Source organism: Micromonospora sp. NPDC047465 (genome assembly GCF_040643125.1).
Lineage (GTDB): Bacteria > Actinomycetota > Actinomycetes > Mycobacteriales > Micromonosporaceae > Micromonospora.
Genome location: NZ_JBEYTP010000038.1, coordinates 5,540 through 61,816 on the forward strand (window position 1 = coordinate 5,540; position 56,277 = coordinate 61,816).

At 74.9% G+C, this 56,277-nt stretch carries 52 protein-coding genes, 1 pseudogene and 1 riboswitch (1 of these 54 running past the window's edge); of the genes and pseudogenes, 32 read left to right on the top strand and 21 right to left on the bottom strand.

The features are described 5' to 3' along the window. Window positions 1-111 precede the first annotated feature (111 nt). The 6 genes and pseudogenes from ABZ793_RS27005 (at window position 112) to araB (ending at window position 7,138) form a co-directional block, all read left to right on the top strand. Window positions 112-1,332: a cytochrome P450 gene (locus ABZ793_RS27005; RefSeq protein WP_357462012.1), complete on the top strand. Its 1,221-nt coding sequence runs from the start codon at window positions 112-114 to the stop codon at window positions 1,330-1,332. Then, window positions 1,329-2,249, top strand: a pseudogene (locus ABZ793_RS27010) (alpha/beta hydrolase); the annotation flags it as partial. The gene ABZ793_RS27005 and the pseudogene ABZ793_RS27010, both read left to right, overlap by 4 nt. A gap of 82 nt (window positions 2,250-2,331) precedes the next feature. Continuing rightward, complete coding sequence (locus ABZ793_RS27015; protein ID WP_357462013.1) at window positions 2,332-3,459, top strand: alpha-hydroxy acid oxidase; 1,128 nt, start codon at window positions 2,332-2,334, stop codon at window positions 3,457-3,459. Between the two features lie 3 nt (window positions 3,460-3,462). Further along, entirely contained in the window at window positions 3,463-4,806 is a 1,344-nt protein-coding gene (locus ABZ793_RS27020; RefSeq protein ID WP_357462014.1) for a PLP-dependent aminotransferase family protein, read from the top strand. 186 nt (window positions 4,807-4,992) lie between these two features. Then, window positions 4,993-5,253: a hypothetical protein gene (locus ABZ793_RS27025; RefSeq protein ID WP_357462015.1), complete on the top strand. Its 261-nt coding sequence runs from the start codon at window positions 4,993-4,995 to the stop codon at window positions 5,251-5,253. A gap of 214 nt (window positions 5,254-5,467) precedes the next feature. Next, window positions 5,468-7,138, top strand: coding sequence for a ribulokinase (araB, locus tag ABZ793_RS27030; protein ID WP_357462016.1), 1,671 nt, complete (start codon window positions 5,468-5,470; stop codon window positions 7,136-7,138). A gap of 95 nt (window positions 7,139-7,233) precedes the next feature. Here the strand turns inward: araB and ABZ793_RS27035 are convergent, their stop codons facing one another. After that, the gene (locus tag ABZ793_RS27035) at window positions 7,234-8,673 is read right to left on the bottom strand and encodes a glycine hydroxymethyltransferase (protein WP_357462017.1); all 1,440 of its coding nucleotides are present in this window, start codon (window positions 8,671-8,673) and stop codon (window positions 7,234-7,236) included. Between the two features lie 17 nt (window positions 8,674-8,690). Next, window positions 8,691-8,780: riboswitch (ZMP/ZTP riboswitch) on the bottom strand. A gap of 129 nt (window positions 8,781-8,909) precedes the next feature. Here ABZ793_RS27035 and ABZ793_RS27040 point away from each other — a divergent pair. Further along, on the top strand, window positions 8,910-9,761 hold the full coding sequence (locus ABZ793_RS27040) for a metallophosphoesterase (RefSeq protein WP_357462018.1): 852 nt from the start codon (window positions 8,910-8,912) through the stop codon (window positions 9,759-9,761). A 42-nt stretch (window positions 9,762-9,803) separates the two neighbouring features. Here ABZ793_RS27040 and ABZ793_RS27045 read toward each other — a convergent pair whose 3' ends face one another. From ABZ793_RS27045 to ABZ793_RS27065, 5 genes are all read right to left on the bottom strand, one after another. Then, window positions 9,804-10,304 carry a hemerythrin domain-containing protein gene (locus ABZ793_RS27045; RefSeq protein WP_357462019.1) on the bottom strand — a complete coding sequence of 167 codons (501 nt, stop codon included), beginning with the start codon at window positions 10,302-10,304 and terminating at the stop codon, window positions 9,804-9,806. A 113-nt stretch (window positions 10,305-10,417) separates the two neighbouring features. Next, on the bottom strand, window positions 10,418-11,905 hold the full coding sequence (locus ABZ793_RS27050) for a S8 family serine peptidase (protein ID WP_357462020.1): 1,488 nt from the start codon (window positions 11,903-11,905) through the stop codon (window positions 10,418-10,420). 147 nt (window positions 11,906-12,052) lie between these two features. Beyond that, window positions 12,053-12,922, bottom strand: a complete 870-nt coding sequence (locus tag ABZ793_RS27055; protein WP_357462021.1) for an NAD(P)H-hydrate dehydratase — start codon at window positions 12,920-12,922, stop codon at window positions 12,053-12,055. Continuing rightward, entirely contained in the window at window positions 12,906-13,637 is a 732-nt protein-coding gene (locus ABZ793_RS27060; protein WP_357462022.1) for a histidine phosphatase family protein, read from the bottom strand. The genes ABZ793_RS27055 and ABZ793_RS27060 overlap by 17 nt, the downstream gene beginning before the upstream one ends. Before the next feature lie 69 nt (window positions 13,638-13,706). After that, window positions 13,707-14,180 (bottom strand): hypothetical protein, encoded by a 474-nt coding sequence (locus ABZ793_RS27065; RefSeq protein WP_357462023.1) that lies wholly within the window; start codon window positions 14,178-14,180, stop codon window positions 13,707-13,709. A gap of 119 nt (window positions 14,181-14,299) precedes the next feature. Between ABZ793_RS27065 and ABZ793_RS27070 the strand changes: the two genes are divergently transcribed. From ABZ793_RS27070 to ABZ793_RS27080, 3 genes are all read left to right on the top strand, one after another. Continuing rightward, the gene (locus tag ABZ793_RS27070; protein WP_350707668.1) at window positions 14,300-14,530 is read left to right on the top strand and encodes a hypothetical protein; all 231 of its coding nucleotides are present in this window, start codon (window positions 14,300-14,302) and stop codon (window positions 14,528-14,530) included. Window positions 14,531-14,662: 132 nt separating this feature from the next. Further along, entirely contained in the window at window positions 14,663-14,989 is a 327-nt protein-coding gene (locus ABZ793_RS27075; protein WP_350707556.1) for a hypothetical protein, read from the top strand. Window positions 14,990-15,077: 88 nt separating this feature from the next. Further along, window positions 15,078-16,049 (top strand): DNA primase small subunit domain-containing protein, encoded by a 972-nt coding sequence (locus ABZ793_RS27080; RefSeq protein ID WP_357462024.1) that lies wholly within the window; start codon window positions 15,078-15,080, stop codon window positions 16,047-16,049. A 109-nt stretch (window positions 16,050-16,158) separates the two neighbouring features. On the opposite strand, the gene ABZ793_RS27085 is transcribed toward ABZ793_RS27080, so the two are convergent. After that, on the bottom strand, window positions 16,159-16,665 hold the full coding sequence (locus tag ABZ793_RS27085; RefSeq protein WP_357462025.1) for an Lrp/AsnC family transcriptional regulator: 507 nt from the start codon (window positions 16,663-16,665) through the stop codon (window positions 16,159-16,161). A 105-nt stretch (window positions 16,666-16,770) separates the two neighbouring features. Here ABZ793_RS27085 and pdhA point away from each other — a divergent pair, with 105 nt between their 5' ends. The 5 genes from pdhA (at window position 16,771) to ABZ793_RS27110 (ending at window position 23,708) form a co-directional block, all read left to right on the top strand. Then, window positions 16,771-17,937 carry a pyruvate dehydrogenase (acetyl-transferring) E1 component subunit alpha gene (pdhA, locus tag ABZ793_RS27090; protein ID WP_357462026.1) on the top strand — a complete coding sequence of 389 codons (1,167 nt, stop codon included), beginning with the start codon at window positions 16,771-16,773 and terminating at the stop codon, window positions 17,935-17,937. Beyond that, window positions 17,937-18,953, top strand: coding sequence for an alpha-ketoacid dehydrogenase subunit beta (locus tag ABZ793_RS27095; RefSeq protein WP_357462027.1), 1,017 nt, complete (start codon window positions 17,937-17,939; stop codon window positions 18,951-18,953). Before pdhA ends, ABZ793_RS27095 begins: the two co-directional genes overlap by 1 nt. Then, window positions 18,950-20,317 (top strand): dihydrolipoamide acetyltransferase family protein, encoded by a 1,368-nt coding sequence (locus ABZ793_RS27100; protein ID WP_357462028.1) that lies wholly within the window; start codon window positions 18,950-18,952, stop codon window positions 20,315-20,317. Before ABZ793_RS27095 ends, ABZ793_RS27100 begins: the two co-directional genes overlap by 4 nt. A gap of 137 nt (window positions 20,318-20,454) precedes the next feature. Beyond that, the gene (locus ABZ793_RS27105) at window positions 20,455-22,119 is read left to right on the top strand and encodes a right-handed parallel beta-helix repeat-containing protein (RefSeq protein ID WP_357462061.1); all 1,665 of its coding nucleotides are present in this window, start codon (window positions 20,455-20,457) and stop codon (window positions 22,117-22,119) included. A gap of 323 nt (window positions 22,120-22,442) precedes the next feature. Next, on the top strand, window positions 22,443-23,708 hold the full coding sequence (locus ABZ793_RS27110; RefSeq protein WP_357462029.1) for an Ig-like domain-containing protein: 1,266 nt from the start codon (window positions 22,443-22,445) through the stop codon (window positions 23,706-23,708). A gap of 191 nt (window positions 23,709-23,899) precedes the next feature. Here the strand turns inward: ABZ793_RS27110 and ABZ793_RS27115 are convergent, their stop codons facing one another. Next, a complete protein-coding gene (locus tag ABZ793_RS27115; RefSeq protein ID WP_357462030.1) occupies window positions 23,900-24,922 on the bottom strand; it encodes an SMP-30/gluconolactonase/LRE family protein in 1,023 nt (340 codons plus the stop codon). 201 nt (window positions 24,923-25,123) lie between these two features. On the opposite strand from ABZ793_RS27115, the gene ABZ793_RS27120 reads away from it, so the two are divergent. Then, complete coding sequence (locus ABZ793_RS27120) at window positions 25,124-25,474, top strand: STAS domain-containing protein (RefSeq protein ID WP_357462031.1); 351 nt, start codon at window positions 25,124-25,126, stop codon at window positions 25,472-25,474. A 113-nt stretch (window positions 25,475-25,587) separates the two neighbouring features. On the opposite strand, the gene ABZ793_RS27125 is transcribed toward ABZ793_RS27120, so the two are convergent. Then, window positions 25,588-25,980: an FKBP-type peptidyl-prolyl cis-trans isomerase gene (locus ABZ793_RS27125; RefSeq protein ID WP_350707573.1), complete on the bottom strand. Its 393-nt coding sequence runs from the start codon at window positions 25,978-25,980 to the stop codon at window positions 25,588-25,590. A 241-nt stretch (window positions 25,981-26,221) separates the two neighbouring features. Continuing rightward, a complete protein-coding gene (locus ABZ793_RS27130; RefSeq protein WP_357462032.1) occupies window positions 26,222-26,794 on the bottom strand; it encodes a hypothetical protein in 573 nt (190 codons plus the stop codon). Between the two features lie 214 nt (window positions 26,795-27,008). Here ABZ793_RS27130 and ABZ793_RS27135 point away from each other — a divergent pair, with 214 nt between their 5' ends. Together ABZ793_RS27135 and ABZ793_RS27140 are read left to right on the top strand one after the other, a co-directional pair. Continuing rightward, entirely contained in the window at window positions 27,009-27,707 is a 699-nt protein-coding gene (locus ABZ793_RS27135; protein WP_357462033.1) for a CBS domain-containing protein, read from the top strand. 377 nt (window positions 27,708-28,084) lie between these two features. Then, entirely contained in the window at window positions 28,085-29,035 is a 951-nt protein-coding gene (locus ABZ793_RS27140) for a TerC family protein (RefSeq protein ID WP_357462034.1), read from the top strand. A gap of 42 nt (window positions 29,036-29,077) precedes the next feature. On the opposite strand, the gene ABZ793_RS27145 is transcribed toward ABZ793_RS27140, so the two are convergent. Both ABZ793_RS27145 and ABZ793_RS27150 read right to left on the bottom strand, forming a co-directional pair. Continuing rightward, window positions 29,078-29,806 (bottom strand): helical backbone metal receptor, encoded by a 729-nt coding sequence (locus tag ABZ793_RS27145; protein ID WP_357462035.1) that lies wholly within the window; start codon window positions 29,804-29,806, stop codon window positions 29,078-29,080. Window positions 29,807-29,840: 34 nt separating this feature from the next. Continuing rightward, complete coding sequence (locus ABZ793_RS27150) at window positions 29,841-30,410, bottom strand: GNAT family N-acetyltransferase (protein WP_357462036.1); 570 nt, start codon at window positions 30,408-30,410, stop codon at window positions 29,841-29,843. A 158-nt stretch (window positions 30,411-30,568) separates the two neighbouring features. On the opposite strand from ABZ793_RS27150, the gene ABZ793_RS27155 reads away from it, so the two are divergent. Next, window positions 30,569-31,453: a hypothetical protein gene (locus ABZ793_RS27155; RefSeq protein ID WP_357462037.1), complete on the top strand. Its 885-nt coding sequence runs from the start codon at window positions 30,569-30,571 to the stop codon at window positions 31,451-31,453. 46 nt (window positions 31,454-31,499) lie between these two features. Here ABZ793_RS27155 and ABZ793_RS27160 read toward each other — a convergent pair whose 3' ends face one another. Further along, complete coding sequence (locus ABZ793_RS27160) at window positions 31,500-32,756, bottom strand: MFS transporter (RefSeq protein ID WP_357462038.1); 1,257 nt, start codon at window positions 32,754-32,756, stop codon at window positions 31,500-31,502. A gap of 395 nt (window positions 32,757-33,151) precedes the next feature. Next, window positions 33,152-33,499: an Lsr2 family protein gene (locus tag ABZ793_RS27165; RefSeq protein ID WP_350707584.1), complete on the bottom strand. Its 348-nt coding sequence runs from the start codon at window positions 33,497-33,499 to the stop codon at window positions 33,152-33,154. Window positions 33,500-33,842: 343 nt separating this feature from the next. Between ABZ793_RS27165 and lon the strand changes: the two genes are divergently transcribed. Then, a complete protein-coding gene (gene lon, locus ABZ793_RS27170) occupies window positions 33,843-36,179 on the top strand; it encodes an endopeptidase La (RefSeq protein ID WP_357462039.1) in 2,337 nt (778 codons plus the stop codon). 67 nt (window positions 36,180-36,246) lie between these two features. Here lon and ABZ793_RS27175 read toward each other — a convergent pair whose 3' ends face one another. Further along, window positions 36,247-36,729 carry an SgcJ/EcaC family oxidoreductase gene (locus tag ABZ793_RS27175; protein ID WP_357462040.1) on the bottom strand — a complete coding sequence of 161 codons (483 nt, stop codon included), beginning with the start codon at window positions 36,727-36,729 and terminating at the stop codon, window positions 36,247-36,249. Window positions 36,730-36,784: 55 nt separating this feature from the next. Between ABZ793_RS27175 and ABZ793_RS27180 the strand changes: the two genes are divergently transcribed. After that, on the top strand, window positions 36,785-37,249 hold the full coding sequence (locus tag ABZ793_RS27180; RefSeq protein WP_357462041.1) for a MarR family transcriptional regulator: 465 nt from the start codon (window positions 36,785-36,787) through the stop codon (window positions 37,247-37,249). A 95-nt stretch (window positions 37,250-37,344) separates the two neighbouring features. On the opposite strand, the gene ABZ793_RS27185 is transcribed toward ABZ793_RS27180, so the two are convergent. Together ABZ793_RS27185 and ABZ793_RS27190 are read right to left on the bottom strand one after the other, a co-directional pair. Then, window positions 37,345-39,141 (bottom strand): DEAD/DEAH box helicase, encoded by a 1,797-nt coding sequence (locus ABZ793_RS27185; protein ID WP_357462042.1) that lies wholly within the window; start codon window positions 39,139-39,141, stop codon window positions 37,345-37,347. Window positions 39,142-39,245: 104 nt separating this feature from the next. Then, window positions 39,246-40,112, bottom strand: coding sequence for a hypothetical protein (locus tag ABZ793_RS27190; RefSeq protein WP_357462043.1), 867 nt, complete (start codon window positions 40,110-40,112; stop codon window positions 39,246-39,248). A gap of 133 nt (window positions 40,113-40,245) precedes the next feature. Between ABZ793_RS27190 and ABZ793_RS27195 the strand changes: the two genes are divergently transcribed. Further along, complete coding sequence (locus ABZ793_RS27195; RefSeq protein WP_357462044.1) at window positions 40,246-41,403, top strand: histidine kinase; 1,158 nt, start codon at window positions 40,246-40,248, stop codon at window positions 41,401-41,403. Then, window positions 41,400-42,005 (top strand): response regulator transcription factor, encoded by a 606-nt coding sequence (locus tag ABZ793_RS27200; RefSeq protein WP_350681505.1) that lies wholly within the window; start codon window positions 41,400-41,402, stop codon window positions 42,003-42,005. The genes ABZ793_RS27195 and ABZ793_RS27200 overlap by 4 nt, the downstream gene beginning before the upstream one ends. Before the next feature lie 39 nt (window positions 42,006-42,044). Here the strand turns inward: ABZ793_RS27200 and ABZ793_RS27205 are convergent, their stop codons facing one another. Continuing rightward, window positions 42,045-44,264, bottom strand: coding sequence for a family 43 glycosylhydrolase (locus ABZ793_RS27205; protein ID WP_357462045.1), 2,220 nt, complete (start codon window positions 44,262-44,264; stop codon window positions 42,045-42,047). Window positions 44,265-44,395: 131 nt separating this feature from the next. Between ABZ793_RS27205 and ABZ793_RS27210 the strand changes: the two genes are divergently transcribed. The 5 genes from ABZ793_RS27210 to ABZ793_RS27230 all read left to right on the top strand — a co-directional run bounded on the left by ABZ793_RS27210 (window position 44,396) and on the right by ABZ793_RS27230 (window position 49,696). Then, entirely contained in the window at window positions 44,396-45,142 is a 747-nt protein-coding gene (locus ABZ793_RS27210; RefSeq protein WP_357462046.1) for a winged helix-turn-helix domain-containing protein, read from the top strand. 159 nt (window positions 45,143-45,301) lie between these two features. Next, window positions 45,302-46,096: an isocitrate lyase/phosphoenolpyruvate mutase family protein gene (locus ABZ793_RS27215; RefSeq protein ID WP_357462047.1), complete on the top strand. Its 795-nt coding sequence runs from the start codon at window positions 45,302-45,304 to the stop codon at window positions 46,094-46,096. A gap of 139 nt (window positions 46,097-46,235) precedes the next feature. Continuing rightward, entirely contained in the window at window positions 46,236-47,195 is a 960-nt protein-coding gene (locus tag ABZ793_RS27220; protein ID WP_357462048.1) for a DUF5715 family protein, read from the top strand. A 4-nt stretch (window positions 47,196-47,199) separates the two neighbouring features. Continuing rightward, window positions 47,200-48,810, top strand: coding sequence for an asparagine synthase-related protein (locus ABZ793_RS27225; RefSeq protein ID WP_357462049.1), 1,611 nt, complete (start codon window positions 47,200-47,202; stop codon window positions 48,808-48,810). Window positions 48,811-48,865: 55 nt separating this feature from the next. Further along, on the top strand, window positions 48,866-49,696 hold the full coding sequence (locus ABZ793_RS27230) for a MerR family transcriptional regulator (RefSeq protein ID WP_357462050.1): 831 nt from the start codon (window positions 48,866-48,868) through the stop codon (window positions 49,694-49,696). Between the two features lie 120 nt (window positions 49,697-49,816). Here the strand turns inward: ABZ793_RS27230 and ABZ793_RS27235 are convergent, their stop codons facing one another. Next, the gene (locus ABZ793_RS27235; protein ID WP_357462051.1) at window positions 49,817-50,161 is read right to left on the bottom strand and encodes a transcriptional regulator; all 345 of its coding nucleotides are present in this window, start codon (window positions 50,159-50,161) and stop codon (window positions 49,817-49,819) included. Beyond that, window positions 50,154-50,570, bottom strand: coding sequence for a hypothetical protein (locus ABZ793_RS27240; protein ID WP_357462052.1), 417 nt, complete (start codon window positions 50,568-50,570; stop codon window positions 50,154-50,156). Before ABZ793_RS27240 ends, ABZ793_RS27235 begins: the two co-directional genes overlap by 8 nt. A 55-nt stretch (window positions 50,571-50,625) precedes the next feature. Here ABZ793_RS27240 and ABZ793_RS27245 point away from each other — a divergent pair, with 55 nt between their 5' ends. After that, entirely contained in the window at window positions 50,626-51,558 is a 933-nt protein-coding gene (locus tag ABZ793_RS27245) for a PfkB family carbohydrate kinase (RefSeq protein ID WP_357462053.1), read from the top strand. An 82-nt stretch (window positions 51,559-51,640) separates the two neighbouring features. Further along, the gene (locus ABZ793_RS27250; protein ID WP_357462054.1) at window positions 51,641-52,648 is read left to right on the top strand and encodes a linear amide C-N hydrolase; all 1,008 of its coding nucleotides are present in this window, start codon (window positions 51,641-51,643) and stop codon (window positions 52,646-52,648) included. Window positions 52,649-52,854: 206 nt separating this feature from the next. On the opposite strand, the gene ABZ793_RS27255 is transcribed toward ABZ793_RS27250, so the two are convergent. Further along, window positions 52,855-54,306, bottom strand: a complete 1,452-nt coding sequence (locus ABZ793_RS27255) for a hypothetical protein (RefSeq protein ID WP_357462055.1) — start codon at window positions 54,304-54,306, stop codon at window positions 52,855-52,857. Window positions 54,307-54,443: 137 nt separating this feature from the next. Between ABZ793_RS27255 and ABZ793_RS27260 the strand changes: the two genes are divergently transcribed. After that, window positions 54,444-55,142, top strand: coding sequence for a DUF305 domain-containing protein (locus tag ABZ793_RS27260; RefSeq protein ID WP_357462056.1), 699 nt, complete (start codon window positions 54,444-54,446; stop codon window positions 55,140-55,142). A gap of 63 nt (window positions 55,143-55,205) precedes the next feature. Beyond that, on the top strand, window positions 55,206-56,277 hold the 5' portion of the coding sequence (locus ABZ793_RS27265) for a sensor histidine kinase (RefSeq protein ID WP_357462057.1). 173 nt of this gene lie beyond the right edge of the window; 1,072 of the gene's 1,245 nt are visible here — the first part of the coding sequence; it begins with the start codon at window positions 55,206-55,208; the stop codon falls past the right edge of the window.

Here is a 56,277-nt window from a genome sequence, read left to right on the forward strand (position 1 = left end):
CTGCGGGCCCCGGCGGGGGGGCTGCGGGGGGGGGGGGGGGTGGGGGGGGGGGGGGGGGGGGCCCCCCCCCCCCCCCCCGCGCCACCGTTCCTGGGGGGAGACCGATCGACCGTGGACGTCACGCAACTGCTGACCCGTCTCTACAGCGACGAGGGCCGGCAGGACCCGTATCCCTGCTACGCGGGGCTGCACGAGCTGGGGCCGGTCAGCCCGGTGCCGGCGCGCGCCGAGCACCGGTCGGTGGCCGCCGTCGCCGTCGGCTACGACCTGGTCGGCCAGGTGCTGCGCGACCCGGAGTGGTACAAGCAGCCGCCGCCGGGCTGGCAGGAGCAGGAGGTGCTGCGCACCCTCCAGACCTCGATGATGTTCGTCAACCCGCCCGACCACACCCGGATGCGGGCGGTCTTCGCGAAGACCTTCACGCCGCGCCGGCTGGGCGCGCTGGAACCGGCCGTGCACCGGGTCGTGGACGGACTGCTGGACCGGATGGCCGACGCCGGGGAGACCGGGTTCGACTTCGTGGCGGAGTTCGCGTACCCGATGCCGGCCCTGGTGATGGCCGAGTTCATCGGCATCCCCGCCGGTGAGCTGGACTTCTACCGGCAGCGGGTGGAGCGGATCGACGAGTTCCTGGACGTGGCGGGCAAGACCCCGCAGCGGCTCGCCGCCGCCAACACCGCCGCCGCCGAGCTGCGCGACTTCTACGCCGACCTGATCGCCCACCGGCGCCGCCAGCCGGGCGAGGACCTGATCAGCGGGCTGGTGGAGGCGGTCGACTCCGGCGACGTGGGGCTCAGCGCCGACGAGCTGGTCAGCAACCTGATCGTGCTGTTCAACGCCGCCTTCGTCACCACCGTCTACATGTTCAGCAACGGCCTGCCGCTGCTGCTGGCGCACCCCGACGTGGCCGCCGCGCTGCCCGGCGACGACGCGCTGGCCCGGGGCACCGTCGACGAGATCCTGCGGCTGGAGGCCCCGGTGCACTTCCTGGCGCGGGCCGCGCCCCGCGACACCGAGCTGGGCGGGGTGCCGGTCGCGGGGGACGAGAACGTCCTGCTGATCATCGCCGCCGCCAACCGCGACCCGGCCCGGTTCCCCGAGCCGGACCGGTTCGACCCGCGCCGGCCGGGCCCGCCGTCGCTCGCCTTCGGCGTCGGCCTGCACTTCTGCCTCGGCGCGGCGGTGTCCCGGCTGGAGGGCCGGCTCGCGCTGCCGAAGCTGCTGGCCCGCTTCCCCCGGCTCGCGGTCGCCGAGCCGCCCGCGTACAGCGGCAGCCTGTTCCTGCGCGGCATCGACAAGCTGCTGGTCCACACCGGAGGGGAGGCCGCGTGAGCGTCCACCCGCAGGTCGCGGCGTACCGGGCCGCCCGCGCGGCGGCCGGCATCCCGCCGCTGTACACGCAGACCCTCGCCGAGGCCCGCGCCGCCGACCTCGCCGCGATCCGCGCCGGCGGCGGCGCGGTCGAGCCGGTGCACGACGTACGCGACACGCACGTGCCCGGCCCGGCCGGCGACCTGCCGGTGCGCATCCACCGGCCGGCGGGGGAGGGGCCCCTGCCCACCCTGGTCTACTTCTTCGGCGGCGGCTGGACGCTGGGCAGCGTCGACACCGCCGACGGCATCTGCCGGCGGCTGGCCAACGCGGTGCCCTGCCAGGTGGTCACCGTCGGCTACCGGCTGGCCCCGGAGCACCCGTTCCCGGCCGCCGTGCACGACTGCCACGCGGCGGCCCGGTGGATCGCCACGCATCCCGAGGAGTTCGGCGTCGACCCGCGGCGGCTGGCGGTCGGCGGGGACAGCGCCGGGGGCAACCTCGCGGCGGCCGTCACCCTGCTGGCCCGCGACGGCGGCGGGCCCGCGCTCGCCGCCCAACTGCTCGTGTACCCGAACACCGACCAGACCGGGGAGCCCGGCGGCGACGGCGAGGACCCGCTGCTGTTCAACCGCCGCTCGGTCGCCTGGTACCGCGGCCACTACTTCGCCGACCCCGCCGACGCGCGGCACCCGCTGGCCTCGCCGCTGCTCGCCGAGGACCTGAGCGGCCTGCCGCCGGCGCTGGTGGTCACCGCCGAGCACGACCCACTGCGCGAGGAGGGGGAGCGGTACGCCCACCGGCTGCGCGAGGCGGGCGTGCCCACCACCCTCGCCCGGTACGCCGGCATGGTCCACGGCTTCTTCGCCATGCCCGGGGCGTTCGACGACGGCCGCCGCGCCCAGGACCGGGCCGCCGAATTCCTGCGGGAGCGGTTCGGTCTCCCGACCGGCGCTGCCGGCCCGGGAACGGTGGCGGCGGCTGCGGGTTCCCGCCCGGCGGCGGGGACGGGGGCCAGCGATGGCTGAGACGGTGCTGCCCCGGCAGGACGTGCCGGCCGGCGAGCCGCCCGCGCCCGCCGGCCTGGCCGACTTCGCCGAGCGGGCCCGGGCGGTGCTCCCGCCCGAGGTGTGGGACTTCGTCGACGGCGGCAGCGGCACGGAGACCACCCTCGCCGCCAACCGGCGCGCCCTCGACCGGGTGGCCGTGCTGCCCCGCGTGCTGCGCGGCGTGGCCGCCCCGCGTACCGACGCGCGGCTGCTCGGCGCCCCGTGCGCCCTGCCGGTGGCGGTGGCGCCGATGGCGTACCAGCGGCTGGTGCACCCCGACGGGGAGACGGCGCTCGCGGCGGCGGCCGGCGCGGCCGGCGTGCCGTACGCGGCCAGCACGCTGAGCAGCGTGCCGATCGAGGAGATCGCGGCGACCGGCGCGGCCGTCTGGTTCCAGCTCTACTGGCTGCGGGACCGGGCGCTCGTCGCGGATCTGCTGGACCGGGCGCACGCGGCCGGGTGTAGCGCGCTGATGGTCACCGTGGACGTGCCGATTCTGGGCCGGCGGCTGCGCGACGTCCGCAACTCCTTCGCCATCCCGTCGCACGTCGTCGCCGCCAACCTGCCGGCCGGGCGGGACGCGCTCGCGCACGCCGCCACCCCGGGCGTCTCGGCCGTCGCGGCGCACACCGGCGAGGTCTTCGCGCCCGCGCTGACCTGGGCCGACCTGGACTGGCTGCGGGGCCGCACCGCCCTGCCGCTGGTGGTGAAGGGCATCCTGGACCCGCGCGACGCGGAGCTGGCGGCGGCCGCCGGGGCGGACGCGGTGGTGGTCTCCAACCACGGCGGCCGTCAGCTCGACGGCGCACCGGCCACCGCCACCGTGCTGCCCGAGGTGGTGACGGCGGTGGCCGACCGGTGCGAGGTGCTGCTGGACAGCGGCGTGCGCGGCGGCGTGGACGTGCTGCGCGCGCTCGCCCTCGGCGCGCGGGGGGTGCTGGTCGGCCGGCCGTTGCTGTGGGCGCTCGCCGCCGGGGGCCGGTCGGGGGCGGAGACGGCGCTGGCGTTGCTGGCCGGCGAGTTCCGCGACGCGCTGGCGCTGGCCGGCTGTGCCGACCCGGCGGCCGTCCGCGAGCTGCGCGTGCTGAGGGAGGGCTGAGCGGTGGCCGAACCGGTGGACCTGCACGTCGCCGACCTGCATCCGGCGGTCGACGACCCGGCGCTGAACTCGATGAACTTCCTCAACGAGGTGGCGCAGCACTATCCCGACGCGGTGTCGCTGGCGGCCGGCCGGCCGTACGAGGAGTTCTTCGACGTCGCCGCGCCGCACCGGCACCTGGAGACGTTCCGCCGGCACCTGGCCGACGACCTCGGGCAGAGCCCCGAGCAGGTGCACCGGACCCTGTTCCAGTACGGCCGCACCAAGGGCATCGTGCACCACCTCGTCGCCCGCAACCTCGCCGTCGACGAGAACATCACGGTCGACCCGGAGGCGGTCGTGGTGACCGTCGGCTGCCAGGAGGCGATGTTCCTGGTGCTGCGGGCGCTGCGGGCCGACCCCCGCGACGTGCTGCTCGCCGTCGCCCCGACGTACGTCGGGCTGACCGGCGCCGCGCGGCTGCTGGACCTGCCGGTGCGGCCGGTGGCCGGCGGCCCGGCCGGGGTGGACCTGGCCGACCTGCGGGAGCAGGTGCGCCGGGCCCGGGCGGCGGGGCTGCGCCCCCGCGCCTGTTACGTGATGCCGGACTTCGCCAACCCGTCGGGCACGAGCATCGGGCTGGCCGACCGGCGGCGGCTGCTCGACCTCGCCGCCGAGGAGGACCTGCTGCTGCTGGAGGACAACCCGTACGGCCTCTTCCCGGCCGGGGACGCGGGGCGGCTGCCGACGCTCAAGGCGCTGGACACCGCGCGGCGGGTGGTCTACCTGGGTTCGTTCGCCAAGACGGTGCTGCCCGGCGCGCGGGTGGGCTACGTGGTCGCCGACCAGCGCGTCGCCGGCTCCGACGGCTCGGTGGGCCTGCTCGCCGACCAGCTTGCCAAGATCAAGAGCATGGTCACGGTGAACACCTCGGCGATCGCCCAGGCGGTGGTCGGCGGCGCGCTGCTGGAGCACGGGTGCAGCCTGGTGGCCGCCACCGCCCGCGAGCGGGCCGCGTACGGCCGGAACCTGCGCCACCTCGTCGACGGCCTGGCCCGGCGCTTCCCGCCGGGCGCGTCGCCGGTGCGCTGGAACGTGCCGGCCGGCGGGTTCTTCGTGGTGGTCACGGTGCCGTTCGCGGTCGACGACGCGTTGCTGCACCGCTCCGCCCGCGAGTACGGGCTGCTCTGGACGCCGATGGCGCACTTCTACGACGACGGCGCCCCGGTCGACGCGCTGCGCCTGTCGGTCAGCGCGGTCACCCCCGAGCAGATCGACCTGGGCCTGGACCGGCTGGCGGCGCTGGTCGCCGACGAGACGACCGAGCGGTCGCGGGCGCTCGCCGTCACCCCGCAACCGGCCCGGTGATCCCGCCGGAGCCGCGCGGGTCAACCGGCTCGCGACCGGGTGACCGGTGGGCGGGCGACGACTGCCGGTAGGGGGGCTGTCCACAGTCGGCGGTGGCGGCCCTGCCGTCTCGGCGTTGACACACCGCGTTCACCGCATGGCAAAGCGCGACTGTCGGTGTTCCGCCGTCCTTCATGGACACCCATAATGGACGCCATGATCGCTTGGGAGTACGCGTTGCTGGTCCGCCGCTATCAGGGGCAGGGCCGCAATTTCCATGTCAGCTTCATCTGGTACGGCCCGGACGGGACGCGCCGGGACATCACCGCGTACGGCGACACCGCGATCGCGCACCTCAACCGGGCCGGCCGGGAGGGCTGGGAGCTGGTCTCCGCCGCCGAGGACGTGAACAACATCCAGGGCAGCACCGAGGTGCACCGCTACCACCTGAAGCGGCCCATCTCCTGACCGGGCGGGGGCGGGCGGTCAGTCCCGGCGGGCCTGGCTGAGGAGACCGGGCTCTCGCGTGTCTGTCGGCTCCTCATCCGTGCGTGTGCGGAGGGGGTGCCGAGACCGCGCGTATCGATGTGTCGAGATCAACGACTGCGGTAGCGTTGCCTCCCGCCGCCGCTGACCGGCCGCCCCGCCCGGGCGCCGGAGCGGCGCGGCGGGAGGAGGAGCGGTGACGCAGCCGGCAGCCGGGGTGCCCCGGCACGTCGTCGGGGTCGACTTCGGCACCCTCTCCGGCCGGGCGGTCGTGGTGGACGTCGCCGACGGCGTCGTGCGCGGCGAGGCCGTGCACGCGTACCGGCACGGGGTGATCACGCAGCGGCTGCCCGACGGGACGCCGCTGCCGCCGGACTGGGCGTTGCAGCACCCCGACGACCACCGCGAGGTGCTCCGGGTCGCGGTGCCCGCCGCGCTGCGGGCCGCCGGCGTACGCCCCGGGGACGTTGGCGGCATCGGCGTCGACGCCACCTCCTGCACGATGCTGCCCACCCGCGCCGACGGCACCCCGCTCTGCGAGCTGCCCGAGCTGGCCGGCCGGCCGCACGCGTACCCGAAGCTGTGGCGGCACCACGCGGCCCAGCGGCAGGCCGCCCGGATCAACGACGTCGCCGCCGCGCGCGGCGAGACCTGGCTGCCCCGCTACGGCGGCCGGGTCTCCGCCGAGTGGCAGCTCGCCAAGGCGCTGGAGGTGCTGGAGGAGGACCCGGCGGTCTTCGACCGCGCGGAGCGTTTCATCGAGGCCGCGGACTGGCTTGTCTGGCAGCTCTGCGGCCGGGAGACGCGCAACGTCTCCGCCGCCGGCTTCAAGGGGCTGCGGCAGGACGGGCGGTACCCGTCGGCGGAGTTCCTGCGCGCCGTGCACCCCCGCCTCGACGGGCTGCTGCCCCGGATCGACGGCCCGCTCGCGCCGCTGGGCGCCCGGGCGGGCGGGCTGACCGCCGAGGCGGCCCGGTGGACCGGGCTGCCGGTGGGCACGGCCGTCGCGGTCGGGTCCATCGACGCGCACGTCACCGCCGCGGCGGCCCGCGCGGTCGAGCCGGGCCGGATGCTCGCCGTCCTCGGCACCTCCACCTGCCTGATCATGAACGCGGCGGCGTACCACGAGGTGCCCGGGGTCTGCGGCGTGGTCGACGGCGGCGTCACCACCGGTTCCTGGGGCTACGAGGCGGGGCAGAGCGGCGTCGGGGACATCTTCGCCTGGTACGTCCGCACCGGCCTGCCGGCCGACTACGCGGACGAGGCGCGCCGCCGCGCGCTGAGCCCGTACGAGCTGCTGGACGCCCTCGCCGCCGAGCAGCCGGTGGGCGGGCACGGGCTGCTGGCGCTGGACTGGCACAGCGGCAACCGGTCGGTGCTCATGGACCACGAGCTGAGCGGGGTGCTGGTGGGGCTGACCCTGGCCACCCGGCCGGAGGAGATCTGGCGGGCGCTGCTGGAGGCCACCGCGTTCGGCGCCCGGACGGTGGTCGACGCGTTCACCGCCGCCGGGGTGGCCGTCGACGAGCTGACCGTGGCCGGCGGGCTGACCCGCAACCGGCTGCTGCTGCGGATCTACGCCGACGTCATCGGCCGGCCGCTGCACGTGGTCGACTCCGCGCACCCGGCGGCGCTGGGCGCGGCGATCCACGCGGCGGTCGCCGCCGGGGCGTACCCGGACGTGCCGGCCGCCTCGGCGGCGATGGGCGCCGCCCGCCGCGAGACCTGGCACCCCGACCCGGCCCGGGCGGCCGCCTACGACGAGCTGTACGCGGACTACCGCGCGCTGCACGACCACTTCGGCCGGGGCGGCACCGACGTCCTGCACCGCCTCCGCGCCCGCCGCCACCGCACCCACCGCCCCTGACGCTCCCGCCACGCACCGCCGGACGGGGCCGAGGGCGGAACGGGGACGCCCCCGCGCGGCGGGGCCGGGCGGGGGCGTCGGGGCGGGCGCCCGGATCAGCCGAGGTCGACGGCCGGGTAGAGCGGGAAGCCCGTGAGCAGGTCGCTGGCCTGCTTGCCGACCCGGTCGGCGACGGCCGGGTCGAGGATGTACTTGGCCTTCGACGGGGTGCCGTCCGGGTTCGCGCCCGGCCGGGTCTGGCTGAGCACGGTGTGGATCAGCTCGGCCGTCTCGTCCATCTGCGCCGGGCCCAGCCCCCGGGTGGTCAGCGCCGGGGTGCCGATGCGGATGCCGGAGGTGTACCAGGCGCCGTTCGGGTCCTGCGGGACGGAGTTGCGGTTGGTGACGATGCCCGAGTCGAGCAGGGCCTGCTCGGCCTGCCGGCCGGTCAGCCCGTAGCCGGTGACGTCGATGAGCACCAGGTGGTTGTCGGTGCCGCCGGTGACCAGCTTGCCGCCCCGGCGCAGCAGCCCCTCGGCGAGGGCCTGGGCGTTGGCGACGATCCGCTGGGCGTAGTCGGCGAAGTCGGGGCGGCGGGCCTCGGCCAGGGCGACGGCCTTGGCGGCCATCACGTGCGGCAGCGGGCCGCCGAGCACCATCGGGCAGCCCCGGTCGACCTGGTCGGCCAGCTCGGGCTGGCAGAGCACCATGCCGCCGCGCGGGCCGCGCAGCGACTTGTGCGTGGTGGTGGTGACGATGTGCGCGTGCGGCACCGGGTCGAAGTCGCCGGTGAAGACCTTGCCGGCGACCAGGCCGGCGAAGTGCGCCATGTCGACCATGAAGGTGGCGCCGACCGAGTCGGCGATCTCCCGCATGATCCGGAAGTTGACCTTCCGGGGGTACGCCGAGTAGCCGGCGACCAGGATCAGCGGCTTGAACTCGCGGGCCGCCTCGGCGACCTTGTCGTAGTCGACCAGCCCGGTGGCCGGGTCGGTGCCGTAGCTGCGCTGGTCGAACATCTTGCCGGAGATGTTCGGGCGGAAACCGTGGGTGAGGTGGCCGCCGGCGTCCAGGGACATGCCGAGCATCCGCTGGTTGCCCAGCTCCCGGCGCAGCGCGAACCAGTCGGCCTCGGTGAGGTCGTTGACCTGCCGCACCTGGGCCTTCCTCAGCGCCGGGGACTCCACCCGGTCGGCCAGGATCGCCCAGAACGCGACCAGGTTGGCGTCGATGCCGGAGTGCGGCTGCACGTACGCGTGGGCCGCGCCGAACAGCTCCCGGGCGTGCTCGGCGGCGAGCGCCTCGACGGTGTCCACGTTCTGGCAGCCGGCGTAGAAGCGGCGGCCGACGGTGCCCTCGGCGTACTTGTCGCTGAACCAGTTGCCCATGGCCAGCAGGGTGGCCGGGGAGGCGTAGTTCTCACTGGCGATGAGCTTGAGCGACTCGCGCTGGTCGGCGAGCTCGGCGCCGATGGCGTCGGCCACCCGCGGCTCGACGGCGCGGATCACCTCGAGGGCGCTGCGGAAGGCGGTGGATTCGGCGTTCGGCGACGACATGCGACCTCCAGTGACGTGCGGAAGGCCCAGGCGCTCGGCATGCGTCCTCATGACGGGACCGCTTCCCGATGGTTCTCCATCCCCACGCGCCAGTCACGGCCCACCGCCGATCCTACCGGGTCGCCCGGGCACGCCCCGGCCCACCTGGGGACCGCCGCACCTGTGCTGTGGTGCATCGACCGGCGCGCGGCCCGCGCGGTTCGCGGTCGTCCCCGGCCGCGCATAGGATCACGGTCATGGCAGGGGAGGACGGCGGGGGCGGCAGCCTGCTCGCCATCAGCGACCTGCACGTGGGGCACCCGGGCAACCGGGCGGTGGTGGAGCGGCTGCGCCCGGGGTCGCCGGACGACTGGCTGATCGTCGCCGGGGACGTCGGCGACACCGTGGCCGACGTCGAGTGGGCCCTCGGGCTGCTCGGCGACCGCTTCGCGCGGGTGGTCTGGGCGCCGGGCAACCACGAGCTGTGGACCCCGCCGGCCGACCCGGTGGCGCTGCGCGGGGTGGCGCGCTACCAGCACCTCGTCGACCTGTGCCGGCGCCTCGGCGTGCTGACCCCCGAGGATCCGTACCCGGTGTGGCGGGGGCCGGGCGGGCCGGTGCTGGTGGCGCCGCTGTTCCTGCTCTACGACCACAGCTGGCGCCCGGAGGGGTTCGACACCCCGGAGGCGGCGCTGGCCGAGGCGTACCGGACGGGGATCGTCTGCACCGACGAGTTCCTGCTGCACCCCGACCCGTACCCGAGCCGGTCGGCGTGGTCCGCCGCCCGGGTCGCCGAGACCGCCCGCCGGCTCGCCGCGCGGGAGCCGGGGCTGCCGACCGTGCTGGTCAACCACTGGCCGCTGCTGCGCGAGCCGACCCGGATCCTGCGCTATCCGATCTTCGCCCAGTGGTGCGGCACCGAGGCCACCGCCGACTGGCACCTGCGCTTCGACGCCGCCGCGGTGGTCTACGGCCACCTGCACATCCCCCGCACCACCTGGCACGACGGGGTGCGGTTCGAGGAGGTGTCGGTGGGCTACCCGAGGGAGTGGCGGTCCCGGGCCGTACCGCCGGCGCTGCGGCGGATCCTGCCCCCGCCCCCGGCGTGACGACGGGCCCCGGCGCACCGGGGCCCGTCGGAGGCGGTCGGCTCAGGCCGTCACGGCGTCCAGCGACTTCTTGATCGCCTTCGGGTCGGTCGGCTTGCGCGGCGCGTCCGCGCGCAGCTCGATCATCCGTTCGCCGATCTCCTGGAGCTGCTTACGGCCGAGCGCCTCGCGCACCTTCGGGAACCACTCCTGCTCCTCCTCCTCGACGTGGTGCAGGACGTTCTCGATCAGCACCGTGGTCTTGGCGTTGAAGCGCTCGTCGTCGGCGTCCATGGCGAACAGTTCGGCGCAGAGCACGTCGGCGACGTGGTGCTCCTCGTACGACTCGAGGATGTCGTCCTCCAGGTCGGGCAGGAGCTTGCGGACCTCCGGGTACATCACCTCGTTCTCCAGGTAGGTGTGCACCGTGAGGGCCTCCAGGATCTGGCTCACCAGCTTCTGCCGCCGCGCGGCCGGTCCCTCCTCGGCATCCTGGAACGCCTTGAACAGACGGCGCATCTCCTTGTGGTCCTCTTTCAACAGGACGATGGCATCGGTGGACACCGTTGACCTCCTCGGCTCGTCGGACGCCCCTCCCGTACCCCGGCCGTGAGCAGCGAAAACGGGTGGGGCCCGGCGGATCACCGCCGGGCCCCACCACGGGTCGTGCCGTGCTGCTACTTCACCACGTTGTACGCGTTGACCATGCCGGCGCCGTAGAAGCCGTTGCGCTGCCCGCCGGAGCAGGTGGCGTCGTAGGCGTTCGGGCCGGCCGCCATCAGCGGTACCGGGTTGTAGACACCGGCGGGGCAGGAGATCGCCTCGGCGGTGTTGCCCAGGAAGGTCGACAGCTGGCCGGGGGTCATGCCCGGGTGCGCCGACAGGGCCAGGGCGGCCACGCCGGTCGCGTGCGGCGAGGACATCGAGGTGCCCTGCTTGTAACCCCAGCCATTGGTCTTCGTGGCGGTGTTGTAGGTGGTGGACAGGATGGCGTCGGCGAGAGTCGAGCGGACACCCTGGGTACGGAAGCGGGTGTCGCCACCCGGCGCCGTCACGTCGACCGTGCCCTGGCCGTACGAGGAGTAGTAGCTCTTCTCCCCGGTCGGGCCGACCGCCGACACCGTCACCACACCCGGCGCCTCGGCCGGCAGGTCGAGGCAGGCGTTGGTGAGGTCCTCGCGGACCTCCGGCGTCCCGTTGTTCGGGCTGCCCTCGTCGGTGATCTTGTGGGCGAGGTCGAAGTTCGAGTTACCCGCGGACGCCACGTGCAGCACGCCCTTGCTCTGCGAGTAACGGATCGCCCGCTGGACGGCCTTCCACACCGGACGCTGGCGTGCGTCGTTGCGGCAGTTGAGCTCCCACGGGTCGATGTAGTAGCTGTTGTTGGTCAGCTGCATGCCCTGCTCGGCGGCCCACATGAACCCGCAGACCGCAGCCTCCGGGAAGATGTAGCCGTCGTTGTTGACCACCTTGACGGCGGCCACCTTGACGCCCGGCGCCACACCGGTCACGCCGACGCCGTTGACGGCGGCGGCGATGGTGCCGGCCACGTGGGTGCCGTGGTCGGAGTTGGTCGGGTTCCAGGCGGACTCGGTGGTGTCGGAGACCCCACCGATGCAGGACGTGCTCTTGTCCTTCGCGATCTGGCTGGCCAGATCGGGGTGGCTGGAGGAGATGCCGCTGTCCAGCACGCCCACCACCACGCTGGCGCTGCCGGCGTTGACGGCGTGGGCCTGCGGGACGTCGATCATCGGCATGTCCCACTGCTGACCGAACATGGGTTCCTTGGTCGGGTCGGCGGTGGTGTTCGCCGCCTCGGCCGCGGAGACCTCGATGGTCTCGCCCTCGTCGAGGGCGGTGCCCAGGCCGGCGGTGGACGCCACCGAGTCGACGCCCGCGCCCGCCACGTCCGTGACGAAGTCGGGGTTGGTCGACCGGACGACGAGCACGCCGATCTGGTCGTAGCTGGCCACCACGGTGCCCTTGGCGGCGGCCACGCGGGCAGCCGCCTTGTCGGTCTTCGCGCCCTGCGGGGCGAGCACCAGGAACGTGGTGTCCGGGCCGGCGGCCGACGCCGCCGGGGCCACCCCGCCGGCGACGGCGAGGCCGACACCGAGCGTCACGGCGGACGCGGCAGCCAGTGTCTTGCGACGGAGGTTCTTCACACAGACTCCCAGGGGATGTTTCCAGCCGGGCACGCCCCCTGGCGGGGAGCGGCCGGCGGGAGGCGGGCGGGGATGCCCTCCTCCGACCCACCAGCGTAGGAGCCGCGTGTGGCGTTACACACAGCCGTTCGGTCAGACAAGGAGGTGTCAGACGGTGGCGAGGGTGTGGGGAATCTCGTCGAGCAGCTCCCGGGCGAGGAACCCGATCCGGCCGAACCGTGGCACCAGCCGCTGGCCGCTCACCGCGTGGGCGAACGCCGCCCAGCACGCGGCCTGCGCCGGCTCGGCGCCCCGGGACAGCAGCCCGGCCAGCAGTCCGGCGCGGACGTCCCCGCTGCCGGACGTGCCGAGCCCCGCGTCGCCGCTCTCCTCCCGCCAGCTCCGCCCGTCGGGTGTGGAGACGTGGCCGTAGAGCGAGACCACGGCGTCGTACCGGCCGGCCAACTCGATGGCCTCGGCGTCCAGGTCGTCGCCGGGGTCCCGGCCCAGCAGGTGCCGCGCCTCGGTGAGGTTGGGGGTGAGCACCACCGGCCGTCCGGACCCGACCAGCAGGTCCGGGGCATGGCTGAGCGCACCCAGGGCGTACGCGTCGAGCACCAGCGCCGTCTCCCGGGCGGCCGCGTCGAGCACCAGGCGCAGCAGCGCCGCCGTCTCGTCGATGTCCTTCAGGCCGGGGCCGAGGGCGACCACGTCCGCCTCGGCCACCAGGTCACCCAGCAACTCGCCGGGCCCGCCCGCTACCGCGCCGTCGGCGGTCTCGGGCAGGCCCACCACCAGCGCCTCGGGCACCTGGATGCTCAGCGCGGCGGCGGTGGACTCGGCGGCGGCGAGCTGGAGCACCCCGGCCCCGGCCCGCAGCGCGGCCACGCCGGCGAGCAGCACCGCCCCGGGGGTGAACCGGGAGCCGCCGACCACCAGCACCGTGCCCCGGGCCTCCTTGCCCCCGGTCGGCACCGGCAGCGCCCAGTCCCGTAGCAGCTTGGGGGTGATCACGAGCGTGTCAGACCGGTTCGGCATGGACCTCGTCCTCCCTGGTCGGCCGGGCGCCCTGGGCCCGCAGGTGGCCGACGTCGTTGAACACGTCCGGGCTCAGCCGGCCGTCGGCCCCGGCGGACCAGCCGGTGATCGAGCAGTTGGCGATGACGTGCTCCCGGGTCAGCGCCATCAGCTCCGCCTCGGTGAGCCCCTCCACCAGGTAACGGGTCAGGAAGACCAGGGCGTCGTGGCCGAACAGCAGCGCCCGCCGGCCCTCGTGGTCGCGGCGCAGGTCGCCGAGGAGGGCGCGCAGGCGCAGCGCCACGTCCGTCCAGGACTCGCCGCCCGGCGGCCGGTAGTAGAACTTGCCGAGCCGGTCCCGGCGCGCCGCCTCCTCCGGGTGGCGCTGGCGCGCCCCGTACCCGGTCAGCCCGTCCAGGATGCCGAGTTCCCGGTCGCGCAGCCGCTCGTCTCGGGTGAGCGGGATCCCGGTGCCGGCCAGGGCCAACTCGGCGGTCCGTACGGCCCGCAGGTACGGCGACACCACCGCGACGTCGGGCCGGCGGGCCTCGGGCAGCCCGGCCAACCAGCGCGCGGTGGCCCGGGCCTGCTCCTCCCCGGTCGGACTCAGCGGCACGTCCGCGTCCCGGTGGGTCAGGTCGATCAGCTCGGCGCCGGACGCCTCGGCCGCGGTGGCCGCCACGTTCGCCGTGCTCTCGCCGTGCCGGACGATCCAGAGCGCTGCCAGTTCCGCCATGCGGCAACCCCTACCCGAGGCCCGCCCCGGATAACCGCCCCCCGCACCCCGCCCCGGGCGGCGGGCGGCTCAGGCCGCCGGGCAGCGGGCGAAGAGGGTGGTGAAGCCCGACTCGACGCGCTCGATGCCGAGCACCAGGCCCGCGCCCTCTCCGGCGAGCGTCAGCTCCAGTTCCTCGTCCACCTTGACCGACTCGAAGGTCGCCCAGTCGAGCACGACGTGGTCGCGCCGGGCCTGGAACATGTCGCCGCGGTCCACGAAGGCGCGCCACCGGCCGGCGCCGTGCGCCGGCACCGCGCCCGCGTGCTCGGTCTCCCGCCGGTAGCCCGGCACGAAGTCCTCGTCGTGCAGAACCTCGTCGATCAGCGAGACGGAGACGTCGGTGACGGTGAACCCGCCGGCCGCGTCGAGGGTGAGCACGTCCCGTTCCGGGCCGCACCAGACACCGGTGACGTCGGCGGCGGCGGTGGGCGGTGGCTCGCCCCCGCAGCCGGCGGCGACAAGCACCAGCGCCAGCGACGCGTGCCCCGTCCGTCCGCGCACGAACGCCCCCCTCCGCCCGGCATCGTAGCCCGCCGTCGGGCGTGAACGGGACCAGGCCGGGTAAGCGCTGCTGCCACCGAACAGCGAGAGCGAGATGGGGAGGTACGTCCGTGGCGACCATGACCAAGGAAATGATCAGCCCGGTCAAGGACCAGAACTACGACCTGATCCACGTCCTGCAGATGTCGTTGCAGCACATCTGGAAACTGGACACCTACATCGCCGACGCGGATTCGCGGGGCGACACGGAACTGGCCACCTGGTTCCGGAAGATGCAGGAGAACAACCGCAAGGCGGGTGAGCAGGGCAAGAAGATGCTCATGTCACGCCTCCAGGAGGAGATGAGCTGAGTTCGGCCCGAGGTGGCCGGGCGGCCGGAGACGGGCCGCCCGGCCACCTCGCGTACGCCCGGCGCACGGGGCAGCGCGGACGGCCGCCGACCGGCAGAATGTCCATCCGGGTCGCACGGGATGGAGCCGCCGATGACGGTCGTCAGGGGTCTGCGGGAAGCACTGGTGCTGTTCGTGATCGCGCTCGTCGTGGTCGCGGCCGCCGCCGGCGTCTGGGTCGCCCTGGGCGGCGGCGACTTCGTCTACCGCTTCGGCATCGCCCTCGTGGTGGTCGGTGGGCTGCTCGGGATCACCGGTGACCTCACCCTCAGCCGCATCGGCATGATGGGGGCGCGCGCCACCTTCGGCGTGGCGCCCGAGCGCGAGGCCGCCGGCGAGGGGCGGGTGCTCACCGGGATCGGGATCTTCCTGTTCGTCGGTCTGCCGCTCATGGCCGTGGGCATCATGCTGATCGCCTGAGACCGGGCCCGCCGGCCGTGTCGGAGGCGCTTCGCCGGGGGGCCGCGACGGGCCGTGCCGACCGGCCCGCCGGGTTACGGTGTGGGGCGTGGCGACGCCGGCCGAGGAGATCAAGGTGGGGGAGCGGCTGGTCCGCGTCTCCAGCCCCGACAAGCCCTACTTCCCCGAGTTGGGGCTGACCAAGCTGGACGTGGTGCGGTATTTCCTGGCCGTCGGCGACGGCGTCCTGCGCGCCCTGCGGGACCGGCCGACCATGTTGGAGCGGTGGCCGCGCGGCGTCTTCCCGGGGGCGAAGATCGGCACCCGGCAGGACAACCGGGGCGACGCCTTCTACCAGAAGCGGCTCCCGGCGGGGGCGCCCGAGTGGGTGCGCACCGCCCACATCACCTTCCCGAGCGGGCGTACGGCCGACGAGGTCGCGCCGAGCGAACTGGCCGTGGTGATCTGGGCGGCGAACCTCGGCACGCTGCGGTTCCACCCGTGGCCGGTCTCCGCCGCCGACGTCGAGCGGCCCGACCAGCTCCGGATCGACCTCGACCCGATGCCCGGGGTGGGCTTCGACCAGGTGGTGCCGGTGGCCCACGAGGTGCGCGCGTTCCTCGACGAGTTGGGGCTGACGGGCTATCCGAAGACCACCGGCGGGCGGGGCCTGCACGTCTACCTGTCGATCGAGCCCCGGTGGAGCTTCGGCGAGTGCCGGCGGGCGGTGCTGGCGCTGGGCCGGGAGATGCAGCGCCGGCTGCCGGAGCTGGTCACCACCACCTGGTGGCGGGAGCAGCGGGACCGCCCGGTCTTCGTCGACTACAACCAGATGTCCCGGGACCACACGATGGCCTCGGCGTACTCCATCCGCCCCACCCCGCAGGCGTTGGTCTCCGCGCCGCTGGACTGGTCGGAGCTGGACGACGCGCGGCCGGAGGACTTCGACGTCACCACGATGCCGGCCCGGTTCGCCGAGCGCGGCGACCCGCACGCGGGCCTCGACGACCGGCGCTTCTCGCTCGAACCGCTGCTGGAGTTGGCCGACCGGGAGGGGCTGGAGGCCCCGCCGGAGCGCTGAGCCCCCAGGCCGCGGCGGACCGCGGCCGGAGCGCCGGGTCCGCGGGCCGCCGCGGGCCCGGCCGGCGGGCCGCCGGAGCGGTGCGCCTGCCCGGCCGTCCCGGAGCGGCTCACTCCCACGGGCTGCGGTCGCCGTCGAACTCGTCGAAGACCAGCCAGGTGCGGGTGGACAGCACCCCGGCGATGCTCTGCACCCGGCCCAGCACCACGTCCCGCAGCGTGGCGTTGTCCGGCGCCCGGACCAGGGCCAGCACGTCGTGGTCACCGCCGAGCAGCGCGGCGTGCTCGATGTAGCGCACCCGGGCCAGCTCCGCCGACACCTCCCGCCAGGTGTTCTGCTCGATCTTGAGCGCGACGTACGCCGAGGTGCCCAGCCCCGCCGCCTCGGGCGCGACCTGGGCCCGGAAACCGGTGATCACCCCGTCGCGCAGCAGCCGCTCCACCCGCGCGTACGCGTTGGTGCGGGAGATGTGGATCCGCTCGGCGAGGGTGCGCACGGAGGTGCGGCCGTCGCGGACCAGTTCGTCGAGGATCCGCCGGTCGACTCCGTCGAGGGGTCGGGCCGAACGTCCCGTTCCGGCGGCCGACTCCGCACTCGGCCCGGATTCCTGGCTCATCTCGGCGCCTCCCGCATGCCATCCGTCCCGCGTTTGTCATGGATCTTGAGTCAATCATCCGACGGCAGGAGCATAGGCCCACCACACGTCCCAGGAGGTCCCGCCGTGACGACCACACCCGAGGCGGTCCGCAGGGCATCCCCGCGCAGGCGTCGGGCGGCCACCCCGCCCGACCCGGCCAAGCCGCTGCTGCCGGCCACCGAGCCGGTCCGCCTGCTCGATCCCGCCGGCACGCCGCTGCCCGCCCACGCCGACTACCCCGAGCCGCCCGTCGAGGCGCTCGCCGACATGTACCGGCGGATGGTCATCGGCCGCCGCTTCGACATCCAGGCCACCGCCCTGACCAAGCAGGGCCGGCTGGCGGTCTACCCGTCCTCGCGCGGCCAGGAGGCCTGCCAGGTCGGCGCGATCCTCGCCCTGCGCGAGGACGACTGGGTCTTCCCGACCTACCGGGAGTCGATGGCGCTGGTCTCCCGGGGCATCGACCCGGTCGAGGTGCTGACCCTGCTGCGCGGCGACTGGCACTGCGGGTACGACCCCGCGGCCCGGCACACCGCCCCGCAGTGCACCCCGCTGGCGACCCAGTGCGTGCACGCCGCCGGGCTGGCCTACGGCGAGGCGTACCAGGGGCGGGACACCGTCGCGCTGGCCTTCATCGGCGACGGGGCCACCAGCGAGGGCGACTTCCACGAGGGCGTGAACTTCGCCGCCGTGTTCAAGGCGCCGGTCGTCTACTTCGTGCAGAACAACAAGTACGCCATCAGCGTCCCGCTGTCCCGGCAGACCGCCGCCCCGTCGCTGGCGTACAAGGGCGTCGGCTACGGCGTGCCCAGCGAGCAGGTCGACGGCAACGACCCGGTGGCCGTCCTCGCGGTGCTCACCCGCGCGGTCGCGCACGCCCGCTCCGGCAAGGGGCCGTTCCTCGTCGAGGCGCACACCTACCGGATGGAGCCGCACACCAACGCCGACGACGCCACCCGCTACCGCGACGGCGCCGAGGTCGACGCCTGGCGGGACCGGGACCCGGTCGCCCGCCTGGAGACGTACCTGCGGGCGCGGGACGTGCTCGACGACGCGCGCGTCGCCGCGATCGCCGAGGAGGCCGAGGCGTACGCCGCCGACCTGCGTACCCGGATGAACGTGCAGCCGACGGTCGACCCGATGAGCCTCTTCGCGCACGTCTACGCCGAGCCCACCCCGCAGTTGGTCGAGCAGCGCGAGCAGGTCCGCGCCGAGCTGGCCGCCGCCGCAGACGAGGAGGGTGAGCGCTGATGGCCGCCCTGACCATGGCGAAGGCGCTCAACGCCGCGCTCGCCGACGCGATGCTCGACGACGACCGGGTGGTCGTCTTCGGCGAGGACGTCGGCGCGCTCGGCGGCGTCTTCCGGATCACCGACGGCCTCCAGGCCCGGTTCGGCGACAAGCGCTGCTTCGACACCCCGCTCGCCGAGGCCGGCATCGTCGGCTTCGCCGTCGGGCTGGCCATGTCCGGGCTGCGCCCGGTGGTCGAGATGCAGTTCGACGCGTTCGCGTACCCGGCGTTCGAGCAGATCGCCTCGCACGTGGCGAAGCTGCGCAACCGCACCCGTGGCGCGCTCAGCGTGCCGATCGTCATCCGGGTGCCGTACGCCGGAGGCATCGGCGGGGTCGAGCACCACTGCGACTCCAGCGAGGCGTACTACGCCCACACCCCCGGCCTGAAGGTAGTCACCCCGGCGACGGTCGAGGACGCGTACTCGCTGCTGCGCCAGGCGATCGACGACCCCGACCCGGTCGTGTTCATGGAGCCGAAGAAGCTCTACTTCTCCAGCGCCGACGCGGAGCTACCCGCGACCACCGCGCCGATCGGCCGCGCGGTCGTGCGCCGCCCGGGCCGCGACGCCACCCTCGTCGCGTACGGGCCGGCGGTGCCGGTCGCGCTGGAGGCCGCCGAGGCCGCCCGCGAGGAGGGCTGGGACCTGGAGGTGGTGGACGTGCGCAGCATCGTGCCGTTCGACGACGAGACCGTCACCGCCTCGGTCCGCCGTACCGGCCGGTGCGTGGTGATCCAGGAGGCGCAGGGCTTCGCCGGGGTCGGCGCCGAGATCGCCGCCCGGGTGCAGGAACGCTGCTTCCACGCCCTGCACGCCCCGGTGCTGCGGGTGTCCGGCCTGGACATCCCGTACCCGGCGCCGATGCTGGAGCACACCCACCTGCCGTCGGTGGACCGGATCCTCGACACGGTGGCCCGGCTCCAGTGGGACGACCAGCCGGACGGGCGCTGGCTGACCCGGGGGAGCGCGGCGTGACCACCGTGGACGGGGCGCAGGTCTTCCTCCTGCCCGACCTGGGGGAGGGGCTGAGCGAGGCCGAGATCGTCGAGTGGCGGGTCGCCGTGGGCGACGTGGTCACGGTGGACCAGACCGTCGTCGAGGTGGAGACCGCCAAGGCCGTCGTCGACGTGCCCTGCCCGTACGCCGGGCGGGTCGTCGCGCTGCACGGCGCGGCGGGTGAGATCCGCCCGGTCGGCCAGCCGCTGGTCACCATCGCGCCGGTGGACGGCGACGGCGGGGCGGGCGACGAGCCCGCCGGGCACGCCACCTACCGCGAGGAGGAGCGCGCCGGCTCCGGCAACGTCCTGATCGGGTACGGCACCGGCCACGGCGGCTCGGGGCGGCGGCGTCGCCGGCCCCGCCCCGCGGTCGCCCTCGACCACCGCCCGGCCGAGCCCCTGGCGGCGCCCGCCGCCCCGGCGGTGCCGGCGGACCGCCCGCGCGACGCGGCGCCCCTGGTCATCTCGCCGATCGTGCGCCGGCTGGCCCGCGAGCACGGCCTCGACCTGGCCGCGCTGCGCGGCACCGGCCCCGGCGGGGTGGTGCGCCGCGCCGACGTGGAGGCCGCCGTGGCCGGGGCCGCCTCGCCGGCCGCCCGGCTCGCCGCGGTGCCGGACCAGCCCACCGGGCCGGACGCCCCGGACGCGGCGGACGTGGTCGTCCCGCTGACCGGCATCCGCAAGGCGATCGCCGACAAGCTCTCCCGCAGCCGGCGGGAGATCCCCGAGGTGACCATCTGGGTGGACGTCGACGCCACCGGGCTGCTGGAGACCCGGGCCGCGATCAACGCGGCGACTCCGGACGCGCCGGTGAGCATCCTGGCCCTGCTCGCCCGGATCTGCCTGTCCGGGCTGCGCCGGTTCCCGCAGCTCAACGCCCGCGTCGACACCGAGGGCCAGCGCATCGTCCAGTCCGCCGGGGTGCACCTGGGCATCGCCGCCCAGACCGACCGGGGGCTGGTCGTGCCGGTGCTGCGGGACGCGCAGCGGCTCACCACCGCCGAACTGGCGGCCGAGCTGACCGCGACCACCTCGGCGGCCCGGGCCGGCACGCTGCCCCCGGCCCGGCTCACCGGCGGCACGTTCACGCTGAACAACTACGGCGTCTTCGGCGTCGACGGCTCCACGCCGATCATCAACCATCCCGAGGCGGCGCTGCTCGGGGTGGGGCGGATCGTGGACAAGCCGTGGGTGGTGGACGGGCAGCTCGCGGTGCGGAAGGTGACCCAGCTCAGCCTGACCTTCGACCACCGGGTCTGCGACGGCGGGGTGGCGGGGGGTTTCCTGCGGCACGTCGCCGACTGCGTCGAGCAGCCGGCGCTGCTGATCGCCAACGTCTGACCCGCCGCGACGGCCCCGGTTCCGCCTCCCGGCGGTGCCGGGGCCGTCGCCGTCGCGGCGGGCGTTTCCCGGAATGCGGGCCGGGAATGCGGGCCTGGCTGTCCCGCCGAGGGGAGGACGAGGTGGCGTACCCGGACATGCCCTCCGCCGGCGGCGTGCGCCGCTACGCGGTCGCCGGTGCCCCGCTGCTCTGCGACGCCCGGGAACACGGCCTGGTGGGCGACGGCGCGACCAACGACCAGCCGGCCCTGGCGGCGCTGGTGGACCGCCTCGGCGACGCGCACGCCGCCGACGGCCGGGTCCGGATCATCTACTGCCCGCCCGGGGTGTACTCGATGCGGGACTCGGGCACGGTCTGGCGCTCCGGGGTGTCGCTGATCGGCGCCGGCCCGGGGGCGACCCGCTTCGTGCTCAGCAACGCCGGCAACCGGGCCGACCCGGCCCCGCTGGCCTTCCACACCGTGCAGCAGCACGGGGCCGGCCCGGACCGCCACCTGGCCGACTGCACCTTCGCCGACTTCGAGATCGACGGTTCGGGCGTGGCGTCGGCGGACTACAACCCGCTGGCCAAGGGTCTCGGCCTGCAGTACGTCGTCCGGGGTGTGTTCCGCAACCTGCACATCCACCACACCGCCGCCACCGGCCTGGGCTGCGACTTCCTCCAGGACTGCCTGATCGACGGGGTGCTGGTGGTCGGCTGCGGGCGGCTGGACAACGGCACCCAGATGGGCGGCGCGGGCGTCGGCGTCGGCGTCGGCGGCTGGGGCAGCGTCGAACGGTTCAACATCGTCAACTGCAGCGCGGTGGACAACGCGACCAACGGGATCTTCCTGGAGTTGCAGGAGGCGAACCACCTGCGCCCGCGCGGGGTGCGGATCATCGGCTGCCACGCCCAGGGCAACCGGTTCGGCATCTCCGACTGGGGCGCGAACGGTTTGATCGTGTCCGCCTGCACGATGACCGGCAACCTGGAGGCGGGCTTCCACGTCTCGGCGAAGGGCACCACGCACACCGCCGGGCGGGCCGGCATCCTCACTGACTGCGTGATCGACGGCAACCTGGGCGACGGGGTCAGCATCGGCAACACCCCCGGGCCGTACACGATCCGCGGCAACCGGATCAGCGGCAACGGCCGGTACGGCTACCACCAGCGCAACCTCGGCGGCGCGGAGGAGCAGATCGCCGAGGAGATCGTCATCGAGAGCAACGACTTCTACGGCAACAGCGCCGACGCCATCCGCATCGACCGCCCGCTCCGCGACATGATCGTGGTGGGCAACCGGATCCGCAACAACGGGCGGCAGTGCGCGCCGGCGATGAGCGGGCGCGGCGACTCGGTGCGCTACAGCGAGCGGAAGGTGGTGGACCGGCGGGCGACCTGGCCGAACGACGGTCACCGGGGCAAGGTGGTGCGCGTCGGCGACAGGATCGCCATGGTGGCCGCCAACGACGACAGCGAGCTGACGCTCGCGCCGATCCGCCCCGACGCCTCCAGCGGGTGGAGCGGGGGCACGCCGCTGCCGGGATCGCCGTACGAGCTGCCGGCCGGCCCGCCGGTGCGGGCCGGCATCACGATCAACGCGGCGGTCGACTCGGCCACCATCCGGGGCAACCGGATCTGGGACAACAAGAACCCGAGCACCCAGAACCACGGCCTCTGGATCACCGACGAGGGCAGTTGCGTGGACTGCCGGGTGGAGGACAACGACCTCGCCGGCAACGCCGACTCCGCCATCCGCATGGACACCCCGCCGGTCGGCGGCCGGTGGGAACGCAACCACGGCGACGACGACTGGACCTGAGCCGGCGCCACGCGGGTGGCCGAGGCCGCCCGGCCGTTGGCCGTCGCCACCGCCACGAGGCCGGGGCGGGGCACCGGGGGCGGGTCGGGCGGGAACGGCGCGGGGCGGCGCAACCGGGACGCGGCGGCATGGCCGGGCTCCGGCGGTGCCGGTCCGGGCGATCCCGGACGGACCCGGAAACGGGGGCGGCCGGACCCATTCCGCGCAGTCCGGCAAATGCGCCCCATAATTGCTTTTCCCTTTTCGCCGAAAATTGCGCGCCCGTCCGGGCGGTATGGAGAGAATGTGGCGGAGGAGGACGCCAATTAACGGGGGGACGCATCATGAAGTTGAGGCGGCGACTGACGGTTCTGGCCGTGACCATCGCGGCCACGCCGTTGGCCCTCGGCGGGTGCACCGCCGACCGCAAACCGGGTGCCGGGCCGGCCGAGGGCCGGGCGACGGCCCCGGAGCTGGCCGTGACGCCCGCCGACCGCGCCCGCGAGGTGCCGGTCAGCGCCGAGGTGGGGACCGTCGTCAAGGGTGGACGGGTCACGTCGGTCCGGATCACCGACGACAAGGGCGCGGAGATCAAGGCGGAGCCCCGGGAGGACGGCTCGGGCTGGGTGCCGAGCAAGCCGTTGCAGCCGCGGCGCACCTACACCGCGGAGGTGACCGCCACGGGTGACTCGGGGAAGACCACCACCCGGAAGACCACCTTCACCACGATGCCGAAATCGTCGAAGCCGGAGATCACCAGCACGTTGTATTTTGCCGGCAACCGGACGTACGGCACCGCCATGCCGGTGACCGTCGCCTTCGACCCGCCCATTCCGAAAGAGGCCAGGGCGGACGTGCAGCGTCGATTGTTCGTGAAGACCGACCCGCCGCAGCCGGGCACCTGGTCGTGGGTGTCCGACGGCAGCCAGGTCTATTACCGGGCCCCCGACTTCTGGCGCCCGGGCACCACGATCAGCGTCCGGGCCGGGCTGGAGGGCCTGCCGATCGGCAAGGACCGGGTCGGCGATTCCGACCGGACCGCCACTTCCAAGATCGGCCGGCAGGTGGCTCTGGAGATCGACAACGCGACCAAGCAGATGTCCGTGGTGCGCGACGGCAAGGTCGTCCGCAAGATCCCGGTCAGCATGGGCAAGCCGAGCACGCCGACCTCCAGCGGCAAGATGGTGATCATGGAGAAGCACGAGCAGACGACGTTCGACACCCGGGGTTCGGCCGACCCCTACGTGGTCGACGTCGAGGACGCCCAGCGCCTCACCTGGGGCGGTGAGTTCATCCACGCGGCGCCGTGGTCGGTGGGGGACCAGGGCAACACCAACGTCTCGCACGGCTGCACCAACGTCTCCAACGAGGCCGCGGACTGGCTGATGGGCGTCACGCAGGTCGGCGACCTGGTCACCATCAAGGGCACCGAGGTCGGGCTGAACGAGGGCAACGGCTGGACCGCGTGGAACGTCGGCTGGGACGAGTTCGCCAAGGGCAGCGCGCTGCCGGTGCCGGCCGGGCTCCGGCCGGCCCCGTCGCAGGCCCCGCACCCGGGCGCCGTGGCCGGGGGCTCGCCGGTGCCGGCGCCGTCCGTCCGCGGCGGCTGACCAGGCCGTACGCACACCGGGGACCGGTCCGCCGCCAGGCGGGCCGGTCCCCGACCTGCCGGGCCGGCGGGGCGTCGTCGTGTCACCGGACGTGGCCGGGTCTCGTCGTGCCGCCGGACGTGGTCCACACTCGTGCCGGACGTGGTCCACGGTCGTGCCGCCGGACGTGGTCCGGCCGGTGTCGCCGTGGCTCAGGCCAGCGGCACCCGCGCGATCCCGGGGCCGGTGAGGCTGCCCAGCCAGAGGTGCTCGCCGTGCTGGCGCACGCCGGTGACCATGTCGTAGCTCCCGCGCGGCCCGTGCAGGGTCCGCAGCACCCGCCCCTCGCCGTCGACCAGCGCGACCAGGCCGTAGCGCAGCGGCTTCGGCTGCACGGCGGCCGGCAGGACCGCGACGAGCTGGCGCAGCCGCGGGTGGGGCAGCAGCCGTTCGACGATCGGCACCCGGGGGCTGGGCAGCGCGATCCAGTACGTCCCGTCGCCGACCGGCGTCAGATTGTCCGGGTACGCCGGCAGATCCGCCAGCACGGTGACCGCCCCGTCGGGCAGGGCGACCCGCACCAGCCGGTGGGTGGCGGTCTCCACCAGCATCAGCGCCGACTCGTCCGGGGTGAGCGCGATCCCGTTGGGGAAGTAGAGCCCCGCGCAGACGACGTCGGTGCGCCCGCTGCGCGGGTCGTACGCCAGCACCCGCCCGTTGGGCCGGTGCTCCAGCAGGTCCCGCTTCCAGTGCGAGACGGGAAAGCGGTCGGAGGAGTCAGTGAAGTAGACGGTGCCGTCGCGGGCGACCGTGGCGTTGTCTGCCAGGTGCGCCCTCGCGCCGACTCCGCCCAACTTCCGCACCGCCCCGTCACCGGTCACCCGCAGCAACCCCCGGTACGCGTCGCACACGACGAGGCTGCCGTCGAGCGGGTCGACCTCCACGCCCAGCGGCCGGCCGCCGGTCTCGGCGAGCGGCCGGGGCCGGGTGCCCGGCGGCGCGTCCACCGGCCACCACCAGAGCCGGCCGTCCTCGGTCCCGCTGACCACCCGCCCGGACGGGTCGACGACCACGTCCTCGGGGCCGGCGACGCCGTCGGGCAGGGGCAGCAGTTCGGCGGAGTCGAGCCGGCGGTCGGTGGGGGCCCATGGCCCGTCGAGCGGGGGCGGGAGGGTGGCGGGCTCACGGACGGGACGGATCAGCCACGGCGCGCGGGGACGGGGAGGAGCGACCATCGGCCCATTCTCGCCCGCCGGTGTGGCACCCGCCGGCTCTCGACGCCGGGCGGCGGCGCGGGTGGGCCGGAGATCATCGCGGTGGTGCGTTCCTCCTCCCTGAGGAGGATCAGGGAGGCCCTCGGGGGTGACCCTGGGTGGACCCGGATCCCGTCCCTGGGCAGGGCGGAAATGTCGGTGGTGGGGGCTAGATTCGTCGGCATGGGGCAGCGTGAGGACAGGTTCCACGTCGAGGTCAGCGTGGACGACTACGTGGTGGACGTGCGGGCGACCGGCGAGGTCGACATCGCCACGGTCGCCGCGTTCCGCTCCGCGCTCTGGGCGGCCCCCGCCCGGCCGGTGCTTCGGCTGGATCTCTCGGGCGTCCGCGTGCTCTCCGCCGCCGGGGTGCGGGCGCTCGTCGCCGCGCACCTGCGCATCCGCGCCCGGGGCGGCGAGTTGGTGCTGCTGCACCCCGACCCGGTGGTCGCGCGGGTGTTGCGGGCCACCGGCCTGCACCGGGTCATCCCGATCGTCGACTCGTGCGCCGACCGGGAGCTCGTCGCCTGCTGACCGCCCCCGGCCGATCGGGTGCGCCTGCTGACCACCCCCGGCCGATCGGGTGCGTGTGCGGCCCGGGACCGACCGCGCGTGGGCGGGTCGGCCCCGGGCCCGTGCTCAACGGCTCAGCGGACGCCGACCAGGTCGACGACGAAGACCAGGGTCTCGCCCGGCTTGATGACGCCACCGGCGCCCCGGTTGCCGTAGCCCAGGTGCGGCGGGATGGTCAGCCGGCGCCGGCCGCCGACCCGCATGCCCACCACGCCCTGGTCCCAGCCGGCGATGACCTGCCCGGCGCCGAGCCCGAATTGGAACGTCTCGCCCCGGTTCCAGGAGGAGTCGAACTCGCGGCCGGTGGAGTGCGCGACCCCCACGTAGTGGACGTCGGCCAGCTGCCCTGGCTGGGCCTCCGGCCCCTCGCCGACGGTGATGTCCTCGATGACGAGATCGGCGGGCGGCGCGCCCTCGATCGGGCCCACCTCGGGCTTGCCGGAGCGGGCGCCTGCTGCCTGGTTCATACGGGAGTCTCCTGCCGTTTCGGTCCTGATGTCCCGGTCACCATCCTGCCGGATGGCGACCGGTCGGCGCGCGGCGGTCCCGGGAGGAGTTCGCGTGCGTCGACGTGTCGGCGATGCGCGAGCCCGAGGCGCCGTCGGGCAGGAGAGCCGGGCCCGGCCGGGCGCGACGAGTCGGGCGTACGCACGGACCAGCGGGCGTCACCGGTGGTGACGCCCGCTGGGGGTGAGGTGCCGGACCAGGTCAGCGGAGCCAGGGGAGCCGCCGGACGAGGGGGAGCTTCGCCCAGGCCGCGCCCAGGCCCAGGGTGGCGCCGGCGTTGACGAGCGCGAGACCGACCAGCAGGGCCGCGTTGAGCAGGTGGTCGTCGAGGAAGGGGTTGTTCTCGGGGGGCAGGACGACCGTCCACATCATCACGTAGAGCACCACGCCCGCGACGGCGGCGACGCGCATCCCGATGCCGAGCAGCAGCGCCACGCCGATCGCGGCCAGGCCGGTCATGAAGAGCACGTCCGCCCAGGCGGCCCCGGCGATGCCGTTGTAGAAGCCCTTGAAGGGGCCGGCCGCGCCGAAGGTCAGGAAGCCCTTGGTGGGGCTGCCGCCGTTGATCCAGGCGTTCTTCGCCTCGGTGGCGTGCCCCAGGCCGAAGACCTTGTCCAGGAACGCCCAGAGGAAGGTCCAGCCGAGGGCGATGCGGATGCCGGCGAAGACGTACCGGGTGGCACGCTCCCGGGTGGTCTCGGCGGGGCGCCGGATCTGCGCCGCAGGGGCGATGGTCCCGGTGGTGATCCGCTCGGTCGCGGTCATTGTCTCCACGTCCCTTCGTGTACCTCGCACCGCGCTTCCCGGTGGCATCTCCATTGGACACCCGCCGACACCCGCCGGGCAGGGCCGACCGGGCCCCGCCGGACCGGGACCTTGGGCCCCTTCCACACCGGTCCACCCGGCCGTGCCGACCCGGTCCCGCGACCCTGACCCGGCGGGCGGTCGCGGCCATACCGTCGCAGGTGCCAACGGCAGGGAGGTCGTGATGAGGACGTGGCAGGTGGGCGACGTGATGACGCGGGACGTCGCGACGGTGGGGGAGGAGACCCCCTACCGCGAGATCGTCGACGCGCTGGTCCGGCGGGGCATCAGCGGCGTGCCCGTGGTGGACGGGTTCCGCCGGGTGCTCGGCGTGGTGTCCGAGTCGGATCTGCTGCACAAGGTGGAGCGGGCCGGGCACCCGGACGAGCGGCGGATCTTCGAGGGGCGGCGGCGCCGCAGCGCCCGGGAGAAGGCCGACGCGCTGCTGGCCCGCGAACTGATGACCGCGCCGCCGGTGACCACCTGGCCGGAGGCGGCCATCTCCGCCGCCGCGCGGCAACTGGACCGGGAGTCGGTGAAGCGGCTGCCGGTGCTCGACGATCTGGGCCGGCTCGTCGGCATCGTCACCCGGGGCGACCTGCTGCGGGTGCACCTGCGTACGGACGCGGAGATCCGCGAGGACGTGGTGCAGGAGGTGCTGCGCCGGGTGCTCGCGGTGCGGGACGGCCTGGTCACCGTCAAGGTGCGCGACGGTGAGGTGACGCTCGACGGCCGGCTGGACCGGCGCAGCGCGGTCGAGCTGGCGGGGCGGCTGGCCGGGCAGGTCAGCGGCGTGGTTCGGGTGACCAGCACCATCGCGTACGACGTCGACGACCGCACGCTCGTCGAGCGGGACGCGGGCCCGGTCACCCCGGTGGCCTGACCGGCGACGCCCGGGCCCCGCCGTCCGGGCGGGGCCCGTCGGCGTGCCGCCCGCCCGGGCCCGCGCTCCCCTCCGGCCGACGGCAGCCGGCGCCTGAGGCCCGGGAGCCGCCGGGCAGCGGCGACCGGGCCTGGCCGGCGTCCGCCGACTTGCCCGGACGGCCGGCGTCCGCCGACTTGCCCGGACGGCCGGCGTCCGCCGACTTGCCCGGACGGCCGTCGGCCGGTGGGCGGCTCGCCTAGGCTCGGGGGCGGGCGCGGTGCGGCTCCGCCGCCGAGCCCCGCCGCGGGCACCGCGCCCGCGCCGGAGCCGCCGGGCACGCGGCGCGCGCGGGGAGCGGAGCCGCCCCGTCCCGTCGTGGATGCGGAGGGCGCCGGGTGGACGAGGCGACGTTCGCGGCGCCGCTGTGGGCCTGGGCGGTGGTGGGCGCGGTCATCGCCGTCATGCTGGCCGTGGACCTGCTCTCCCACCGCGACAACCACGTGATCGAGCTGCGCGAGGCGCTGGTGTGGAGCGGCGTCTGGATCACCGCCGGGCTCACCTTCGGCCTGGTGGTCTGGCTCTGGCGGGGCGGCGATCCGGCCGTGGCGTACTTCTCCGGCTACCTGCTGGAGAAGGCGCTCTCGGTCGACAACGTCTTCGTCTTCGCGCTGCTGTTCGGCTACTTCCGGGTGCCCGCCGGTTACCAGCACAAGGTGCTCTTCTGGGGGGTCGTCGGGGCCCTCGCGTTCCGGCTGGCCTTCATCTTCGCTGGTGCCGCGCTGCTGGAGCGGCTGGCCTGGGCCGGGATCGTGCTCGGCGCCTTCCTGGTCTGGACCGGGTGGCGGCTCGCGGTGCGCGGGGAGCCGGACGTCGAACCGGACCGCAACGTCGCGGTCCGGTTGTTCCGGCGGCTGGTGCCCACCGAGCCGCGCTACCACGGCGGCCGGTTCACCGTCCGGGTCGACGGCCGGCGCAGGGCCACCGTGCTGCTGGTCGCCCTGATCGCGATCGAGGCCACCGACGTGGTCTTCGCGATCGACTCGGTGGCGGCGATCCTGGCCATCACCACCGACACGTTCCTGGTCTGGACGGCGACGGCGTTCGCCGTGCTCGGGCTGCGCAGTCTCTACTTCTGCCTGGCCGGGCTGCTGCGGCACTTCAGCTACCTGCGGTACGGGCTGGCCGTCCTGCTGGCCTTCGCCGGGGGGAAGCTGATCCTGGCCGAGACGCCGGTGGGGAAGCTGCCGGTCTGGCTCACCCTCGCCGTGGTGATGCTGACCCTGTCGGTCGCGATCGGCTGGAGCGTGCTCGCCGCCCGTCGGGAGCGCCGGCACGCGGGCTCCTGACCCGACCGACGTGTCGACCGGCCGGGCGACGCGCCCGGGCGGTCAGCCCGGCCGGACGACCGGGTCGGCGAGCTGGGCGGACAGCAGGGCGGGGGCCGCGGCCAGGGACGGGCCGTACCAGGTCAGGTGCCGCCCGGAGAGCAGCGCGCACGGGACGCCGGGAAACGCCTCCGGCCCGTCGTCGGCGGTGAACCGGTACGGCTCGTCCGGCAGCACCACCAGCTCCGGCTCGCGGGCGCGCAGCTCGTCGAGGCTCGGTCGGGGATAACGTTCGGCGTCGTCGGCGTACAGGTTGGTGACGCCGAGTCGGCGCAGCACGTCCCCGGCGAACGTGTCGGCGCCCAGCACCACCCACGGGCGACGCCAGACCGGCACCACCGCCCGGCGGGGCGGCCCGACCGCCGGCGGGGCGGCCCACGCCCGGCGGGCCGCCACCAGCCACTCCGGCTCCGCCGGCGCGCCCAGCTCGCGGAGCAGGTCGCCCAGCTCGGTGAGCGCCTCGTCGACGGTCCGCGGGTAGGTGACCCGCACCGGCACGCCGGCCGCGGCCAGGGCCTCGGCGTCGACGCGGCGGTTCTCCTCGACGTTGAGCAGCACCACGTCCGGCCGTAGCGCGAGCACCCGGTCCAGGTCGGGGTACTTGCTGCCACCGACCCGCGCCACGTCCAGCCCCGCCGGGTGGGTGCACCAGTCGGTGGCCCCGACCAGCAGGTGGGGCAGGGTCAGCGCCACCGCCTCGGTCAGCGACGGCACCAGCGACACGACCCGCACCGCGCACCCCCTGTCGACAACCGGTCCCGCTCGATCATGCCCCGGCGCCGGCGGAAAGCCACTCCTGCCGGGTCAGCGCGTACTCGACCTCGCCGTGCTCCGCCCCGTCGATCATCTCCGGCCAGTCCCCGACGTACGTGCGCACGAGGCGCAGCCCGGACTTCTCCATCACCCGGCGGGAGGCCGCGTTGACGGTCATCGTGTTCGCGGTGACCCGTTCCACGCCCAACTCGGTGAAGCCCTTGTCGACCAGCGCCCGGCAGCCCTCGGTGGCGAGGCCGCCGCCCCAGGCCGCCCGGCGCAGGCGGTAGCCCATCTCCACCTCGCGGGCGTCGCCGTCGCGCGTCGGGCGGAACTCGAACCAGCCCAGGAACTCGCCCGACCCCCGGCCCAGCGCCGCCCACCAGCCCAGCCCCGGCGGCCGCCGGTAGTGGGCGAGGATCCGGGGCAGGGTCCGCTCCCGGACCACCTCCGGCGGGGTGGGACGCCCGCCCGTGAGGTACCGCGTCACCTCGGGGTCGCCGTCCAGCTCGACGAGGAGTTCCGCGTCGTCGGGGGTGAACTCGCGCAGCACCAGCCGGTCGGTGCTCAGGAAGGGCGTCACCGGCCCATCCCACCGGCCCGGCCCCGGCCGGCTCAACCGAATTCCTCGCCCGGGCCGCCCCGCCGCACCACCCGGGCTCCGGCCATGATCGACGGCCTAGACTCGCCCCGGGCCGACGAGTCGGCCCGGGGCGACGGCAGGACGGACGGATCACACGGATGACGAGCACCGGTGGCGGGGACGGTTCCTGGCTGCGCGCGGTGACCGGGGACGGCGGTCGCGGCCCGCTGCTCACCCGGGCCGGCCAGCTCGTGTACGGCGCCCGCCGTCTCGGCGAATTCACCCACCGGCGGCCGAGCGGCATCACCGGCCACCAGTGGAGCACGGCCACCCGGGAGGGCTACGACTTCGTCGTCTGCGCCGCCGACACGGCCCGACCGGTCTTCGCCGTCGAGGTCGGCCCGGTCGCGCCCGCCGGCTCCGCCGGGCAGCGCGCCGAGCGGATGAAGAACGTGGTCGCCGAGGCGGTCGGCCTGGCGGTGCTGCGGATCGGGTCGCCCACGCTGCGCGCCGACGAGCACGGGCGGCGGATCGTGGCGTACGTGATCGACGCCCGCGCCTACGCGGCGCTCGGCGCGGGGGAGCCGGAGGCGGGGGACGTGCCCCCGATCGGGTTCCGCGACATCGTCGGCCGGCTGCCCGACGGGCGGACGGGCCACGTCAACGACCTCGGCGCGCTGGCCCGGGCCGCGGCGGTCGACGCGTACGTGTCGCGGGGGCTGGTGGACCCGATCGTCCGGGGGCTGCACCTGAGCTGGCGGGGCGGGCCGGCCGAGGGGTGGAGCTGGGTCGAGGTGCGTCCCGGCGCCTGCCTCGTGGAGCGGGTGACGGTGCACGAGCAGCGGGTCTCCGCCGGCGTGGACCCGGCCCGCCTGGCCGAGGACTTGGCGGCGATGGCCGTCGGTCAGCGGCTGCGCGAGCTGGAGACGGCCGAGCCGGTCCTGACGTCCCGCGAGGAGCTGCTCGCCGACATCCGGCGGCTCGAATCGCGGCGTGCCGAGATGGCGCACGGGTTCGCCTTCGCGCACCTCTGCGCGGACTGACCCACCCCGGCGCCGCACGGGCGTACCCCGGCGGCCCCGGCCGTCTTCAGGCCGGCGCTGCCGCCGTCCGGCCGGGGGCGGCGGTCGGGGTGGCGCCGGCCCGCAGGGCCTCGATCCGCCTGGCCCGGGAGCGGACCGCGAGGAGGTTGCCGGCGGCCACCAGCAGGGCCAGACCGAACAGGCCCAGCCAGAGGGCGTCGGTGGAGAACCGGGCGGCCACCAGCCCGCCGAGGGTCGGCCCGGCGAAGCTGGCGAAGGCGTAGCCGAGCGAGTAGACCCCCTGGTAGCGGCCGCGCTGCGCCGCCGGCGACAGGTCCGCCGTCAGCGCCGAGTTCGCCGGGGTCATCAGCATCTCGCCGAGTGTCCAGACGGCGACCGTGAACGCGTAGAACCACACCGCGTCGGCCAGCGCGGTCAGCGCGAAGCCGGCGCCGACCACCACGACGGCGGCGGCGATGGTGCGGGACCGGTCGAAGCGGCCGACCAGCCGGGGCACGAAGAGTTGCCCCAGCACGATCATCAGTCCGTTGACCGCGATGACCGGCCCGTACGCCGACGCCGGCAGGCCGTCGGCCTGCAACGCGACGGGGAGCATCACGCTGCCCTGGATGCAGAGCCAGGCCAGCCCGGTGAGGGCGGTGAAGGTCAGGAAGACCCGGTCGCGCAGCACGGTGCCGAGCCCGCCGGAGTCGGCGCGGGTGAACTGCCCGACGGTGACCGGGGCGGGGCGCGACTCGGGCACCTTCAACCCGATCAGCGCGGCGGTGCCGAGCAGCACCGCCGCGTTGACCACGAACAGCAGCAGCGGATCGGCGCGGACCAGCAGGCCGGCGACGGTCGCGGCGACGGCGAACCCGATGTTGATCGCCCAGTAGTTGAGCGTCAGGGCGCGCAGCCGGTCCCGCTCGCCCACCACGTCGATGATGGTGGCGGTGAAGGCCGGCCGGGCGACGCCGAGGAAGAGCCCGAGCAGGAGGGTGAGCGCCGCGACCGCCGTGGGGTGGTCGCTCAGGCCCAGCGACACCGCCGCCGCGGCGGCTGCCACGTTGCCGACCAGCATCGCCGGCCGCCGCCCCCACCGGTCCGCGACGACCCCGCCGAGCACGCTCCCCGCCGCGCTGCCGGCCCCGTGCAACCCGATCACCACTCCGGCGTACGCGGGGCTGAAGCCCCGCACCGAGACCAGGTAGACGCCGAGGTAGATGGCGACGAAGCTACCCAGCCGGTTGATCAGCGTGGCCGTCCAGAGGTACCAGAACGTGCGGGGCAACCCGCCGGCCGTCTGGCTCCACCAGCGCGTCATCCGCCACCCCCGAGATGCGTTTGCGTAATGCCCGACAAAGCTGTCGCTCATTACACTCCGGGGGTGCGACGGTCTCGGGTCGCGCGGGCACGAATCGTGGTGGTGATCACGTGCGGCCGGAGTCGCCCGGTCACCACCTGCCCCTTCGCCGTCCGGGTGAGTCGCCGGTCCTCGGCCGGATCCGGTTTCCGTGCGGTCGCGGGAATCCGCCCGGCGCGGCCACTCGGGAGTCGCCCGGCGATCCGTCGGGGCGGCTCGGCTAATGCGCCGCCCGCGAATGCGTCCGCCGCCGGGCGCGGGCCGTGCGAATGGACGGCCGTGGGAAAAGACCGGCGGGGCCCCGCTGATTCCGCAGCGTGACCCCGCGTGGACGCGAGCGTGAACCCGGCGCCAGGTCAGCGGTTCTTGTACGCCTCGGCGACCTCGACCGGGATGCGGCCGCGCTCGGAAATCTTGTAGCCGTTCTTGACGGCCCATTCCCGGATGGCCCGGTTCTGCTCCCGGTCCATTCCCGCGCCGCCCTGGGCGCCCGCCCGACGGGGCGCCCGTCCGACGTCGACGGTGCCGCGGCCGATCCGCCGGCCAGCGCTGATGTACGGGTCGAGAGCTTTCCGCAGCACGCCCGCGTTCTCGTCGGAGACGTCGATGGTGTACGCCACGCCGTCCAGACTGAACTCGACGGTCCGGTCGGCCTTTCCGCCGTCGAGGTCGTCGGTCAGAACAGTGATTACTTTTCTCGCCATCGCCAATTACTCCCTGTGTGGGGCGGGGTGTGGTCAAAGTTTGACCTATCCCACGGCAATTGCGCAAGAATACGCGTCGTTTTCATTTCGGCGGGTCGCGTTATCGCGGGAAATCGGCGCGGCCGGCGCAAAGGCGGGGGAGTTCGGTCGCCGCCCTGGCGCTGGCCAGCCTCGCGATCCCGCTCGCCGTGACGGTCGCCGGAGTCGGCGGCCCGGTGCGTGAGCCGCCGCTCCCGACGCGGCCGGTGGTGCGGGGAAGTGGTCTGGGTCACAGTGCGGAACAAGGGGAACGCTTTGTTACTTGAGTTGGACACGCTCAACTCAACGCGATAGCAGGTGTTCGATGGCAACTCTTCCGGTACTGCCCCTGACCGACGCCGTGTTGCTGCCCGGCATGGTCATCCCGGTGACCCTCGACCCCACCACCCAGGCCGCTGTCGACGCGGCCCGCGCCACCGGCGAGGGCACCCTCCTCGCCGTGCCCCGCCTCGACGGCGAGTACGGCCCCGTCGGCGCGGTCGCCACCATCGAGAAGGTCGGCCGGCTGCCCAGCGGCGAACCGGCCGCCGTCGTTCGCGGCCTCTCCCGCGCCCGGATCGGCTCCGGCGTTCCCGGACCCGGCGCCGCCCTCTGGGTCGAGGCCACCGAACTCGACGAACCGGCCCCCGCCGGCCGCGCCCGCGAACTCGCCCGCGAGTACCGCGCCCTGATGACGTCCGTGCTCCAGCAGCGCGGCGCCTGGCAGGTCATCGACGCGATCGAGCGGATGACCGACCTCTCCGAGCTGGCCGACTCCGCCGGCTACGTCTCCTGGCTCAGCCTCGCCCAGAAGACCGAGCTGCTCGCCGCGCCGGACGTCACCGCCCGGCTGGAACTGCTCGTCGGCTGGGTGAAGGACCACCTGGCCGAGCAGGAGATCGCCGAGCAGATCAACACCGACGTCCGCGAGGGGCTGGAGAAGTCCCAGCGGGAGTTCCTGCTGCGCCAGCAGCTCGCCGCCATCCGCAAGGAGCTCGGCGAGGACGAACCGGACGGCTCCGCCGACTACCGGGCCCGCGTCGAGGCGGCCGACCTGCCCGAGAAGGTCCGCGAGGCGGCGCTGCGCGAGGTCGGCAAGCTGGAGCGGGCCAGCGACGCGTCCCCGGAGGCGGGCTGGATCCGCACCTGGCTCGACACGGTGCTGGAGATGCCGTGGAGCATCCGTACCGAGGACAACACCGACCTGGCCGCGGCCCGCGCGGTGCTCGACGCCGACCACGCCGGCCTGGCCGACGTGAAGGACCGCATCCTGGAGTACCTCGCGGTGCGCAACCGGCGCGCCGAGCGGAACCTCGGCGTCGTCGGTGGCCGCGGCTCCGGCGCGGTGCTCGCCCTCGCCGGCCCGCCCGGCGTCGGCAAGACCAGCCTCGGCGAGTCGGTCGCCCGCGCGCTCGGCCGCAACTTCGTCCGGGTCTCCCTCGGCGGCGTCCGCGACGAGGCCGAGATCCGGGGCCACCGCCGCACGTACGTCGGCGCGCTGCCCGGCCGGATCGTGCGCGCCCTGCGCGAGGCCGGCTCGATGAACCCGGTCGTGCTCCTCGACGAGGTCGACAAGCTGGCCGTCGGCTACTCCGGCGACCCGGCCGCCGCCCTGCTGGAGGTGCTCGACCCGGCGCAGAACCACACCTTCCGCGACCACTACCTGGAGGTCGACCTCGACCTCTCCGACGTGCTCTTCCTGGCCACCGCCAACGTGGTGGAGGCCATCCCCGGCCCGCTGCTGGACCGGATGGAGCTGGTCACCCTGGACGGGTACACCGAGGAGGAGAAGGTCGCCATCGCCCGGGACCACCTGCTGCCCCGGCAGCGGGAGCGGGCCGGGTTGACCGTCGAGGAGGTCGGCGTCGGCGACGACGCCCTCGCCCGGATCGCCGGCGAGTACACCCGGGAGGCCGGCGTGCGCCAGCTCGAACGGTCGCTGGCGAAGATCCTCCGCAAGGTCGCGGTGGCCCTGGCCACCGACCCGGCGCCGGTCCGCGTCGACGCCGACAACCTCGCCACCTACCTCGGGCGGCCGAAGTTCACCCCGGAGTCGGCGGAGCGGACGGCGGTGCCCGGCGTGGCGACCGGCCTGGCCGTCACCGGCGCCGGCGGCGACGTGCTCTTCATCGAGGCCACCAGCATGGAGGGCGAGCCGGGGCTGACCCTGACCGGCCAGCTCGGCGATGTGATGAAGGAGTCCGCGCACATCGCGCTGTCGTACCTGCGCTCCAACGGGCGCCGGCTCGGGCTGGACCCGAACGCCCTCGCCGGGCGGCGGATCCACCTGCACGTGCCGGCGGGCGCGGTGCCCAAGGACGGCCCCAGCGCCGGCATCACCATGGTCACCGCCCTCGCCTCGCTGGCCGCCGGCCGGCCGGTGCGCCCCGAGTTCGGGATGACCGGCGAGGTGACCCTCTCCGGCCGGGTGCTGCCCATCGGCGGGGTGAAGCAGAAGCTGCTCGCCGCCCACCGGGCCGGCCTGACCGAGGTGATCATCCCGGCCCGCAACGAGCCGGACCTCGACGACCTGCCGGCCGAGGTCCGTGAGGCGCTGACGGTCCACACCCTCGCCGACGTCGCCGACGTGCTCGCCTTGGCGCTGCGCCCCGCCGACGTCGACGCGGACGCCCTGGGCGGCCAGGCGTTGACCGCGGCCTGACCGGCCCGCCGCCCGGCCCCCGACGCCCACGGGCGTCGGGGGCCGCCGCGTGTGCGGGTCCCGCCGGTCAGGCGCGGCCCAGCCCGAGCCGTCGGGCGTACCGCCCCATCGTGCGGGACAGCCGGGCCGGTGCGGAGTCGGGCGCGGGGATCCCGATCGGGCGGACCCGACCGTTGTGCAGCGCGGTGAACCGCCACCCGGCCGGCGTCCGCACGGCGACCAGGGTCTGGCGGGACAGCCGGCGCCGGGGCAGCCGGGTGCGCCAGGGCATCAGCACCGAGCCGGTGCCGTGCACGACGGCCACGTCGGCGGTCACCGCCCGGATCGACTCCACCTCGCCGACCAGCGCCGATCCGGCGAGTACGCCCCGGAAGAGCCGGTCGTGCGCGTCCTGCATCGGTGCCCGCCCGACCGCCCGGGTGCCGTCGTACGACACGTAGTCGGAGTCCTCGGTGAAGCAGGCGCCGTACGCGACCGCGTCGTTGTCGGTCCACGCCCGTAGCAGCCGGTCGAACAGCTCGCGGATCTCCCTGCGGTCGTTCTCGGTCATGGTCGCTCCCTGCTAAAGTTCGACTGTCGAAATCTAAGTTAGCAGGAAGATTCGAATGTCGAAAAGTGAGCTGGTGTACCACGTGGCGCGGGAGATCCGGCTGCTGCAGCAGAGCTTCGACGCCTTCGACGAGGCGGCGGCCGGCCGGCTGGGGATCAACCGGACGGATCTACGGGCACTGGACGTCGTCCTCGGCCGCGGGCCGGTGACGGCCGGCGAGTTGACGGCGGCGCTGCGGCTCAGCCCGGCGGCCACCACCACCGTCATCGACCGGCTGGAACGGGTCGGTCTGGTGGCGCGTACCCGGGACGCCGCCAACCGGCGTCGGGTGCTGGTCGAGGCGACCGAGGCGGCCCGGGCGGCCGAGCGGAGGATCTACCGGCCGGTCGGCGAGGCCGGCCTGCGGGCGCTGACGCGGTACGACCACGGACAGCTCGAGACGATCGTCGACTTCCTCACCACCGCTCGCGCCGTGCAGCAGGAGCACGCCGAACGGGTGGCCGCCGAGCCGGCCGACTGACCGCCGCGCGGACGCGACGAGACCCCCGCCCGGAACAGCGGGGGCCTCGGTGCGTCAGTGCTGCCGGGTCGCCGGCGGGGACGGCGTTGTCGTCGTCAGCGCCGGTCGCGCCGGTCGCCGAAGTCGCGGTCGCGGCGCTCGCGCCGGTCGGCCCCGTCGAAGCGGCGCTCGCCGCCGCCGTCACCGTCACGATCCCGGCGTACGGTCGCCTTGCGGCCCTTGATCGTGCTGCCGCGCAGTCCCGCGATCACCTCGTCGGCCACGGCGTAGGGCACCTCCACCAGCGAGAACCGGTCGGCGATCTCGATCGAGCCGATGTCCCGGCCGCTGACCCTCGTCTCGCCGGTGATCGCGCCGACCAGGTCCTGCGGGCGGACCCCGGCACGCCGGCCGAGGCCGATGAAGACCTGCGTGGTGCCGCCGGTGCGGGGCCGGCCACCGCCGCGCCGCTCGCCCCGGCCGCCGCCCTCCGGCCGCCCCTCGCGCGGGCCCCGGACCGGGACCTGCGGGATCTCCTCCTCGTCCTCGGCGCCCGGCGAGGTCGCCTCGTGCGCCAGCTTCACCGCCGCGAGCGCCACCTCCACCAGGTCGAACTCGTCGGTCAACGACTCCACGATCGCCCGGTACGGGTCGAGGTCGTCCTCCAGCAGGCTCTCCCGCAGCGCGCCCTGGGTCAGCTCCAGCCGCCGGGTGCGCATGTCCGCCACCGTCGGGATCTTGTCGATGGTGATCCGCTGGCCGGTGACCCGCTCGATGGTCTTGAGCATCCGGTGCTCGCGCGGCTCGGCGAGGGTGATCGCCACACCCTCCCGCCCGGCGCGGCCCACCCGGCCGATCCGGTGCACGTACGACTCGGGGGCCGACGGCACGTCGTAGTTGACGACGTGGGTGAGCTGCTCGACGTCGAGGCCGCGGGCGGCCACGTCGGTGGCCACCAGCAGGTCCGCGGTGCCCGTGCGCAGCCGGCCCATCACCCGGTCGCGCTGCTCCTGGCTCATCCCGCCGTGCAGCGCCTCGGCCCGGTAGCCCCGGCCGTTCATGGTCTCGGTGAGCCGGTCGACCTCCTCCCGGCTGCGGCAGAAGACGATCGCCGCGGTGGGGGACTCGACGTCCAGCACCCGGCCCAGCGCCGCCGGCTTGTGCGCCCGGGCGACGATGTACGCGCTCTGCCGCACCCGGGGCGCCTCGCCGGCCACCGGCTGCTCCCGGGCGATGAGGATGCGCACCGGGTCGGTCAGGTGCTGGCGGGCCAGCCCGTCGATCCGCGCCGGCATCGTCGCCGAGAACAGCACCGTCTGCCGCTGCGCGGGCGTGTGCTCCAGGATCGCCTCGATGTCCTCGGCGAAGCCCATGTCGAGCATCTCGTCGGCCTCGTCGAGCACGACCGTGGCCAGCGAGCCCAGGTTGAGCGTGCCCCGGGCGATGTGGTCCAGCGCCCGGCCCGGGGTCGCCACCACCACGTCCACGCCCATGTCCAGGGCGCGCAGCTGCCGGCCGATCGGCTGCCCGCCGTAGATGGGCAGCACCCGGGTGCCCAGGTCCTTGCCGTAGCGGTGGAACGCCTCCGACACCTGCACCGCCAGCTCCCGGGTCGGGACCAGCACCAGCGCCACCGGGTCGCCGGGCCGCTCGTCGGGCATCCGCTGCAGCAGCGGCAGGGCGAACGCGGCTGTCTTGCCCGTACCGGTGGCCGCCTGCCCGAGCAGGTCCCGACCGGCCAGCAGGGGAGGGATCGCCTCCCGCTGGATCGGCGTGGGCTCCTCGTAGCCGAGGGCGGACAGCGCGCCCAGCAGCTCGGCGCGCAGCCCGAGATCCGCGAAGGCGGTCGCCTCGTCGGGGGCGTCCGGGGAGGGGTCGGTCGGTGGGTCGTGCCGTACGGGTGCGGAACTCATGCGGCAAGCTTTTCATCATCCCCGGCCGGCGGTTTCGCCGACCGGCACAACAGCCCGCCCGGGGTGGGTCGCCGCCCCGTGCCGGCGACCCACCCCGGCGGGGGTCAGCGGGTCAGCAGGGCCAGCACGACCGAGAGCCCGACGACCGTGTCGAAGACCGCGCACCACTCGGCGTAGCCGCGCGGGACGACCCGGTTCGCGCGGTGGTGCACCACGTCCCAGGCCACGTGGCCGAACCAGCCGGCGGCCACCAGCCAGCCGGCCAGCTCGCGGTCGACCAGGGTGGCGACCAGGGCCAGCGCCGCCCAGCCGGCCAGCCCGGCCAGCTGGAGGACGAGCATCCGGCGCTCGCCCAGCTGCCCGCGCACCGCGCCGATGACCAGGTAGGCCGCCGGCAGCGCCACCAGGAACAGCGCCGGGGGCACCCACGGGGAGAAGAGCATGTCCAGCGTTATCAGCAGGGCGAGCCCGGTCGGCCAGCGGCGCGCCAGCGCCGCGACCAGCCGGTGCCGCGGGACCGGGCGGGCGGCGGCCGGGTGCCGGGCGTATTCGGCCCGTCGGCGCAGCACCGCGAGCGCCATCGCCGGGAGCATCAGCAGGTGGCTGCCGAGGAGCAGGGTGTCCGCGCCGACCAGCCCGGCCCGGAAGGGTACGAACAGCACCAGCACCGGCAGGTACATCGCCACGGTCATCTCCCCGACGGCGGCCCAGGAGTGCCTCCGGTACCGCATCCACACCGCCATGCCGACGCTCATGTCCGTCGCCATCAGCACGGCGCCGACGTCGGCCCGTCCGAGGTCGGGAGAGAAGCCGAGCGATGTGCCGACGGCCGCGCGGAGCGGCCCGAGCAGCAGCATCCCGGCGATCATGGCCAGCGCCATCTCCAACAGGTGCCGCAGCAGCGCGGCGCGCGGTCGCGCGTGACCGACGTGCGGTGCCGTCGGGTTGGCGTTCGTCGTCGTCTCCGTCATGCCTTCGAGCCTGCGCGCGGACACCCGCGCCGGACACCCGCGCCGTGTCACCGGTCGACCGTGCGGAACGCACCGCCGATCCGTGCGTCCCGCGTACGGCGGTGGGCCGCCGCCGCGCCCTACCATTCGGACCGTGGCGTTCGACCCGACGGTGACCGGACCGGACCGGCGCCTGCGCCGGGCCCGGGCCGGCGCGACGGCGTCCCTCGCCACCGGGGTGGCCTCCGGCCTGTTCCTGCCCGCGGTCGGGCTGACCCGGGAGCCGTCGGGCCTGCGGGTGGCGCTCGGTGCGGTCGGGCTCGCCGCCGTCGCCGTGGTGCTGGCCGTGGCCGTGTACACGACCGTGACACCGGACGTGGCGGACCGGGTCCGCCGCCGGTGCCGCGTGGCGTTCGCCGCCGTGGCGGTGCTGAGCGTCCCGCTGGTGGCGCCGGTCGCCGCCGGTGCGTGGCCCACCTGGGCCTGGCTGGGCGCGGCGGTCGTCGGCGCGGTGCCGCTGGTCGCCCGGTTGCGGATGGTGGTTCCCGTGGCGGTCGCCGCCCTGCCGGTCGCCGCGGCGGTGGCGACGGCGACCGGGACGCCCGTGGGTCGGTCCCTGGTGATCAGCGGCGGCGTCGGCCTCGGCATCGCCGCGGTGAACGGGTTCCAGGTGTGGTTCTGGGAGCTGCTGGTGCAGGCCGGCCGAGGGCAGCTCGCCCAGGCGAGCCTCGCGGCGGCGCAGGAGCGGCTGCGCTTCGCCGGCGACGTGCACGACCTGCTCGGGCACCACCTCACCGTCATCGCGCTGAAGGCCGAACTCGCCGCCCGGCTCGCGGCGACCGACGCGGAGCGGGCCGGCCGGGAGGCGGCCGAGGCGCAGCGGCTGGCCGCCACCGCGCTGACCGAGCTGCGCCGCACGGTGCACGGCTACCGCCGCGTCGACCTCGCCGAGCAGGTCGCCGCGGTCGGGCAGGTGCTGCGCTCCTCCGGGGTGCGGTGCACCGTGGTGCCGCCCGCCGGCGAGCTGCCGGCGGAGGCGGCCGCCCAGCTCGCGGCGGTGCTGCGCGAGGCCGGCACCAACGTGCTGCGGCACAGCCGGGCCGGCTGGTGCCGGATCGAGATCGACCAGGAGGCGGACGTGGCGCGGATGACGGTGACCAACGACGGCGCGGGCGCGGCCGGCGCGCCCGACCGGCACAGCCACGGCCTGCGCGGGTTGGCCGAGCGGCTGGCCGCCGCCGGCGGGGAGCTGCGCACGCACCGGGAGGACGGTGTCTTCACCGTCGAGGCGACCGTCCCGACGGCGTCATGATCCGGGTCCTGCTCGCCGACGACGAGGAGCTGATCCGGGCCGCCCTCGCCGCCCTGCTCGACCTCGAGGAGGACCTGACGGTGGTGGCGCAGGCGGCCGACGGCGGGGCCGCCGTGACCGCCGCCCTGGCGCACCGCCCCGACGTGGCCGTCGTCGACCTGGCGATGCCCGGCCCCGACGGCTTCCAGGTCGCCGCCGAGCTGGCCCGGGTGCTGCCGTCCTGCGCGGTGGTGATCCTCACCGGCCAGGGGCGGCCGGCACACCTGGCCCGCGCGCTCACCGCCGGGGCCCGTGGGTTCCTGCCCAAGGGCGCGCCCGGCGGGGCGCTCGCCGACGTGATCCGGCGGGTGCACGCCGGCGGCCGGTACGTCGACCCGGCGCTGGCCGCCGACGCGTTGACCATCCCGCCGTGCCCGCTGACCCCGCGCGAGCTGGACACGCTGCGGCTGGCCGAGGACGGCGCCCCGGTCGCGGTGGTCGCCCGCCGGGCCCACCTGTCCAGCGGTACGGTCCGCAACTACCTCGCCGCGGCGGTGCAGAAGCTCGGTGCGACGAGCCGGGCGGAGGCGGCGCGGACGGCCCGGGACAACGGCTGGCTCTGACCGACCGCCCGCAACCGCCCCGGCCCGGGCCCGACCCGTTCAGCGGTGGAAGCGCACGTAGTCGAACTGCGCGGTGAGCGCCGGCTCGGCGCCGCCGTGGGCGACCAGCCCGATCCGCGGGGTGGTGTCGGCGGGGAAGGTCCACACCCCGCCCCACGTCCAGTTCCGCCCGTCCCGGCTGGAGCCGGCCCGGAACTCGTGCTCGCCGGTGGCCGGGTCGACCCGGTGCGCCAGCCGCAGCCAGGTGGTGGTCGCCGGGGTGCCGACGATGTTGCCACCGTAGACCGGCCGGCCGGCGAAGGGCAGCTCGTAGCCGTACTCGACCTGGCGGGTGTTCCAGATGGCGACCTGCGCCAACCGGGCGAAGCGGTCGTCGTCGACGTAGGCGACCAGGCCGGCCTGCTGGTAGTTGCGCACGGTCTCCTCGCCGAGGTCGAGCGTCACCTTCGTCTCCACGACGTAGTCGCCCGTCGGCGCGTCGCGCAGCAGCACGCCGGCGCTGTTGCCGGTGCCGGTCAGGTCGGCGCCCTGCACGGGCCAGCGCAGCGTCCCGCCGGACACGGTGGCCGCCGGGTCCGGCCGGACCCACCGCCACGCCGGGTCGAGCCCGTCGGTGAACTCGTCGGAGAACGCCGGCAGCAGGCCGCCGACCCGGGGCTCGGGCGCGGCGTGCCGCACCGGCCGGTGCAGCCGGGCGACGCTGACGTTGTCGAACCGGGCGTCCCCGCCGGTGGCGGTCAGCGCGATCCGGCCGACGACCGGCCGGTCCAGCCGCAGCGACAGTGCCGCCACCTGGTCCCCGAGCCGGGCCGGGCTCAGCTCGGCCGTGAGCTGCCGGCCGCGTACCTCGACGGCGAGGTTGTGCCCGGCCGCCGCGTCGAAGCCGGCGGGCAGCGGCGCGCTCGCGGTGCGGGCACCGTCCCGGGCGACCAGCCTGCCGGCGGCGGTGTCCACCCGCACCGCGACGCGGTCGCCGAGGGTGAGCCCGGCCGCCCCGGTGGCGGCGGGCCGCAGGTCGACCTCCGCGCGCACGTCCCCGCCGACGGTCGTACGGCCGGTCAGCGTGCCGCTGCCGGTGAGCCGGCCGTCGGCGACCCGCCAGTCCCCGGCGGTGCCGCGCCAGCCGGCGAGGCCGGCGTCGAAGCGTTCGTCCACCCGGCCGGTGGTGACCGGCGCGGGCCGGGTGCCTTCCGACGGGCCGGCGCCGGCGTTCACGGTCGGCCAGCCGTCGATCCAGTCGAGGCGGTCCAGCAGCATCGGCCGCTCGTTGATGCCGAACGGCTCGTCCAGGTACGGGTCGGCCCGGTCGATGGCGTGGTAGACGATCCAGTCCTGGCCGGACAGGTCGGTCAGGAAGCCGTTGTGGCCGGTGCCGATCCAGCGGTTGCCGTTCTGGGCGAGTACGGGGGTGCCGCCGGCCCGGGAGGCGGTCAGCGGGATGCCGTCGCGGTCCACGAAGGGCCCGCGCGGGCTGCGTGACCGGCCGACGTGGACGGAGTAGCCGGTGGCGGGGCCGGCGCAGCAGTTGGCGGTGGAGGCGAACAGGTAGTACCAGCCGTCGTGGCGCAGCACGTAGCTGCCCTCGAACTTGTTGTCGATGGCGACCGGCGTCGGCGTGCCGACGGCGCGCAGCCCGTCGGGGGAGAGTTCGGTGACGGAGATGCCGCCGTAGTAGCTGCCGTAGTAGAGGTAGTGCCGGCCGTCGACGTCGGTGAACTGGCTCGGGTCGATGGTCCACAGCCAGCCGCCGCCACCGCCGGGGCGGGGCGCGACCACGGGCTCGCCGGCGAAGGTCCACGGGCCGGTCGGGGTGGGCGCGGTGGCCGCGCCGACGGCGAAGTCGCCGCCCTCGGGGGAGACGGTGGTGTCGGTGACGGTCACGTACATGACCCAGCGGTCGCCGACCCGACGCACGTCGGGGGCCCAGAAGCCGGCGCCGGGCGCCGCGTACGCCGGGCGCTGGTCGGCGCCGAAGGCGTCCCCGACGTACGTCCAGTCGACCAGGTCGGCGGAGCGGGCGGTGGGTACCCGGTGGAAGGTCCCCTCGCCCTCGCGCAGCGGGTCGGTGGTGCCGTACGCGTACCAGAAACCGTCCTCACCACGGACGACCACCGGGTCGGCGAAGGTGTCGGCGAACCCGGCCGAGACCGGGTTGCGGTAACGGGGGTCGGACGCGGCGGCGGCCGGCGCGGACGCCGTCGCGGCCAGGGCCAGAGCGATGGCGGCGGCGAGCGCGCCGGCGCGGCGGAGATGTCCCATCAGACCTGCCTCGGGTAAGGAGAAGTCGACCTGGATCACTGGATCCGTTTCTACAACGTTGGATACAACGTTGTAAAGGCGCGGGCGACGCTTCGGTGGGCACCGCAACGTGTCCGTGCCAGCATGGGTGCGTGACCCCCACCGCCACGGACGGCCCGACCCTGGCCCGGCTCGCCGCCCTGCTCGCCGACGACACCCGCGCCCGCATCTGCCTGGCCCTGCTCGACGGCCGGGCGTGGGCGGCCGGCGAGTTGGCCCGGCTCGCCGGGGTGGCGCCCTCCACCGTCAGCGACCACCTCACCCGCCTGGTCCGGGGTGGTCTGCTGGTCGAGCAGCGGCAGGGGCGGCACCGCTACGTCCGGCTCGCCGGCCCCTCGGTGGCCCAGCTGATCGAGGACCTGGCCGGCCACGCGCCGGCGCGGCCCCAGCCCGTCCGCTCGCTGCGCGCCGCCCGCGCCGACGCCGCCCTGGCGTACGCCCGCACCTGCTACGACCACCTGGCCGGCCGCCTCGGCGTGCTGCTGCGGGACACGATGCTCGACCGCGGGCTGCTCGACGGCGCCGACGGCCTGGCGCTGACCCCGGCCGGGCTGGGTTGGCTGGACGGGCTCGGGGTGCCGGTCGCGCCGCTGCGGGCCGCCCGCCGCCCCCTGATGCGCGACTGCCTCGACTGGACCGAACGCCGCCCGCACCTGGCCGGGGCGCTGGGCGCGGCGCTGTGCGACCGCTTCTTCGAGGTGGGCTGGCTCACCCGGGGCGGTGGCCGCGCCGTCCGGCTGACCCCGGCCGGCGGTCCCGCGCTGGCCGCCGCGCTCGGCCTCGCCCCGGCCGACCTGGCGCCCGCCGCCGCACCGGAGACCGGCGGCGGCCGAGCCTGACCGGCTCGCGTCCGTCCGACCCGTCCGTGCCGCACGCCGGGGCCGACGTGTCGGCGGAAAGAAGGAATCCGGCGGCGCCGGTGCCGGACGGCCGCCCCGGTGACGTACCAACCGCACGCGCTGCCGCGCGTCCCGACGAGTGCCGAGGTGGGAACCCCGATGAACGAGCGCTGCGCCGCCTTCCACGCCCTGCACCACGCCGACCGGCCGCTGCTGCTGCCCAACGCCTGGGACCACGCCAGCGCCGCCGCGTTCGCCGCGCGCGGGTACCCGGCGGTCGGCACCACGAGCCTCGGGGTCGCCGCCGCCGCCGGGCTGCCGGACGCGGCGGCGGCCACCCGGGCGGAGAACCTCCGGCTGGCCCGGGCACTGCGCGGCCTCCCGGTGCTGCTGAGCGTCGACGTGGAGGCGGGCTGCGCCGACGACCCGGCGGCCGTGGCCGACCTGGCGGCCGAGCTGGCCGCCCTCGGGGTGGTCGGGATCAACATCGAGGACGGCCGGGCCGACGGCACCCTCACCCCGCCGGCGCTGACCGCGGCCAAGGTGGCCGCCGTCAAGGCCGCGGCGCCGGCCCTGTTCGTCAACGCCCGCACCGACACGTGGTGGCTGGGGACGCCCGACCCGCTGCCGGCGGCCCTGGCCCGGGCCAGGGCGTACGCGGATGCCGGCGCCGACGGGATCTTCGTGCCCGCGGCGCCGGACACCGACACCATCGGCGCCCTCGTCGAGGGGATCGACCTGCCGCTGAACGTGCTGTACCGCCCGGGCGGGCCCACCCTCGACGAGCTGCGGGCGCTCGGCGTGGCCCGGGTGAGCACGGGCTCGCTGCTGTTCCGGGCCGCGCTCGGCGCCGCCCTGGACGTCCTGGACGCCGTCCGGTCCGGCGCCGCGCCGCACCGGGAACCGCCCTCGTACGCCGAGGTGCAGCGGTTGAGCGCCGCGTCCCGGCCCTAGGCGTTCGTGCCCGCCCACACCCCGGAACCGCCCCTAGGAGGAGATAAGAGGATTGTTCGCACTTATCCCGTCGCGCCTGGTTACGTTGTGCGCAGGGCGATGCACACAGTGATGTCGTGACGGGAGAGAGGACCCGACCATGCGAGTGCCCAGCCGAAGTCCGGGGCAGCAGCCCGGGCCCTCCGTCACACCCGCAGCCCGCGCCCGCCGGCGGGTCCCCGGCACGCCGCCCCGCCCCGCCCCGCCGGACCTCGACGCCTACCGGGCGGCGGTCGCCGACCTGCTGGTGGAGGTGGGTGCCCTGGCCGGGGCGTCCTGTACGGCGGCGCGGCAGGTGCTGATCGACGACCGGCTGCGCGAGCCCGCGATCGCCGCGGTGCTCGACGCCACCCCCCAGGGGCTCGTCGGCGCCCGCGAGACGCTGCTGCTGGAGATGGCCCGCTACCAGCCCAACCCGCGCAGCTCCGCCGCCGACCTCACCGCACTGGTCCGCATCTACCTGCTCTCCCGCGTCGACGTGATGTGGTGGCGTGACGCGCCGACCTTCCTCACCGACGCCCAGGTCGACGCCAGCCCCGACCTGGTCGACCTGGAGTGGCTGCGCCGCCGCGGCCTGCTCCGGTTCTGCTACACGGAGCAGCCGAAGACGCTGTTCGGGCGCGGGCTGCGGGCGGCCCGCCGCCGGCTCTGGCCCGACGCCACGCCGCGCACCGCCGGGCTGCGCTTCCGGCGGGCCCGCCGGGAGGTCGTGGCGCTGCTCAACGACATCGGCCGGGAGTTCGCCGCCAACACCCCGCCCGCCACCCCGCCGCTGTGGGTGACCAGCCTGGTCCGCAGCGCCGAGCACCAGCACCGCCTGCGCCGCCTCGGGTACGCCGCCATGGTCCCCAGCGGCCACTGCCTGGGCTGGGCGGTCGACGTCGAGCTGGCCTGGTTCGGCCGCTTCGGCGTCCGGGACACCCTCGCCGAGCTGCTGCTGGCCCGGCAGCGGGCCGGCGAGGTCAACGTGGTCGACGAGGGGCAGGCGTGGCACCTGTGCCTCGCGCCCGCCAGCGGCCGGCGGCTGCGCCGGGCGTACGAAGCCGAAATGGGGGTCTGAGTCGATGTGCGGCATCGCGTTGAGCCTCGGCCCCGAGGCCGACCCGGCGATCTTCCGGCGGATGCTCGCCACCCTGGCCCCCCGCGGCGAGGTCACCGAGGCCCGCTACGAGAACGGCCTGCTCGCCGGCACCCGACGGTTGAAGGTGGTGGACCGGGAGCGCGCCGTGCAGCCGTGGACCTCCGTCGACGAGCGGTGGCTGCTCTGCTACAACGGCGAGGTCTTCAACCACCACGAGCTGCGCGCGGAGCTGGTCCGGCTCGGGCACCGCTTCCGTAGCGTCAGCGACACGGAGGTCGTGCTCGCGGCGTTCCTGCAGTGGGGCGAGGGCATGGTCACCCGGCTGCGCGGCGAGTACGCCTTCGCCGTCGTGGAACGCGCCACGGGCCGCGCCTACCTGGTCCGGGACCCGCTCGGCGTGAAGCCCCTGTACTGGGCCCGGACGCCCGGCTGCCTGCACGTCGCCAGCGAGGTGAAGGCGCTGGTCGGGCACGGCGTCCCGATCGGCGAGGTGCCGCCCGGGCACCACGGCTGGGCCGAGCCCGACGGACAGGTCCGGCTGCGCGCGTACGTCGACCTGCTCGCCCTCGGTGACGGGCTGTCGGTGGTGGACGACCCGGACGAGGCCGCCCTGCTCGTCCGTGCCGCCCTCACCGACAGCATCCGGACACGGGTGGACACCGACCTCACCGTCGGGGTGGTGCTCTCCGGCGGGCTGGACAGCTCGCTGGCCCTCCTGCACGTACGCGAGATGCACCCCGACTGCGTCGCGGTCACCGTCGGGGTGCCGGACAGCCCCGACGTGGCGTACGCGCGGCGGCTGGCGCGGGACCTGGGGGTGCCGCACGAGGTGGTCGAGCTGCGCCCGCGCGACATCCGGCTGGCCGACATCCGGGAGGCCATCCGGATCTCCGAGCTGACCGAGTACGGCGACATCATCAACGCGGTGGTCTCCGTGCCGCTCTTCCGCCGGCTGCGCGAGCTGGGCGTGAAGGTGGTGCTGACCGGGGACGGCTCGGACGAGCTGTTCGGCGGCTACCCGATGTACCACGAGGTCGGCCCCGAGGCGTCCCGCCGGCTCTTCCTGCACAAGATCCGCAACCTCTGCCGTACGGAGTTGCAGCGCGTCGACCGGGCCAGCATGGGGCACGGGGTGGAGGCCCGCGTGCCGTTTCTCGACCTGAGCGTGGTGGAGCTGGCGATGCGGCTGCCGATCGGGCTGAAGATGCGCGAGGGGCAGGAGAAGTGGATCGTCCGGCGGGCCTTCGCCGACCTGCTGCCCGACTACGTCCGGCGCCGGCCGAAGAACCCGATGTCGTACTCGTCCGGCCTGCACGAGCGGGCCCGGCTGTACAAGCCGCTGTTCGCCCGACTGCACCGGTCGTTCGGCTACCACCTGCTGGAACCGGTCCGCCGCGACTTCGACAGCGTGCTCACCCGCTGCGGCAACGACCTCGACCGGGCGCTCGCGGCCGGCCGGGCCCGGCCCGACTACACGGTGCTGGAGCACGCCCGGGACCTGGTGGGCGCGGCGAAGTGGAACGCCGCGCCGATGGTGCGCCGGCTGGTCGGCCCGCGCCGCACCCGCGGCGACGAGGCCCCGCTGCCGGGGTGAGGTGCCGCCCCCGGGTTGACTCTGACACGGTGTCAGCGTCGACCGTAGGGGGGCCATGTTCACCATCGGAGACTTCGCCCGACTGGGCCGGGTGTCGGTGCGGATGCTGCGCCACTACGACAGCATCGGTCTGCTCCGCCCGGCCTCGGTCGACCCGCACACCGGCTACCGCTACTACACGGCCGATCAGCTGCGCCGCCTCAACCGGGTGATCGCCCTCAAGGAGCTGGGTTTCACCCTGGCCCAGGTCCAGGCCATCCTGGACGACGTCCTCGACGTCGCCGAGCTGCGCGGCATGTTGCGGTTGCGCCGTTCGCAGCTGGAGGCACAGGTGGCGGCGGACACCGCCCGGCTGGCCGGGATCGGGGCGCGGCTCCGGATGATCGAGACGGAGGGTCGGATGACCACCGAGGACGTCGTACTCAAGCAGCTCCCGCCGGTTCGCCTGGCCGAGCTGAGCGCCACCGCCCGCAGTTACCAGACGCCCGACATCAGCCCGGTGATCCAGCCGCTCTATCCCGAGCTGGTCCGCCGGTTGGCCGCCGCCGGGGTCCAGCCGAGCGGGCCGGGCATCGCCTGGTACGCCCCGGCGGGGGAGGCCGACGGCGAGGCGGTCGTCGTGCACGCCGGGGTGACCGTGGCGGCCGGTCCCGGTCCGGCGGCCGACGTCGCGGTGGTCGACCTGCCCGCGGTGGCCGCCGCGGCGACGATCGTGCACCGGGGTCCGATGGACGAGGTCGAGCGGAGCATGGAGGTGCTGGCCCGCTGGATCGAGGAGCACGGCTACCGGGCGGACGGCTTCGCCCGCGAGGTCTACCTCGACTACTGCCCGGACGCCCCGGAGAACGGCGTCACCGAGCTGCAACTGCCGGTCCGCCCGGCCTGAGCGTCCACCGGGCCCGCGCACGGCGGCTCACCCCCGGCGGCATACCGGCGTCCGTCAGGTGAGCCCGCGGCGCGGGCCCGGTGGAGCGAGGTGGACGGCGGGCGGTGGCCGCCCACGGTGTCAGGAGCCGGGGTCCGGCTGGTCCGTGGCGGCCCGGATCCGGTCGACCAGTTGCTCCAACGCGGTGACCTCCGCGCGTAGCGCCGTGCGGCCCTGTCGGGTCAGGCGCAGCCAGGTGCACGGCCGGCGGCCCTCGTACCCCTTGATCACCTGGAGTAGCTCGGCCTGCTCCAGGATCCGCAGGTGCCGGTTGAGGTTGCCGTCGGTCAGCCCGAGCTCGTCGCGCAGGGTGGCGAACCGGCACTCGTGGGTCTCGCTCAACACGGTGAGGATGCCGAGCCGCACCCGCTGGTGAACGACGTCGTCGAGGACGGTCGCCGGGTGCGGGGGGTGCTGGTCAGTCACGCGCGGTGCGGCGGTCCGATGCCAGGCGGGCGGCCGACACGGCGAGCAGGGGCAGGGCCATCAGGACAAGACAGTGGCCCGGCCGCAGGGAGAGTTGACCACCGAGGGAGTCGGCGCCGAAGGCCCAGCCCGGGAGGGAGCCCAGCGGGAACGTCGTGCAGAGCCAACCGGTGAGCAGGACGATCCACACCCCTGCGGCGACGAGGCCGCGACTGCGCTCGGCCCAGCCCAGCACCACGACCGTCGCCGCGAGCGGCAGCAGCGGGGTCAGCAGGCCCGGCCAGTACGGGCCGGCCGCCACGGTCAGGCCGTCCGGCGCCGGTCGGGTGGGCACCGCCGCGACCACCGCCAGCAGGGCCAGCACGCCGAGGCCGGTGCCGACGAAGGCCGGCCATGGCTCCGTCCACAAGCTCCGGTGCGCCCACCTAGGAGTGCCGAGCCCCGCCCCGGGTAACACCGGGACCATGGCGGAGCTGGACGTGATGGTGGTCGGGCAGGTGGCGCGCGACCTGGTGTTGCTGGTCGACGAGGTGCCGGAGGCCGGCGGCAGCGCCCCGGTGCGGCGCCGCCGCGAGCTGCTCGGCGGCAAGGGGGCCAACCAGGCCGTCGGGCTCGCCCAGCTCGGCGCGTCCGTCGGGCTGCTCGCCGTGGTCGGCGACGACGAGGTGGGGGAGCGGCTGCTGGCGCAGGCGCGGGCCGACGGCATCGACGTCGCGCGGGTGCTGCGCCGGCCGGGCACCCCCACCGGGCTCATCGTCGACGTGGTCGACGCCGAGGCCCACTGGCGCTACCTGGAGGACCTGCCCGAGGCCACCCTGCTCACCGCCGAGGACGTGGCCGGGGCGGCGGACGCGCTGCGCGCCGCGCGGGCCGTCCTGGTGCAGTTGCAACAGCCGGCGCGGGCCGCCCTGGCCGCGGCCCGGACCGCCCGGGAGGCCGGCGGGCTGGTCGTGCTCGACGGCGCCCCGACCGACCCGGCCGACGCCGACGAGTTGCTCGCCCTCGCCGACGTGCTGCGGGCCGACGCGCAGGAGGTCGAGCTGATCACCGGCGACGCGCCGCGGGACGCCGAGGGCGGGCTCGCCGCCGGGCGCAAGCTGCTGCGGCGCGGCCCGTCCCTGCTGGCGGTCGAGGTGGCCGGGGAGGGCAACGCGTTCGTCTGGCCGGACGGCGAGCTGTTCCTGCCGCTGAGCCGGACACCCACCGTGGACAGCACCGGCGCCGGGGACGCGTTCGTCGCCGCGTTGACCGTCGGCCTGCTGCGCGGCGAGCCCCGCGACCGGGTCGCCCGCTGTGCCGTGGCGGCCGCCGGCGCCACCGTCGGCCACCCCGGCGGCCGCCCGGCGCTGACCGACGAGGCGATCCGGGAGCAGCTCGACCGGATCCCCGCCGCCTGACCGTCCGGGGCGCCGGTCCCGCGCCGGGGCGACCGATCGGCCGGTGGACAACCCTCGATTCCTGCCCTAGCGTCCAGAGGATATGCGGAGGACTCTCCTGGGCGCCGGTGTCGCCCTGCTGCTCGCCGTGACCGCCTGTTCCAGCGCGGAGCCCGGTCCGCCGGCACCGCCGGGAGCACCGACACCCGCCGGCACGCCCAGCGCCTCCCGGCAGGAGCCGGGCGAGGTCGAGAAGACCCTGGCCAGCCTGCGGAAGGTCAACGACCTTCCGATGTACGAGATGACCTACGTCGGGGCGTACGACGCGACGGTCGGCACCGACGCGCGCCCGGCGAAGGCGTTCGGCTGTTCCCTCTTCGCCGCCACCGGCGACCCGGCCCGGCCGTTGTTCGCCCGCAACTTCGACTGGGACGCCAACCCGGCGCTGGTGCTGCGCACCGATCCTCCCGACGGGTACGCCTCGATCTCGGTGGTGGACATGTCCTACCTCGGGGTGGGCCCCGACCCGACCGGCGACCGACGGCTGCTCAACGCGCCGCTGCTGCCGTTCGACGGGATGAACGAGCGGGGGCTGGCAATCGGGCTGGCCGCCGACGACGGCGCGAAGGCCGTCGCCGTCCCGGGCAAGGCCACCGTCGGGTCGGTCCGCATCCAGCGCCTGGTGCTCGACCAGGCGGCCACGGTGGACGAGGCGGTGGCCGTGTTCGAGCGGTACAACCTCGACTTCACCGACGGGCCACCCCTGCACTACCTGCTCGCCGACGCGACCGGGGCGTCGGCCGTGGTCGAGTTCGTCGACGGGAAGATGTCGGTCGAGAAGGGGCGGGGCGACTGGCGGGCGCTGACCAACGTGCCGGTCGTCGGGGTGGACGAGCAGCGTCGCCGGGCCGACCACCGCTACGGCGTGATCGCCGCGGCCCTCGACCGGACGGGCGGCACGGCGGACGCCCCGGCGGCGTTCGAGATCCTCAACGACGTACGCCAGTCGCACACCCGCTGGTCGGTGACGTACGGCCTGCGCAGCGGCGAGGTCCGGCTGACCACCGCGACCGGCGGCGGCGAGCGGCGTTACCAGCTTCCGGTGAGCTGACCCCCCCGGCTCCCGGCCCTGCCGGCGGCGGCCCAGGGGCCGACGCTCCCGTCGGCGGCCTGGTCCTCGACCCGCCGGTGCTGCGGTCGCCACCGCCGAGACCCGAGACCCGGGACGCGGGCCGGCCCCGGCCGCGCCGGACACGGTGGAACGCGGGCGGGCCCGGCCCCCGAGGTGGGGGCCGGGCCCGTCGGCGCGCTGTGCGACTACCAGCCGAGGTAGCTGGGCTGGGTCTGCACGTTCAGCTCGCGGTACCGGACGAGGTTCGCCGTCCAGGTCCGCCAGTCGGTCAGCTTCAGGACGTCGAAGCCCTTCTGCATGTCGTTGGAGTAGATGTAGCCGTTGTAGTAGTACGCGGACCAGGAACCGCCGCCGGTCAGCCGTTCGGCCGACAGCGGGCCCCGCTCCCAGAAGGCGATCTCCTGGGGGTTGGCGGAGTCGGTGAAGTCCCAGACCGAGATGCCGCCCTGGTACCACGCCTGGACCATGATGTCGCGCCCGAGCACCGGGATCAGCGAGCCGTTGTGCGCCACGCAGTTCTCGGTGTCGGCGTTGGGCCGGGGGATCTTGTAGTAGCTGCGGAAGACCATCGTCCGGGCGTCGCCGCTACCGGTGATGTCGTAGATGGCGTCGGCGCCCCGGTTGGGACCGATGGCCTCGTTGCAGGTGGCCGCGCCGCCGCCGCCCAGCTCGTCGGTGAAGATCACCTTGGTGCCGGAGTTGTTGAACGTGGCCGAGTGCCAGAACGCGAAGTTGACCGTGTCGCGGACCTGGTTGATGACCCGCGGGGCCTCCCGGTTGGAGATGTCCATCAGGATGCCGTCACCCATGCAGGCGCCGGCGGCCAGGTTCTTCTCCGGGTACGCGGTGATGTCGTGGCAGCCGGTGGTCGCCGACCCGCCCGGGCGGCCCTCGTAGCCGCCGTCCGGGAAGAGGTTCGGCGTGGCCACGACCGCCGCGTCGGTGGGCTTCTTCAGCGGCACCTTGACGATGGAGATGGAGTCGTGCGGCGGCTGGCAGTCCGGGAACTCCGCCCGCGGGCTGTACGACGAGACGTACAGGTAGACCGTCTTGCGGTCCGTGCCCGGCACGAGGGTGTGCGTGTGTGAGCCGCAGGCCGTCTCCACCGCCTTGATGTAGCGCGGGTTGGCCTTGTCGCTGATGTCGAAGACCTTGATGCCCTCCCAGGACTCCTTGAGCGTCGCCGACGATCCGGTGCTGTTGCAGGAGTCGTCGCTGCGGGACGAGTCGGTGGAGAGGAAGAGCAGGTCGCCGTGGACGGAGATGTCGTTCTGCGACCCGGGGCAGTAGACCTGCGACACGACCGTCGGCGCGGTCGGCCGGGAGATGTCGTAGACGACGAACCCGTTGTAGTTGCCGGCGAAGGCGTAGCGGCCCTGGAAGGCGAGGTCGCTGTTCGTGGCGTCCAGCGGGGCCTGCTTCGGCAGGTTGGCGACCTGCCGAAGGTTGGGGCTGCTGACGATCTCGTCGACGCCGGGGATGGTGTAGGTGGTGTCCACCGTGTCGGAGGGCGCCGAGGGTGCCGCGACCCCGGCATTCCCCGGTGGGGCGGTGGCGACGCTGGCGAGGAGGAGGCCGGCCGCGGCCAGGCTCACGGTGGTGAGCCGCCGGGCCTGCGGTGTGCGAAGTCTGATCATCGGCGAGGCCCTTCGCAAGGGGGTGACGATTGTCGACACCTTACCGTCCGATGAGGTGCGTCGATGTGACCTGGGTCACATGTTGGTGTCTCCGTCAATGGATACGATCGCCGTGACCTCTACCGGGGGAGTGGCCCATGATCAACCGACGCGCACGGATCCTGGCCGTCGTCACATCCGTGTTCGTGGTGTCGGTGGTGGCCGTCGTCCTGTCCCGGTCCGGCGACGACTCGACCGCGCCCGCCGCGCAGCCGGTTGCCGCCCCCGCCTCGGCGTCGGCGCCCGTCGATCCGGCCCGGCCCGCCGTGATCGTGCCGGGCCGACCGGGGGAGACCGCCGCGGCCCGCCCCGCCGAGGAAATGCGCGACGCCACCCCCACGTCCCGGCACAACTCCATGGACGTCTGGTTCGTCCGGATGATGATCCCGCACCACGCCCAGGCCCTGGAGATGGCCGCGCTGGCCCCGGACCGCGTCGCCGACCCGGACCTGCGCGCCCTCGCCGAGCGGATCCGGGCCAGCCAGGGCCCGGAGATCGGCATGATGCGGGGTTGGCTGCAGACCCGCGGGCTCTCCCCGGACGTGCCGGGGCACGACCACGGGACCATGCGGGGCATGCAGTCGCCCGAGGCGATGCGCCAGCTCGCGGCCGCCCGGGGCGCCGAGTTCGACCGGCTCTTCGTCCGGATGATGACCGAGCACCACCGGGGCGCGGTCCAGATGGCCACCGACCTGCTCAAGGTCGGCGCCGACCTCACCCTGTCGGAGTTCGCCAACTCCGTCGCCACCGAGCAGGCCGTCGAGATCGACCGGATGCGCGACGTGCTGGCCCCCTGACCCGGCCCCGGCGGTCCGGACGGGCGCGCGGTGACCCGCGGGCGGCGGCGGCACGTACGCTGGGTGACCGTGAACCGCACGATCTTCGGCCGCCCGCTGCGCAGCGTCGCCTTCGACGTCTTCGTCGTCGGCCTGGTGGTGCTCTTCGGCCTCGCCGGCCTGGTGAACCAGCCCGGCGGGTGGAAGGCCGCCCTCGTCGGCGCCGCGATGGCGGTGGCGCTGCTGTTCCGCCGGTCCCACCCGTCGGCGGTCGCCGCCGTCGTGGCGGTGCTCGCGCTGGTCCAGGTGTTCGCCGGCTGGGGCCCACTGGCCTTCGACGTCGCGGTGCTGGTCGCCCTCTACAGCGTCGTGAAGTACGCCGACCGGCTCCGCGACGGCATCCTCGCCGGGATCACCGCCGCCGTCGGGGTGGTCCTCGCCGCCCTCCAGACCGAGAGCACCGTCGCCTGGTGGGCGACCGCGATCTATATCGGGCTGGTCACCGGGGCGGTCTGGCTGGTCGCGCTCAACGTGCGGACCCGCCGGCTCTACGTGCTCAGCCTGGAGGAGCGGGCCGCCACCCTGGAGCGGGAACGCGAGGCGGAGGCGCGCGCCGCCGTCGCCGGCGAGCGCACCCGCATCGCCCGTGAGCTGCACGACGTGGTGGCGCACAGCATGGCGGTCATGATCGTGCAGGCCGACGGGGCGCGGTTCATGCTCGACCGCGACCCGGAGACCGCCAGGAACGCGGTGAAGGTGGTCGCCGACACCGGCCGCCAGGCGCTGGAGGAGATGCGCCGGCTGGTCGGCGTACTGCGGGAGCCGAACCCGCCCGACGCGGCGGCCGGCCCCGGCCCGACGGACGAGCCCGACGGCGCGGGGGTGGCCGCCGACCCGGAGCACCGCCGGCTGGCGCTGACCGAGCTGCCCGCCCTGCTCGACCGGTTCCGCGCCGCCGGCCTGCGGGTGCGCCACACGGTCACCGGGGAGCCCGCGCCGCTGCCGGCCGGCCTCGAGCTGACCCTCTACCGGGTCGTGCAGGAGGGGCTGACCAACGCGCTCAAGCACGCGGGGGTCGGCGCCGCCGTCGAGGTCACCCTCGACCATGCCCGCGACGCCGTGGTGGTCCGGGTGCTCGACGACGGGCGTGGCCGCC

Coding starts and splice junctions, on each gene's coding strand:
- ABZ793_RS27015 (WP_357462013.1), top strand. CDS start 2,332: ATGGCTGAGACGGTGCTGCCCCGGCAGGACGTGCCGGCCGGCGAGCCG.
- ABZ793_RS27025 (WP_357462015.1), top strand. CDS start 4,993: ATGGACGCCATGATCGCTTGGGAGTACGCGTTGCTGGTCCGCCGCTAT.
- ABZ793_RS27035 (WP_357462017.1), bottom strand. CDS start 8,673: ATGTCGTCGCCGAACGCCGAATCCACCGCCTTCCGCAGCGCCCTCGAG.
- ABZ793_RS27040 (WP_357462018.1), top strand. CDS start 8,910: ATGGCAGGGGAGGACGGCGGGGGCGGCAGCCTGCTCGCCATCAGCGAC.
- ABZ793_RS27055 (WP_357462021.1), bottom strand. CDS start 12,922: ATGCCGAACCGGTCTGACACGCTCGTGATCACCCCCAAGCTGCTACGG.
- ABZ793_RS27060 (WP_357462022.1), bottom strand. CDS start 13,637: ATGGCGGAACTGGCAGCGCTCTGGATCGTCCGGCACGGCGAGAGCACG.
- ABZ793_RS27070 (WP_350707668.1), top strand. CDS start 14,300: ATGACCAAGGAAATGATCAGCCCGGTCAAGGACCAGAACTACGACCTG.
- ABZ793_RS27075 (WP_350707556.1), top strand. CDS start 14,663: ATGACGGTCGTCAGGGGTCTGCGGGAAGCACTGGTGCTGTTCGTGATC.
- ABZ793_RS27085 (WP_357462025.1), bottom strand. CDS start 16,665: ATGAGCCAGGAATCCGGGCCGAGTGCGGAGTCGGCCGCCGGAACGGGA.
- ABZ793_RS27095 (WP_357462027.1), top strand. CDS start 17,937: ATGGCCGCCCTGACCATGGCGAAGGCGCTCAACGCCGCGCTCGCCGAC.
- ABZ793_RS27105 (WP_357462061.1), top strand. CDS start 20,455: ATGCCCTCCGCCGGCGGCGTGCGCCGCTACGCGGTCGCCGGTGCCCCG.
- ABZ793_RS27110 (WP_357462029.1), top strand. CDS start 22,443: ATGAAGTTGAGGCGGCGACTGACGGTTCTGGCCGTGACCATCGCGGCC.
- ABZ793_RS27115 (WP_357462030.1), bottom strand. CDS start 24,922: ATGGTCGCTCCTCCCCGTCCCCGCGCGCCGTGGCTGATCCGTCCCGTC.
- ABZ793_RS27120 (WP_357462031.1), top strand. CDS start 25,124: ATGGGGCAGCGTGAGGACAGGTTCCACGTCGAGGTCAGCGTGGACGAC.
- ABZ793_RS27125 (WP_350707573.1), bottom strand. CDS start 25,980: ATGAACCAGGCAGCAGGCGCCCGCTCCGGCAAGCCCGAGGTGGGCCCG.
- ABZ793_RS27135 (WP_357462033.1), top strand. CDS start 27,009: ATGAGGACGTGGCAGGTGGGCGACGTGATGACGCGGGACGTCGCGACG.
- ABZ793_RS27155 (WP_357462037.1), top strand. CDS start 30,569: ATGACGAGCACCGGTGGCGGGGACGGTTCCTGGCTGCGCGCGGTGACC.
- ABZ793_RS27160 (WP_357462038.1), bottom strand. CDS start 32,756: ATGACGCGCTGGTGGAGCCAGACGGCCGGCGGGTTGCCCCGCACGTTC.
- ABZ793_RS27165 (WP_350707584.1), bottom strand. CDS start 33,499: ATGGCGAGAAAAGTAATCACTGTTCTGACCGACGACCTCGACGGCGGA.
- lon (WP_357462039.1), top strand. CDS start 33,843: ATGGCAACTCTTCCGGTACTGCCCCTGACCGACGCCGTGTTGCTGCCC.
- ABZ793_RS27175 (WP_357462040.1), bottom strand. CDS start 36,729: ATGACCGAGAACGACCGCAGGGAGATCCGCGAGCTGTTCGACCGGCTG.
- ABZ793_RS27180 (WP_357462041.1), top strand. CDS start 36,785: ATGTCGAAAAGTGAGCTGGTGTACCACGTGGCGCGGGAGATCCGGCTG.
- ABZ793_RS27185 (WP_357462042.1), bottom strand. CDS start 39,141: ATGAGTTCCGCACCCGTACGGCACGACCCACCGACCGACCCCTCCCCG.
- ABZ793_RS27190 (WP_357462043.1), bottom strand. CDS start 40,112: ATGACGGAGACGACGACGAACGCCAACCCGACGGCACCGCACGTCGGT.
- ABZ793_RS27200 (WP_350681505.1), top strand. CDS start 41,400: ATGATCCGGGTCCTGCTCGCCGACGACGAGGAGCTGATCCGGGCCGCC.
- ABZ793_RS27205 (WP_357462045.1), bottom strand. CDS start 44,264: ATGGGACATCTCCGCCGCGCCGGCGCGCTCGCCGCCGCCATCGCTCTG.
- ABZ793_RS27215 (WP_357462047.1), top strand. CDS start 45,302: ATGAACGAGCGCTGCGCCGCCTTCCACGCCCTGCACCACGCCGACCGG.
- ABZ793_RS27220 (WP_357462048.1), top strand. CDS start 46,236: ATGCGAGTGCCCAGCCGAAGTCCGGGGCAGCAGCCCGGGCCCTCCGTC.
- ABZ793_RS27225 (WP_357462049.1), top strand. CDS start 47,200: ATGTGCGGCATCGCGTTGAGCCTCGGCCCCGAGGCCGACCCGGCGATC.
- ABZ793_RS27230 (WP_357462050.1), top strand. CDS start 48,866: ATGTTCACCATCGGAGACTTCGCCCGACTGGGCCGGGTGTCGGTGCGG.
- ABZ793_RS27245 (WP_357462053.1), top strand. CDS start 50,626: ATGGCGGAGCTGGACGTGATGGTGGTCGGGCAGGTGGCGCGCGACCTG.
- ABZ793_RS27250 (WP_357462054.1), top strand. CDS start 51,641: ATGCGGAGGACTCTCCTGGGCGCCGGTGTCGCCCTGCTGCTCGCCGTG.
- ABZ793_RS27255 (WP_357462055.1), bottom strand. CDS start 54,306: ATGATCAGACTTCGCACACCGCAGGCCCGGCGGCTCACCACCGTGAGC.
- ABZ793_RS27260 (WP_357462056.1), top strand. CDS start 54,444: ATGATCAACCGACGCGCACGGATCCTGGCCGTCGTCACATCCGTGTTC.